Source organism: Pseudomonas zhanjiangensis (assembly GCF_041027545.1).
Classification (GTDB): Bacteria; Pseudomonadota; Gammaproteobacteria; order Pseudomonadales; family Pseudomonadaceae; genus Aquipseudomonas; species Aquipseudomonas zhanjiangensis.
On sequence record NZ_JBFTEG010000005.1, the window covers coordinates 111813 to 168969 of the forward strand.

Consider the following 57157-nt stretch of genomic DNA (forward strand, 5'->3'; position numbering starts at 1 on the left):
CTCCTGAAATGGTGAAGGTCGAATTACCGAATGACTCAGCTTACTTGCTTTAAGGCCTATGACATCCGCGGCCAACTCGGCGCAGAACTCAATGAAGACATCGCCTACCGCATCGGTCGCGCCTACGCGCAGTTCCTCGATGCCAGGAAGGTGGTGATCGGCGGCGACATGCGCCTGTCCAGCGAGCCGCTCAAGCAGGCCCTGGCCAATGGTCTGATGGACGCCGGCTGCGACGTTATCGATCTAGGCATGACCGGTACCGAAGAGGTCTACTTCGCTGCCTTTCACCTTGATGTCGACGGTGGCATCGAGGTCACCGCCAGCCACAACCCGATCGACTTCAACGGCATGAAGCTGGTACGCCGTGGCGCCCAGCCGATCAGTGGCGACACCGGCCTCAAGGACATCCAGGGCCTGGCCGAAGCCAACGACTTCCCAGCAGTCGCCCAACGCGGCCAGCTCACCCGCCAGAGCTGCCTCGACGCCTACATCGAGCACCTGCTCGGCTATCTCAATGCCGCCCAGCTCAAGCCGTTGAAGCTGGTGGTCAACGCCGGTAACGGCGCCGCTGGCCACGTCATCGACGCCCTGGAGCAACGCTTCCAGGCCATGGGTGCTCCGGTCGAACTCATCAAGGTGCATCACCAGCCGGACGGCAACTTCCCCAACGGCATTCCCAACCCGCTGCTGCCAGAGAACCGCGCCGCCACCGCCGATGCGGTCAAGGCGCATAACGCCGACATGGGCATCGCCTGGGACGGCGACTTCGACCGCTGCTTCCTGTTCGACGAAAACGGTCGCTTCATCGAGGGCTACTACATCGTCGGCCTGCTCGCCGAAGCCTTCCTCAACAAGGAGCCGGGCGCCAAGATCATCCACGACCCGCGCCTGACCTGGAACACCATCGACATCGTGGAGCGGGCAGGGGGCCAAGCCATCCAGAGCAAGACCGGCCACGCCTTCATCAAGGAGCGCATGCGCAAGGAAAACGCCATCTACGGCGGCGAAATGAGCGCCCACCACTACTTCCGCGACTTCGCCTACTGCGACAGCGGCATGATCCCTTGGCTGTTGGTGGCCGAGTTGATCAGCGTCCAGGGCAAATCGCTTGCGCAATTGCTCGACGAACGTATGGCCGCCTACCCCTGCAGCGGTGAGATCAACTACAAGGTCGAAGACGCCAAGGCGGTGATTCAGGCGGTGCTGGACCACTATGCCGAGCAGAGCCCGAAGCTGGATACTACCGATGGCATCAGCCTGGAGTTTGCGGACTGGCGGATGAGCCTGCGCTCGTCAAATACCGAGCCATTGTTACGTTTGAATATTGAGGCTAGGGCTAACCCTGCGTTGGTTGCCGAGCAGGTCAGTTCCGTTGAGCGCATCTTCCGCTTTTCCTGAAACCAAGTTGCTCTCGTTATTTTTGTGCCCTTAGCAGGCAACGTTGTGTCAAACAGACATAAAAAAGCACGCCCCTGAATTTAATCATGGCAGTTCAGCTTGCTCCCCCTACAGCTCTTTTCCTGATATTGCTCTGGAAGTTGCAAACCTATGTCAGGCTTCATTTCGAGCCATATCGCTTACTAAAACCCTGAAACTTTCCAGGTTTCAATCAAAGGTACTGTTGCATGTTCGATAACGCATCCATTCTCATCACTGGCGGCACCGGCTCTTTCGGTAATACCTTCGTGCCGATGATTCTGGCCAAATACAACCCCAGAAGAGTGATCATCTACTCCCGTGACGAGATGAAACAGTGGGACATGGCGAAGAAGTTCGAAGGTGACCCCCGCGTACGCTTCTTCATCGGTGACGTGCGTGACAAAGACCGCCTGTACCGTGCACTGGATGGCGTCGACTACGTCGTGCATGCCGCAGCTACCAAGATCGTCCCGACTGCCGAGTACAACCCGTTCGAGTGCGTCAAGACCAACATCAACGGCGCCATGAACCTGATCGATGCGTGTATCGACAAAGGCGTCAAGCGTGTGGTCGCGCTGTCCACCGACAAAGCTAGCAGCCCAATCAACCTGTATGGCGCGACCAAGCTGGCTTCCGACAAGCTGTTCGTATCTGGCAACTCTTATGCCGGTGGGCATGACACCCGCTTCGCTGTGGTGCGCTACGGCAATGTAATGGGCTCGCGTGGTTCGGTGATTCCGTTCTTCATGTCGATCAAGGACAAGGGCACTTTGCCGATCACCGACGAGCGCATGACTCGCTTCATGATTTCCCTCGAAGAGGGGGTCGAACTGGTCTGGCATGCCTTCGAAGACATGGAAGGCGGCGAGATCTACGTGAAGAAAATCCCGTCCATGAAGGTGACGGACTTGGCTCGTGTGGTCGCCCCCGAGGCCAAGCAGAAAATCATTGGCATTCGCCCCGGCGAGAAGCTGCACGAGCAAATGATCAGCGCTGAAGACTCGTATTACACCTACGACTATCCCGAGCACTACAAGATCCTGCCGGTCATCAACAACTGGTCGTCTTGCGAAAAGCGCATCAAGGACGGCAAGAAAGTTCCCGAAGGCTTCGTCTACTCCAGCGATAACAATACCGAGTGGATGAGCGACGAAGAACTGCAGGCCTGGATCGACAAGAATCGCGAAAAGATCGGGAGCATCTGAATCATGATCCCCTACGGTCGCCAGGAGATTACCCAAGCGGACATCGATGCCGTCGTCGGTGTACTGCAGTCAGACTTCCTGACTCAGGGCCCGATGGTCCCCCGTTTCGAGCGGGATGTGGCGAAACACGTCGGCGCCGAGCACGCGCTGGCGGTCAACAGCGCCACCTCGGCGCTGCATATAGCCTGTCTGGCATTAGGGCTTGGCCCCGGCGACCGCTTGTGGACCACCCCGATCACCTTCGTCGCTTCGGCCAACTGCGGCCTGTATTGCGGTGCTGAAGTCGATTTCGTGGATATCGACCCGCATACCTACAACCTCTGCCCCCAGGCGCTGGAGCGCAAGCTTGAGCAGGCCGAGCGCGAAGGGCGCTTGCCCAAGGTGGTGGTGCCGGTACACCTGTGTGGGCAGCCCTGCGATATGCAGGCCATCCGTGCATTGGCCCAGCGCTATGGCTTCAAGGTGATCGAGGATGCCTCCCATGCCATCGGCGGCAAGTATCAGGGCGAGTTCATCGGCAACTGCCGCTACAGCGATATCACCGTGTTCAGCTTCCATCCGGTGAAGATAATCACCACTGCCGAAGGCGGCATGGCATTGACCAACGAGGCCGAACTGGCCGACAAAATGGCCCTGCTGCGCAGCCACGGCATCACCCGCGATTCGGCGCTGATGACCCACGAGGCAGATGGCCCCTGGTACTACCAGCAGATCGATCTCGGCTTCAACTACCGCATGACCGAGTTGCAAGCGGCATTGGGCGTCAGCCAGATGGAGCGCTTGGACCAGTACGTCGCGCGTCGTCACCAGTTGGCCGAGCGCTACAACGATTTGCTGGCCGGGCTGCCCGTGACCACGCCTTGGCAGCATTCGGACAGTTACTCCGGGCTGCACCTGTATGTGATTCGTCTGCAGCTGGACAAGCTCCAGAAGAGTCATCGCCAAGTATTCGAATCCCTGCGCGAGCAAGGTATCGGGGTCAACCTGCACTACATTCCGGTGCATACCCAGCCGTACTACCAGCGCATGGGATTCAAACAAGGCGACTACCCACAGGCAGAAAGCTATTACAGTGAGGCGATCAGCCTGCCAATGTTCCAGACCATGAGCGAAGAGCAGCAGGACACCGTCATTGCCGCTCTGCGCAAGGCGGTCGATGCATGAGACTGGCGGTCATTCCCGCGCGTGGCGGCAGCAAGCGCATTCCGCGCAAGAACATCAAGTCGTTCTGCGGCAAACCGATGATTGCCTGGTCGATCGAAGCCGCTCAGCAGAGCGGCTGTTTCGATCAGATCATCGTCTCCACCGATGACGTCGAGATAACCGAAGTCGCGCGCCAGCACGGCGCAGCCGTGCCCTTTATGCGGCCCGCCGAGCTGTCGGACGATCACACGGGCACCATCCCGGTGATCCGTCATGCCGTCGAGTGGTTCAATGCCCAGGGGCGGGCGGTTGAACACGTCTGCTGCTTGTATGCCACCGCGCCCTTTGTCCGCGTCGAGGACATTCAGCGAGGATTGAAGATTCTCGATGAGACAGGCAGCGACTACGCCTTCTCGGTAACTAGCTATCCCTTCCCGATCCAGCGTGCCATCCGCATCACGGAGCAGGACAGGGTCGAAATGTTCAACCCCGAGCATTTCAATACCCGCTCGCAGGATCTCGAAGAGGCCTATCACGATGCGGGTCAGTTCTATTGGGGGCGAGCCAGCGCCTGGCTGCAAGGCAAAATGATCTTCAGCCCCGACTCGGCTCCTGTCCTCCTGCCACGTCATCGTGTGCAGGACATCGACACGCCCGAAGACTGGCTGAGGGCCGAGTGGATGTTCAAAGCCATGCAAGCCCAGAACGGCTGATATGAGTGCGATGAGAGTTGTATTTCGTGCCGATGCCTCTCTGCAGATCGGCAGCGGTCATGTCATGCGCTGCTTGACGCTGGCCGAGGCGCTGAGGGGGCGGGGGGCTGAATGCCATTTCATTTGCCGCGAGCATCCGGGCCACTTGTTGGAAGTGATTCGTCAACGTGGCTTCGCTGTGAGTGCATTACCCGCAGGTGTTTCTGGCTATCAACCAAGTGCCGAGCAAGGTGAACCGTTGCCTGCGCATTCGGCCTGGCTGGGATGCGACTGGCAGACGGATGCCCGGCAGACCTCCGAGGTTCTTTCCACCGTCCAGCCGGACTGGCTGGTGCTCGACCACTACGCGCTCGACCTCCGCTGGGAATCCGCCGTAAAGCCGCACTACCGGCATTTACTGGTGATCGACGATTTGGCCGACCGAGTACATGTCTGCGACCTCCTGCTGGACCAGAACCTCGGGCGCGAGGTGCACGATTACGCAGGTTTGGTGCCTGAGCATTGCAGCGTACTGGCCGGCCCCAAGTATGCGTTGCTGCGTCCGGAGTTCGCAGCGCTTCGTGAGTACAGCCTGCAGCGTCGCCAACAGCCCCAACTCAGGAACATCCTTATCACGATGGGCGGGGTGGACCAGCCCAACGCCACCGGTCAGGTTCTCGAAGCCCTGAAGAACTGCCCACTTCCTGATGACTGCCGCATCAGCGTGATCATGGGGCTACAGGCACCGTGGCTTAAGCAGGTCAAGGAGTTGGCTGTAACAATGCCTTGGCCCACCGAGGTGTTGGTCAATATCAACGATATGGCTCAGCGCATGGTTGACTGCGATCTGGCGATTGGCGCCGCGGGGAGTACTTCCTGGGAGCGGTGCTGTTTGGGAGTGCCAACTCTGATGGCGGTATTGGCAGACAATCAGGTGGAAATAGGCGAGGCTTTGAGTCGCCGTGGCGCCGCTGCATTGATAGGTAACCCGGTTGATAACGGCTTCAGGACGGAATGTATAGCACGACTTTCTGAGATCTTATTTGATGAAGATAAGCTAAAAGAACTGAGTCGCGCATCAGCTGCAGTAGCCGATGGTGCTGGAGGCAGGATAATAACTGAGTACATGTTTTGAAGATGAAAATGAACATTACTATTCTCTGTAGCTCGAAAACCCATCCGGTGAACGAAACGCTATGCCGGTGGGTGGAAAAAAATGACGGAACTCATGTTGTAAGGCTCGTGCGAAGTAAGAGTGAATTACACGGCGGAGATATACTTTTCCTGATCTCTTGTAGCGAGATAATCAGCGCGCAAGACCGAGAGAAATTCAAGAAAGTGCTGGTTATCCATGCCAGTGATCTTCCGAAAGGGCGTGGTTGGAGTCCGCATATATGGGAAGTAGTTAACGGCGCAAGTGAAATTGCCGTAAGTTTGTTGGAAGCGCAGGACAAAGTTGACAGTGGTGATGTTTGGAAGAAGCTCTGGATAGATATTCCAAGGCACGCGCTTTATAACGAGATCAATGATCTGCTATTCACGGCCGAATCCCAGTTGATGGACTTTGCCGTGGAGAATTTTTACACCATAACACCTCAGCCGCAGGACCCCGGCGCGGAACCAAGCTATCATCCGCGGCGGACGCCGGCTGACAGTGAGTTGGATCCGGAAAAATCCATTGCCAGTCAATTCGATTTGCTGCGCGTAAGTGACCCTGAGCGCTTTCCAGCTTTTTTCAAACTACACGGGCACACCTATAAGTTGGCCGTTGAGAAGGTAGACAATGAATAAATATATTTCGATTGCCGGTCGGAAGATCGGTGCAGATTTCTCTCCTTATATAATTGCCGAGATGTCTGCCAACCATAACGGCAGCATGGAAACCGCATTCAGGATTATCGAAGAAGCCAAGAAAGCCGGGGCGGATGCCCTCAAAATTCAAACCTATCGCCCCGACACCATCACACTAAAAAGTGATCTGCCGGATTTCCAAATCAAAGGTGGGCTCTGGGCAGGTAAAACACTCTATGAGCTTTACGAGTGGGCGCATACCCCTTGGGAGTGGCATGCTCCTTTGTTCGACTATGCGCGTCAGCTTGGTATCACAATCTTCAGTTCGCCGTTCGACAATACCGCTGTCGATCTGCTTGAAGACCTGAACGCTCCGGCATACAAAATCGCTTCCTTCGAGGCGGTCGACTTGCCCTTGATCAGATACGTGGCCAGCACCGGCAAACCCATGATCATCTCCACCGGCATGGCCGACGCCGAAGAGATCCAAGAAGCCATCGATGCCGCCCATGAGGGCGGTTGCAAAGAACTGGCAATTCTCCACTGCGTCAGCGGTTATCCAGCCCCAGCAGAAGACTACAACCTGCGCACCATTCCGGACATGTTGCAGCGCTACGGTCTGGTTACCGGGCTGTCCGACCATACCCTGGACAACACCACGGCCATCGCAAGCGTGGTACTGGGTGCCTCGATCATCGAGAAACACTTCACTCTGGATCGCAATGGGGGTGGCCCCGATGACAGTTTTTCGCTGGTGCCAGTGGAACTCGCGGCCTTATGCCAGGGCGCAAGCACTGCCCGGGCTGCACTAGGTCAAGTGGATTACGGGCGCAAGTCCAGTGAGCAGGGCAACGTGATGTTCCGTCGCTCCTTGTATTTTGTGCAGGATCTCAAGGCTGGCGAGCAGGTTACGGCAGATGCCGTGCGTAGCGTACGTCCTGGTTATGGCCTAGCTCCCAAACACCTGGAGAAGGTGTTGGATATGCGAGTTAAGCAAGATGTCCGCGCTGGATCGCCGGTTATGTGGGGGGTGATAGAATGACGGAGGTTCAAGTACCGGTTTCTAACGTTGTTACGTCGACAGGCGCAGGCCTGGGGCGCGTCAGTCGTCTACTTCGCAGTTTGACGGCACAGCCTGGTTATACATTGATGCGTGGAATGGCACGTTTTGCGTGGCTGCGTCAACTTGTGACTACAGCGCGGCGCAGCGTGCATGCGAGAAGTCGTGTGGTTTACAGGCGCCAATGCGAAGCTCGGATACAGGACACGTTATTCCCGAGACTCGATACAGCAAGGTTAGTCAAGGAGCTAAAAGAGTCCGGCCTTGCCTTCGGGTTGAAGCTACCTCCAGAAATTGTGGCCGCCATTAGTCAGTATGCAGAAAAAACTCCTTGTTACGCGGATCGTCAGGCATCGTGCGGCTTCACATTGGATCAGCGTTCTGAGGCCGAGCGCATTCTGGGCAAGCCGATACTGTTGGCCCAATATTTCAATACAATCGAAGCTTGCCCTGAAATCGCCAAGTTGGCGACTGATCCCGTATTGCAGACCATCGCCTGCGACTATCTTGGCTCAGTACCAACCTTTGTAGGGGCAAACTTGTGGTGGACATTTCCTGTCGATGCCCTCGCGTCGGATAGAGATCGGCATGCGCATCTGTTTCATCGTGATGTGGACGATTTCCGGTTCTTCAAGTTTTTCTTTTATTTGACTGATGTTGCCCTTGGTGATGGTGCTCACGTGTGTGTGAGTGGCTCTCATCAGAGACCGCCAAAATTAAGCTTTTCAGATCGTTGGAATATCAGACGTTACACTGATCAGGAAATTACAGGCCAATATCACGCGGTAGATATCCACGAAATCTGCGGAACGGCAGGTGAGGGTTTTGCGGAAAATACTCTGTGTATACATAAGGGTAGAACTCCGACCAAGGCCCCCAGACTCTTGCTGCAATTGCAATATGCCTTGTTCGACTATGGGGCTATGCATGACCGAAGAGAAGACTCGATCTTGCGAATGTTGTTGTGAGTAGAGTGGATAGCAATTCTTTGCTCTTCAGAGCGGCAGTTAAAATAGGGCATTGGCGGCAGCGGTTGTGGTATGTCCCTGTCTTGGCCTCGGCGATGGGGCTGATGATGTTGCGTCCGTTGCTGATGGCTCGTCTTCTCGATGTGCAGGGGTTTGCTCAATACAGCGCTGGCTTGCTTGTTTCCAGTTCGTTCTGCATGTTGGGTTGTCTGGGCTTACAAGCACTTCTGCAGCGCGAGATGCCAGTACAGCTAGTGCGGCGCCGAGAGCTGGCAGCAGCCATGCTATTGATGCAGTGCTTAATTGTGGCGTTGGTCTGCGCAAGCGTTGGTGTGCTGCTGTCAGCGTCGGGAGTACATTTTGCCGGTATGAGTCATGGCTTGCTCGCTTTGAGCGTCCTACATGGTTTGTCTCAGCAGGTGTTCTTGTTGGCTACGGTGGAAAGCCGCAGCCGTGGACAACCATTGCATTTTGCGAAGCAGAACTTTCAGCGTGCTGGGCTAGTGCTTTTAGCTGGGGTGGCGGCTGCGCGGTGGTTCGATGCTGCTGCGCCAGTCTTATTGGCGGAGACAGTGTTTTCCCTGTTGATATCCTGGCGAATCCTGTGGAATGCATGGCAAAGGTTGCGAATGGGGCTGCCGGCCCTTGTGCGACTGGCTGTTCGTAGGCTCGGGCGTCTTTCCTGGAGCAGCGCCCTGGCCTTGTTGGGGGTAATGGTCGTTGGTTTTTCCTTGATTAACATGGATCGTTGGATAGCGGCGAGCCTGCTTCCTGCCTCTGATTTTGCCCAGTATGCATTTGCCTGGATTCTGTTACTGATTGCTCAATCCACCCAATCCCTTATTAATGCGTCGGTATACCCGGCGTTGGCTCGAAGATTTGCCCGCGACGGTCAGGCTGCAAGTTTCCGTTTTGCTACCCAGATTGGCTCACTGCTATTACTGGGTGGTGCAGTGCTTGCGTGGCCTGCCTGGTGGCTCGCAAGGGCAGCCGTAGAGAGATGGTTTCCCGATTACCTTGTGGGAGCGGATTTACTTAAGATTTTCTTGCTAGTTGCTATTTTGCGTGTGGCTGATTTTTGGAGTAGCCATTTGATTATTATCGGACAAGAAAGGCGTTTGTTAATCATAAATTTGCTTGTTGCCGTCTTGGTAGGGGCTGTCTGGCTTGTTTTTGTTGAACCATGGACGCCAGGGTGGCTGAGCTTAAATAATTTGGCAGCGCTGGCAGTGAGCTTTGCCGCTGCAAATTACCTAGCTGTTTTTATCACGGCTTATAGCTCAGGAAGGTGAGTATTATGATTTCTGTTCGTCATTTGCGGAGCTTGTTCGTTTGGCGTTGGTGGGCGTGCTTGTGGCAGGCAAGAAAGGGCGTCCGTATACATCCTTCCGCTTTGTTGAGCGGGGGGGCGAAGCACTTTTTGCTTGGGCGTGGGACTAAAGTGGGCGCGCGCTGCCGACTGAACAGCAGCCGAGTTGGGCAGATTATAACAGGCGAGAGGGTGTGGTTATCCAACGACGTCGAAATAGAAACAGCAACGAAAGTCTATATTGGTGAAGGCACTAGCATTCAGCGTCGCTGCACCATTAATGGTGCAGTGCGTATTGGTGTGGGGTGTATTTTTGCACCCAATGTCTTTGTTTCGTCGGGTACTCATCCATTTCGAGAAGTACCTTGGCTACCCATTCGGGAGCAGGAAAAAAGAATAATTGCCGCTAATGGAAGTCTGGCGTCACTGGATCGTCCCGTCTGGATACAGGATGACTGTTGGTTGGGGATAAACGTGGTTGTTTGCCCTGGTGTGACCATCGGAAAAGGTAGTGTGGTAGGGGCTAATTCTGTAGTTGTGAGGGACGTTGCGCCGTACTCTGTTGTAGCAGGTGCGCCAGCGAAAGTAATTGGTCAACGGTTGGAGTGGTGTCCTAAGCAGTCAATAAGTGCTGACTGTGCGGAAGACGCTCCTTATGTTATTTCTGGCCTGTTACGCGCAGCTTGTGGTGATGTTCCTGCGGGAGTTAAGGTCACGAGTGAGGTGCCTTTTTGTGCGATATTGAATGTGGGGCTTGAAAGTTTTAAGGTTCGCTATCACTTGTATAGCACCGATGATGTTGAAGTAATGATATTTGGGGAGTTATACAGCGTTGGTGTTGGGTGTAGTGAGATTGAAGTTGCTGTTGAGCGCCTGAAGAAAGAAGGTGAAACGGTGTGTTGTGAACTCGCTGTGGTCTCGAAAAATATCATTGGGCGCTTGTTGGTTAGACGGATTGAGGCGCTCTTGTGACATGTTCTGTGTATAAGTTTTGTGGGTGTTGTTCAGTGTAATGGAGTTGCGCAGTGGTTAGGCACTTTATAATTACTTGGCTTGTCTATTGGGTGGCGATAGCTGTTCTGCCGGTTTCTTCGATTTATCCGGCGGTGGGGGAGGCTTTTCTTCTTCAACTTATGTTTGTGATTCTAGTGCTTGCAGGTTATGGCGTGATTAATGTCATTGCTAAAGCTCCTGCCCTTCCTCAGTGGGGAGGTCGGGAGGTCATGGATTCTAAAATTCTTATCTGTGTTGCTTTGGCTCTTTCTTTTGTAGGTACGGCTTTTCTCTTTTACGATAAGATTTATGTGCAAGGAATAGATTATTCGCGAGGAATCGCTTTTGCTAGGGAAGAGTGGCGAAGATTGGGCGAACATCGCGATGGTCAAATATCCTCTGCATTCAGTGTGTTGGGTTATTTGTTTTCTAGCGGATATTATGTTGCCGGGCTTTTAGTGGCGACTGTAAAGGGGGGGATGGGTCAGAGGTTTAGGTTGGGTGTGTTGGTGTGTGTGTTTGTTCTTTTGATGGCCAATTCATTAATATCTGGTGGGCGCTCAAATGTTCTGTTGTTGGCTGTTTTTTTTCTTGGTGCAGTGTCCTCGAGAGAGGGGTGGCGTTTCAGTTGTTTAGTTGGTAGTAAATTAGCGAGGGCCCTTTTGTTTTTTATGATGCTGTGGTCAGTATTTTATACGCTGTATGTTTTCTATCAAAGGGCGGAGGCGAGTAACTTGACGGCTATTGAGTATGTTTCTGGTTTTCTGCCTTTTTTGGGGTTGGAGATTGATCAGTGGTACGCGGGGGCTATGGGGGATAATTATTTATCTTCATTGTTGGCCATTGTGGTGTTGGCTGTAAGTTATGTTACGCATAGTTTTTCGACTACTGCGGCAATTATTGATGGCGTGCAAGAAGACAAGGTTATAGTCTTTCTGCATGCGATGAATATATTTTATAAGCTTGGTTTGGTTGCTCCTCCAGATAGTTCGTGGTTTCTTGCTGGGCGTTTCCCTTCTCTGCCTGGGGCCTTATGGTATCAGTATGGTGGTTTTTGCTTTCCGGTTTTATGTTTCTTTGTTGGTGTGGTTTGTGCTTTGGTAAGGCTTGTGTTTTTAAGGGCTCCAAGTAGTATCTTGGTGTTCTCACTGTATGTTTCCTCTTATGCTGTTCTTGTACTTTCTCCTGTACTCCTTGCCTTGGATTTTATGAGTTTCCCATTTGTGATCTTATCTTTTATTCAGATTGCAATGTTTGCCTGGTTTGTTGGTCTTTTACGGAGGGCTTTCGGAAGGCCTGCAAGGATACAGTTACATTAACTTTTGGTGTCTGGAATTTTCTATGAAAGTTGGTTTTGTAAATGTTTTTTCATTTAGGCCGCATGTCGAGCATCTCTATTATCTGTCGACTTTGCTAAAGCAAGTTGGTCATGGAGTGTTTTTTCTTACATGTGATGCCAGTGTCACCAACTGCTATGCGCGAGCAATTAAAGGGACAAGTAAATTAAAAGAATGCCCAAAGTGTATGCTGGGGGGGGTTCGGAGTTATCCAGTCGGACCTGTTACGTCATTTTCTGCAGCGGGCGAGAGTAGCGATCTGGATAGGGCTGTACTAGATCGTTTGGCGTTATCGAGTTCTTGCACGCTTAACCGGACTGAGTCCGAGAGCGAATGGAATGAACCTGAAGTCGTGGTGGTTAGAAAAAGTCTACACGATCCGATTGCGATAGCTTATCAAAGCGCCTTGCGCTGGATTGAAGACAATAAACTTGATGCTGTGGTTTGCTTCAATGGTCGTATGGACCTCACCCGCGCAGTGACCTATGCCTGCGAGCAGGCTGGTATTCCATTCGTAACCCATGAGCGCACTTGGTTTGGCGATGGTTTGCAATTGATTCCGAATGCCAATTGCTTGTCCCTTAAAGCCTTGAGTGAAATGGTTAAGGAGTTCGACGACAAGCCTTTGACCGCAGTCCAGGCCAAGCTGGCAGGCAAGTTGGCCGGGGAGCGCTTTTTGCAACGCAATTCACTTGAGTGGCGACTTTACAATCAGAATCCCGAGCCGGCACCTTGGCCCTTGGAAACTGCAGGGCCACGGGTTCTGGTATTGCCCAGCAGCAAGAATGAATTTGCCGGCCATGATGAGTGGAAAAGCGGTTGGGAAGACAATACGCAAGCACTGGACGACTTGTTCGAGGCTTTTTCCATTAGTCCGGAACAGGTCGTGGTACGCTGCCATCCGAACTGGGCTGAGAATATCGGCCAGGTCGTCGGCGATCGTTCATTAGCGCTGTATCGCAACTGGACGCAAAAACGCGGCATCTACTGTATTTCTAGCGAGCAGAAAGCGAGCACCTACGACTTGATCCAACAAGCTGACATTGTTGTCATGAATGGTGGCAGTTCGGCCGTGGAGGCGGGGGTTTGCGGTAAACAGGTTATTTGCATGGGGCCCTCTACCTATCAAAATGCTGGGTTCGTTCGCGTATTCCGTAATCGAGATGAGCTGAGTCGCCCGGATGCTTTAGTGCCACTCGATGCTGATGTGGTAATTCGTAAAACACTACGTTTCCTTTACCTGCGCTCTCATCGTTTTGCCCAGTACGTTGATTATGTTCGTGCAATTGAAACAACTCGCTACGCCTATTTCGAGGGAGCAGATCCCGAACGACTTATTTCAATGCTCAAAACAGGTTTAATGGCGGCGGATGATCCTTCTTATTCAGTCGATGGTTTAGAGGAGGATAAAATTGTTGAAGCGCTCAAGCGAAAGGAATGGGGGCGGCTAGCGGATTTTGAAGTGCCTCGTCCTATTTTAAAGCCGCTTAAGATAGGGCGGCGAGTAGGTCTTCGCTGGGTTGATGGAGTTAGGGCTAAGATGCCTAGGGGAGACAGAGGTTGAGCGAAATAAAACAAGGGCTGATTTCGATCGTTACTCCGTCCTATAACGCAGAAAAACTCATTAGACGCACTATTGAATCCGTCTTGGCACAGTCTTACCAAAACTGGGAGCTGATCGTTGTCGATGATTGCTCCAAAGATGGCACGCGTGAAGTCGTGAGAGGCTATGCCGAACAGGATGCGCGCATTCGGTTGCTGCCTTTGGAGAAAAACAACGGGGCACCTGCCGCGCCGCGTAATATCGGTATTAGGCAAGCCAAAGGTGAGTGGGTTGCACTGCTGGATGCCGATGATATCTGGCATCCGCGCAAGTTGGAACTGCAATTGAAGGCCATGCAGCAGGCTGGCGTCGACTTCAGCTGTACACAGATGCGTGACTTTACCGATGAAACGACATTGATTTTTTCCGAGCCAGGTGATGTCGATTGCGAACGTATCAGCTTCGCCAAGCAGCAACTGAAGGGCCGTATTCCTACTTCAAGTGTTATGGCGCGGAAAGCCGTTTTGCTGGAGTTTTCATTCAATGAGGATATTCGGTACAAGGCAGTCGAGGATTATCACTGCTGGTTGCGAATTCATCAGGCCTTGGGCGATAGCATAAAATTGGAGTACCCATTGCTTTGCTACAGAATAATCCAGGGGCAAATATCCGGTTCCAAAAAATATATGCTCGAGCGCATGTACATGGTCCACAAGGAGTACCCAGGGACATCGATTGCCCAGGCTGTGCTATTTACGCTGACCCATGCGTTGGGCGGTTTCTATTATCGTGTTTTGAAGAAGGGGCTTTGATGTGAAGCGAGTATTGGTCACGGGTGGGGCTGGTTTTCTGGGTTCGCACCTGTGCGAAAGGCTGTTGGATGCAGGGAGTGAAGTACTCTGTGTCGATAATTTCTATACCGGTGCGAAGCGTAATATTGCGCACTTATTTGCGAACCCTTATTTCGAGCTCATCCGGCATGATGTTACTTTTCCGCTGTATGTCGAAGTGGATGAAATTTATAATCTTGCCTGCCCCGCTTCTCCTGTTCATTATCAGTTCGACCCGGTGCAAACGCTAAAGACCAGCGTGCATGGGGCAATCAATATGCTTGGGCTGGCCAAACGGACTAAGGCTAAAATTTTTCAAGCGTCAACAAGTGAGGTTTATGGCGACCCTGAGGTGCATCCGCAACCCGAGAGTTACTGGGGTAAGGTCAATCCCATTGGCATTCGCTCTTGTTATGACGAAGGCAAGCGTTGCGCCGAAACCTTGTTCTTCGACTACCACCGCCAGCATGGGCTGCTGATCAAGGTCGCACGGATTTTCAATACATATGGGCCGCGGATGCACCCGAATGATGGCCGCGTGGTGAGTAATTTTATTGTTCAGGCGTTGAAGGGCGATGACATCACCATCTATGGCGAAGGTCAGCAAACGCGCAGCTTTTGTTATGTTGATGATTTAGTCGAAGGATTCATTCGTTTGATGGGAACGCCGGATGAGGTGACAGGTCCGATAAACTTGGGTAACCCAAATGAGTTCACGATTCGTCAGTTGGCTGAGCGTGTGTTGGAATTGACCGGCTCATCTTCGAAGTTGATTTTTAGACCGCTGCCTCAAGATGACCCGCGTCAGCGTCAGCCGGATATCAGCCAGGCACAAGCGCTGCTTGATTGGCAGCCCAGTGTGATGCTGGATCAGGGGCTTAAGAAAACCATTGGCTATTTCGATAAGTTACTTTCTGAAGAAATTGAGCAGAATAAGTAAGCGACTATGAAAATCACTGTATTTGGTAGTGGTTATGTGGGGTTGGTAACGGGCGCTTGCTTGGCCGACGTTGGTTACTCCGTTGTGTGCATCGATATTGATGAGAAGAAGATAGAAGGTTTAAAGAAGGGAATTATCCCTATCTATGAACCTGGGCTTGATGAATTGATTCTCAACAACGTCGAGGCCGGTCGTTTGAGTTTTTCAACCGATGCGGCTCAAGGAGTACGCCATGGCGATCTCCAGTTTATAGCCGTCGGCACACCGCCAGACGAAGATGGGAAGGCGGACCTTCAGTACGTTCTGGCTGTCGCCCGTACCATTGGTCAGTATATGGATGACTATAAAGTCATCATCGATAAATCGACAGTACCGGTAGGGACCGCTGACAAGGTTAGGGCTGTTGTGGGCGCCGAACTCAAAAGGCGGGATGTAAGTTTAGAGTTCGATGTTTGCTCAAATCCGGAGTTTCTCAAGGAAGGTGCTGCGATTGAGGACTTTACTAAAGGTGCTCGAATCGTGGTGGGTACTAATTCTGAAAAAGTTGCGGGGTTGATGCGGCAGTGCTATGCGCCATATAATCGAAATCATGACAAGCTGATGTTTATGGATGTCCGCTCTGCGGAATTGACCAAGTATGCCGCTAACGCAATGTTGGCCACCAAGATCAGTTTTATGAACGAGTTGGCCAACTTGGCCGAACGTTTGGATGCAGATATTGAGCATGTCCGTTTGGGTATCGGTTCTGATCCTCGGATTGGTTATCACTTTATTTACCCTGGGTGTGGTTACGGCGGTTCGTGTTTCCCTAAGGACGTGCAGGCATTAGCGCGTACCGCACAGGATGTTGGCTACGTGCCTGAGTTGCTACTTGCTGTTGAAGGCGTTAACCAGCGGCAGAAGCAGGTGTTGTATCGTAAATTGCTACAAGCCTTCGATGGTCAGTTGGCGGGCAAGAGCATTGCGCTTTGGGGGTTGGCGTTCAAACCGAATACCGATGATATGCGAGATGCTCCGAGCCGTGCACTTATAGAGGCCCTTTGGGCATCGGGGGCAAAGGTCAGAGCATACGACCCCGAGGCAATGCAAGAATGTAAGCGCATTTATGGTGTGCGATCGGACCTGCTGTTGTGTCATTCGCGTGAAGATGCAGTTGAGGGGGCTGATGCATTAGTGATTTGTACTGAATGGAAAAATTTCAGAACTATTGAGCCCGATTGGCTGAAGCAGGCGCTTAATTACCCCATTGTTGTTGATGGTCGTAACTTATTCGACCCAGTGACGATGTCAGGTTCCGGCATCCTTTACTATGCGATTGGGCGTGGTGCTACGGCAGCAGCTTGTTGAAAGGTATGATATGCGAAGGGTCTTAGTCACTGGGGCGAATGGTTTCATAGGCAAAGCGCTTTGCCAGACTTTAGCTATGGGCTGCTACGAGGTGAGCGGCCTTGTGCGTATAGCCAGAGAGCCAGTCCAAGGTGTTGAGTACTTAGAGGTAGACCTAGAAACTAGCGATGACTTGAGTGCGGCTTGTCAAGATTTTGATTGCATTGTGCATTTGGCAGGCCGTGCGCATGTGCTTAGCGAGCATGATGAGAATCCACTCGAGGCATTCCGGCGTGCGAACTGTGGAGCTACTTTACGTCTGGCTCAGCAGGCTGTGGAGTCAGGCGTGCGACGCTTTATTTTTATCAGTTCTATCGGTGTTAATGGTGCAGAGACATTCGCAAAACCATTTGATGAGTTTTCTAGGCCTAAGCCACATGCCGATTATGCGATATCAAAGCTTGAGGCAGAGGAGGGGCTGAAGAAGCTCTTAGCAGGTACGCAGACAGAGCTGGTGATCATCCGACCCCCGCTTGTCTACGGTATCGATGCCCCTGGTAATTTCGCCCGTCTGCTCAAGCTTGTGGCTACGGGGCTGCCTTTGCCCTTGGGTGGAAGTAGTAATCGGCGCAGTATCGTCTCGCTTGAGAATTTAGTTGGCTTCATATCCCTCTGTATTGAGCACCCGGCGGCGGCCGGGCAACTTTTCCTTGTCTCCGATGGTGGGGATATCTCTACTACGGAAATGGTGATGGCACTGGCGCGAGGGATGGGGAAAAAGCCACTGATGCTACCTGTGCCTGATGTTTTGCTAAAAATTGGCGCGAAGCTGCTTGGAAAAGAGTCGCTTTATACGCAGCTTTACCGTTCGTTGCAGGTGGACTCATCCAAAGCGCAGTGCCTGCTGGACTGGAAGCCGCAGGGGAATACATTTGAGGCTTTGGAGAAAATAGGTCGGCTTTGCGCGGATCAATGTTGACGCGGTCAAGGTATTGAGGTTGTACCGTTCGTTTCAGTGGGGTTTGTTTCCATAGTGGAGCTGCGAAACGTGTACTTTTCTGGCTGCTAGATACGTACATGCCAGTTCTGACCTAGCAACTCTAAATCCGAGCTTTTTTCTGGAACAGCAAGTTGATGACTATCTGGTGGTTATTGCCGGCCGTGGCTGGCGTGTCTCTTTTTATGACCGGCGCGTTGCGCCGTTATGCCCTGGCCCGCAGCCTGATGGACATCCCCAACGCGCGCAGTTCGCATTCTGTGCCGACGCCGCGGGGTGGCGGGGTGGCGATAGTGGTGAGTTTTCTGCTGGCCTTGCCGTTGATGGCCGGCATGAGCTTGATCGCTTGGCCGTTGGCCTGGGCGTTGCTGGGCGCCGGTGCCGGCATCGCCGTACTGGGCTTTCTCGATGATCACGGCCATATCGCCGCGCGCTGGCGTTTGCTTGGGCATTTTGCTGCGGCTATCTGGGCGCTGTTCTGGCTCGGTGGCTTGCCGCCTGTGGCTATGTTCGGCTTCACCTTCGATCTGGGCTGGTTCGGCCATGCGCTGGCGGCGGTCTATCTGGTGTGGCTGCTCAACCTCTACAACTTTATGGATGGCATCGACGGCATCGCCAGTGTCGAGGCCATTTGTGTGTGCCTGGGCGGTGCCTTGCTGTACATGCTGTTGGGCATCGCAGGGTCAGCGCCATTTGCGGCTTGGGTCATGCCGATGTTGCTGGCGGCTGCGGTGACGGGCTTTCTGTTCTGGAACTTCCCGCCGGCGCGGATCTTTATGGGGGACGCGGGCAGTGGCTTCCTGGGCATCACCTTGGGCGTGCTGTCGCTTCAGGCCGCCTGGGTGGCGCCGCAACTGCTGTGGGGCTGGTTGATTCTGCTCGGGGTGTTCATCGTCGATGCCACCTTTACCTTGCTGCGCCGCCTGTTGCGCGGCGACAAGGTGTATGAAGCGCACCGCAGCCACGCCTATCAGTATGCGTCGCGCCAAATCGGTCGGCATTTGCCGGTGACGCTTATCGTGGCGGGCATCAATCTTCTCTGGCTGTTACCCATCGCGCTTTGGGTGGGGCTTGGTGGGGTAGACGGTTTGCTGGGGCTGTTGGTCGCTTATGTGCCGTTGCTGGGGCTGGCGGTGAAATACCATGCCGGTGAGTTGGAGGTGCGGCCGTGAGTGAGCGCACGTTGCTTGTCATCGGGGCCGGGGGCCATGGTAAGGCAGTTGCAGAGGCGGCACTGCTCAGTGGTGAATGGCAGCGGATTGCCTTTGCCGATGACCGCTGGCCCGCATTGTGCGAAACCTTCGGCTGGCCGGTTGTGTCCGATGTGGCAGGGTTGGCAGCGCTGGAGATACAGGTCGCGGGTGCTATTGCTGCGGTTGGCAATAATGCCGTGCGCGAGCAGTGGGTCGAGGCCATTCGTGCCGCCGGGCTGCCCTTGATAACCGTGGTGCATCCCCGCGCCTGCGTGAGTGCTGCTGCAACCATTGGAGAAGGTAGCGCGATCATGGCGCTGGCGATGGTGGGTGTCGACGCGGCGATTGGCGAGGGCGCTATCGTCAATGCCAGCGCGACGGTCGATCACGATGTCAGCCTTGGCGATTTCGCCCACCTTGGAGTCGGCGTCCACCTGGCCGGCGGCGTGGTAGTCGGTGCTCGAGCCTGGTTGCAGGCAGGCTGTAGCGCGGGCTACCGGGTTGCGGTTGCAGATGGGGTGATATGTGCACCGGGGACGGTATTGGTCGTCGATTAGACCATGCCTGTTTGGCGGCTTGCGCTTCCGCCTCAGTCGCAGGGCAGGTTATACAGGTTGGATCGTCTGGACGTCAGCGCGCTGATTTTTGACGTTTTGTACGGAAGGCTTCCGCTTTAGCCGTAGATCACGTGTTTATCTGGCTGCCACAAGCTCCGCAATCCGGTCGGCTCTCCCGAGGCAGGGGGTATTCAGTAAATCTGCCGGAGACATTCTCGTGAGCGGCAGTGAGCCCCAGTTTTTTTGCTGGGCAATGTTACGGGTGGTAATTGGCTCGAAAGTAGCCTGAGAAATTTGAGGGATCGTTGTGTTAAGACTTGCCGAGAAAATGCGTAGTCGTCTGATCAAACTGCCCCGTCGGCATAAGCGGTTGATTCAGGTCGCGGTGGACGTGGGGTTGGTGTGGGCTGCGCTGTGGCTGGCCTTTGTCGTGCGTTTGGGCGACTCCAGAAGCATCGAGCCCTTTGCCGGTCATTTCTGGCTGTTCAGCGTGACGCCGCTGATAGCCGTACCTCTGTTCGTTCGCTTCGGCATGTACCGGGCGGTGATGCGCTATTTCGGTAACGATGCATTGCTCGCCATTGGCAAGGCGGTCACGTTGTCAGCCCTGTTTCTGGCGCTAGTGGTGTATTGGTATCAGGAGGCGCCCAAGCCTATTCCTCGCTCGATGGTGTTCAACTACTGGTGGCTGAGCCTGGTGATGATTGGCGGGCTACGCCTGTTCATGCGGCAATATTTCATGGGGGACTGGTACTCCTCGGATCAGCCTATGCGGTTCAAGGGGCGCGACGCTGGTTTGCCGAAGGTTGCGGTCTATGGCGCTGGCGCGGCCGGCAACCAGCTGGTTGCAGCTCTGCGACTGGGGCGGGCGATGCGCCCGGTGGCCTTCATCGACGATGACGCCAATATCGCCAATAGGGTGATCGCAGGCCTGCGTGTGTTCACCTCCAAGCACATCCAGCAGTTGATCGATGAGACCGGGGCAGAAGAGATTCTGCTGGCGATTCCCTCGGCCAGTCGTGGGCGCCGTCGCGAGATTTTGAGCCTGCTCGAGCAATATCCGCTGCATGTTCGTAGCGTTCCGGGCTTCATGGACCTGGCCAGCGGCCGGGTCAAGGTCGAGGATGTGCAGGAAGTGGACATTGCCGACTTGCTCGGGCGTGACCCGGTGCCGCCGCAGCAGGCTTTGTTCGAGCGTTGTATTCGCGGCCAAGTGGTGATGGTGACTGGTGCCGGTGGGTCCATCGGTTCGGAATTGTGCCGGCAGATCGTGGCGATCGGTCCAGCCACCTTGCTGTTGTTCGAACACAGCGAATTCAATCTGTACAGCATTCACAGCGAACTGGAGCAGCGCGTTCAGCGCGAGTCGCTGCCTGTGCGGCTGGTGCCTATCCTGGGATCTATTCGCAACGCCGGGCGATTGTTCGATGTGATGCGTACCTGGGCGGTGAATACCGTGTATCACGCGGCGGCGTACAAGCACGTGCCGATGGTCGAGCACAATATCGCCGAGGGCGTGCTGAACAATGTGCTGGGGTCCACCTTCACCGCTCAGGCGGCGATCAAGGCCGGTGTCGAGCACTTCGTGCTGATTTCCACAGACAAGGCCGTGCGCCCGACCAACGTGATGGGCAGTACCAAGCGTCTTGCGGAGATGGTGCTGCAGGCCTTGAGTGCAGAACCAGCGCCTGTGCTGTTCAGGAATGACGATGGAGTGCATCGCGTCAACAAGACTCGATTCACCATGGTGCGTTTCGGCAATGTGCTGGGCTCTTCCGGCTCGGTTATTCCCTTATTCCATGACCAGATTCGGCGTGGCGGGCCGGTGACGGTGACTCATCCGAATATCACCCGCTATTTCATGACGATTCCCGAGGCGGCGCAGCTGGTGATCCAGGCCGGTGCCATGGGCCAGGGTGGCGATGTATTCGTGCTGGACATGGGCCAGCCGGTGAAAATCGTCGAACTGGCGGAGAAGATGATCCACCTGAGCGGCCTCAGCGTGCGCTCGGAAACGAACCCGCACGGCGATATCGCGATTGAGTTCACTGGCTTGCGTCCAGGTGAAAAACTCTATGAGGAGTTGCTGATCGGCGACAACGTCAGCCCAACCGATCACCCGATGATCATGCGCGCAAACGAGGATTCCTTGCCTTGGGAAGCCTTCAAGAAGGTATTGGCCGATTTGCTCAATGCAGTCGAACGTGACGATTACGACCGCGTACGGCAGCTACTGCGAGCCACTGTCAGTGGCTACCAGCCGGAAGGCGCGATCGTCGATTGGATTCATCAGCAGCGGCGCATCGAGCCTTAGAAAGGAAGAGTAGTGTGACCTTTAGTCGAAGTTTGAAACGCTCAGACCTGGCATTGCCTAGTGCTTGGTTGTGTGTCTTGGTAGTTGGTCTTTTCGTGCAAATGTCAGGGCTGTTGTTCAATAGCGACGGTAGTCGTTATGCGACTCAAGCGTACTTGGTGTTGTTCGTGCCGGCCCTGATTCTTCTTGCTTGGCGGCGTTTGGATTTGCACATCTGGAGCCAGGCGCCCGGGTTGATTCTTGTGTGCTTGCTGGCCTGGGTAGTGTTGACGGGCGCGTTCAATACCGGCTCCACGCACGGGCTGGCTTATTGGCTCAAGATTGACGCGCTGATCCTGCTTTACGTCTTTACCGTGGCGAGTCTGACTCGGCACGAGCGAGCCTTTAATTTTCTACTGGTTGCCGTGGTGCTGGTGGCGGCGATCTTTGCCTGGTGGACGCTTGTCTACCAGTTTGGCGTACTGGATAAGCCTCTGAAGTACAGGGCCGTGCGACTGAGCGAGTTGGGGTGGGGCGGCCTGGCGGACCTGGATAATCCTATTGTCGCTGGCATGTACTATGGGGTTTTTGCCGTGCTTTTGACCTATCTCTTCGTGGGGCAAAAGTTACGCATCTGGCAGATGGGCGTGCTGGTCTTGGCGATGCTTGGTTTGCTCGCCTATGTGCTCTTTACGTTTTCGCGCGGCGCCTGGTTGTCTACGGCAGCAGGCGGCGTGCTTGTGCTCTTGTTGTTTCCGAACATCAAATCGCGAACATTGATAGGCATTGGTTGTTTGTTGGTTGTCGTCAGTGCGCCGCTGTTCTGGCCAGAATTTCAACATGAGCAACGCATTGGGGTGAATGGGCGTCACCCTATCTGGGCCAACTGGGCAGAGCAATTTGCCGGTTTCTGGTTGCTGGGGGCTGGAGCGGGGGCAGATCTTTTTTTCCAGTTGCCTAATTCCACGACCCGCTATTTGCACGCCCACAGCCTCTACCTGCAGCTCTGGTATGAGTACGGCATCGTCGGTATCGGCCTGTTCGTGTTGTTGTTGCTGAGTCTGCTGCATAAGGGCTGGGTGTGCCGGGCGCAGCCGCTGGCGCGGGTGGGGCTGGCCTTGTTGGTGTTTGCCATGGTGGCGATGGTTTCCGATGTGTATGCCATCTTCCATCGTCTCAGCCCCTATTGGGTGCTGGTCTGGTTCCCGGTCGGCATTCTGCTGGGGGTGAGGCCGCCGGCCACTGCGAAGGCCGCCGCTTCGCAGCAATAGGCCGTTGAAGAGGCGCCTGCCATGCCCTGGGCAGGCGCTTCTGCGAGAGAATGCGGCCTACCCGCTGCCGGGCTGCTGGGTGCGGTTTGCCTTGGTCATTCATCAGCCTGATTGTGCGTGGGGCGGGGTGTTTCCTTCGCTACACTCGCTCCATCTTTCATAGCACTACAAGGCGGCTTTCCTATGCAGAATCGCATGATGATTACCGGCGCAGGCTCGGGCTTGGGGCGTGAAATCGCCCTGCGCTGGGCGCGGGAGGGCTGGCGCCTGGCGCTGGCGGATGTCAATGAGGCGGGGCTGGCCGAGACCCTGCAGTTGGTGCGCGCCGCCGGTGGCGAGGGCTTTACCCAGCGCTGCGATGTGCGCGACTACAGCCAGCTGACTGCCTTGGCGCAGGCCTGTGAGGAAAAATTCGGCGGTATCGACGTGATCGTCAACAACGCCGGGGTGGCCTCCGGCGGCTTCTTCAGCGAGTTGTCGCTGGAGGATTGGGACTGGCAGATCGCGATCAACCTGATGGGGGTGGTCAAGGGCTGCAAGGCGTTCCTGCCGCTGCTCGAGCGCAGCAAGGGCAAGATCGTCAACATCGCCTCCATGGCGGCGCTGATGCAGGGGCCGGCGATGAGCAACTACAACGTGGCCAAGGCCGGTGTGGTGGCCTTGTCGGAAAGCCTGCTGGTCGACCTGCATGCCCAGGAAATCGGCGTGCACGTGGTCTGCCCCTCGTTCTTCCAGACCAACCTGCTCGATTCGTTCCGTGGCCCGACTCCGGCGATGAAGGCCCAGGTCGGCAAGCTGCTGGAAACTTCGCCGATCAGCGCCGCGGACATCGCCGACTATATCTACGACGAGATCGCCAAGGGCGAGTTCATGATTCTGCCCCATGAGCAGGGGCGCATGGCCTGGGCGCTGAAGCAGAAGAATCCGCAGTTGCTCTATGACGAGATGATCGGCATGGCCGAGCGGATGCGCGCCAAGGCCAAGCAGGGCTGAACCCGGGCCCGTCTGGCGCGCCCAGCACCTGTCCAGCCGGGCTGACCAATTGGTCAGTTTGCTGGGCGCCGGGCTTGCTCCAGGCCGGCCTCGGCGTTAGGGTGGCTGGCCCGGCCGCCTCGCCGTCATCATGTTGAACCACGCGTGAAACCTATCGTCCTGCTGCTGGCCCTGGTGCTGGCGGCGATCAACCTGCGCCCCGGAATCACCTCGCTGGCGCCCTTGATCGAGCGCATCGCCGACGAGTTGGCGTTGAGCCGCAGCCTGATCAGTCTGACCACCGCCTTGCCGGTGCTGTGCATGGGCCTGCTGGCGCCTGTCGCGCCGCGCCTGGCCCTGCGCCTGGGGCTGGAGCGCACCATCGCCCTGTGCATGGGCGTGATTACCCTGGCCCTGTTGCTGCGTCTGGCCGGTCAACTCAGCGTCATCCTGATCGGCAGCGCCGTGCTGCTGGGCGCGGCCATCGCCATCGCCGGGCCCCTGCTTTCGGGCTTCATCAAGCGCCATTTCGTCGAGCAGATGGGGCGGGTGGTCGGTTGGTATTCCCTGGGCATGGCCATCGGCGGTGCCGGCGGCGCGGTACTGACGGCGCCGGCCACTCGCCTGCTCGGCGATAGCTGGACCCAGGGTTTGGCGCTGTGGGCGCTGCCGGCCCTGCTGGGCCTGCTGCTATGGTGGCGCCTGCCCAATCGGGCCGAGACCGCCGATGGCGCCGAGGCCAGGGGCGGCCTGCCGTGGCGACAGCTGCGGGCCTGGATGATCAGTTGCTTCTTCGCGATCCAGGCCGGGCTGTTCTACGCCTTGGCGACCTGGGTGGTGGCGCGTTATCACGAGGCCGGCCTGACCCTGCTGCGCAGCAACAGCCTGTTCAGCCTCTCGATGCTGATGGGCTTGCCCAGTTCTTTCCTGCTGCCTTGGCTGGCGCAGCGGTTCAACCGCTACCGGTTGCTGATGGGCTGTGGCCTGGTGTCGGCGCTGAGCCTGGCGATGATCACCTGGCGACCGACCCTGCTGCCGGAACTCTGGGCGCTGAGCATCGGTTGCGGCCTGGGCGGCTCTTTTGCCTTGGCGCTGGTATTGCCCTTGTACGAGGCCGGCTCGCCGCTGGCGGTCAGCCGCTGGACGGCGATGATGCTGTGCATGGGCTACGGCATGGCCTGCGTGACGCCTATCCTCACGGGGCTGGCGCGCGATCTGTCCGGCGACTACCGGCTGCCCTTTATCGTGCTCACCGCCCTGGCGCTGCTGATGACCCTGCTGGCGGGGCTGCTGAGCAGGCCGCCGCGCCGCGCAGGGGCGCTGATCGGCGCAGCGCAACCCTAGCCGTCCAGCCGGAGCAATGGGCTCACTGAGGCGGCCCAGCCCCGACGCTTTCGCGCCATTTTGGCCGCCAGTCGACAAAGATTATCCGCAGTTCCTTTCTTGCCTGGCAGGGCTGTGATAGAAGGCAGCCTTGATTTTCTGGAGTGCCGGTGTGGAGTCTGAATCCATCGTCTACGGCTGCATCCGCGACTGGCCGTCCGCCGGCCCCGAGGAAAGCCGCCTGCGTCGCGAGATCAATCGTCAGGTGCTGAGCGAGTTGCCGGCCGGCGATGCCTGGCCGTTCCTCGGGCGCGAGATGTTTGCCTTCTGCCGGCAACCGGGCGACGGCCTGTACCAGACCCAGGTGATCCATTTCGGCGCCAGCTACCGGGCGGTGGAGTACGAATGGAGCCTGTGGGTCGAACAGTTCGAGGCGCTGCTCAAGCGCCTGTACTGGGCCAGCGCCGTGGTGCACCTGGAGACCGAGCTGAACGGCACCCACACCTTCCGCTGGGAGTCCGACGCTGGCCTGCACAGCCCCCAGGAAGGCGAGCTGCGCGTGCGCTGCGCCTGGGAGCGCGAGGGCGGAGTGCGCGGCTAGCGTCAGCCTGATTGACCGAGGCGGGTGGCGGCTCTTTGCGGAGAGCTCCTGGCCATAGGGATGGAGTAGGGTGGATGACGTCGCTTTCATCCACCATCGTCGCGGGTGGCTGGATGAAGCCTCGGCTACGCACCCCGATCTCCCCTACAGAGTTGCAGTCGTAGCCTGGATTGGCGTCAGCGCAATCCGGGGGAGCGCTTCTGCGCAGCGCTTAGTCGCCATCTGCCAGCAGCCACTCCCTGGGCACATCACGTTTCAACGCCAGCTGGCATTGCTGGCTCTCCGGGTCGAAGACGATCACCGCCTCGCCCTTGTCCAGGGCGCGACGCACACGCTGCACCCGGGTTTCCAGTGGGGTTTCATCGCCATTGTCGGTGCCGTCGCGGGTGACGAAGTCTTCGATCAGGCGGGTCAGGGTGTCGGCTTCAAGCAGGTGCGGGGGAATCAACACGGCGGGGTCTCCAAAACGCAGCCGCGATGCTAGCGCGTCGGGGCGCGCCTGGCCATGGTTGCGGCGGCCGGCTAGTTCAGCCATCGCCCATCGCCAGGCATCAGCTGGGCGCATCCGCGGCCTTGCCGACCAGGAAGCGCTCCAGGGTGCTGTACAGCTGGGTGCTGTCCAGCGGCTTGCCGAGAAAGTCATTCATGCCCGCCCGGCTGCCGTATTCGCGGTGTTCGGCCAGGGTGTGGGCGGTCAGCGCGATGATGGGCACGGCGGCGAGGCGGTTGTGCGCCTCCAGCCGACGGATCTGCCGGGTGGCTTCGAAACCGTCCATCTCCGGCATCTCGCAATCCATCAGGATCAACTGGATAGCCGCCGGGTTGCGTTGATATTCCTTCAGCGCGGCCTGGCCGTTGCCCACCACGCGCACGCTGTAGCCGCGCTTCTTGAGGAAGCCCTGGACCACCAGCTGATTCACCGGGTTGTCTTCGGCGACCAGGATGCAGGGCGCATTCGGGCTGTCGACGGGCGCCGGCTGGGGTAGGTTGTAGACCTCGGCGCTGCGCTCCGAGTAGAGCGCCAGCAGGGCCTCGCGCAGGGCCGTGATCACCAGGGGCAGGGCCAGGCTGCGCAGCCTCAGCCCGTTGCTGGTGGGCAGATCGTGGCACTGGGCGGGCGGGCACAGCAGCAGCACCCGCTGCTCGGGGTGCAGGTGCGGGCGCAGCGAGTCCAGCCAGTGCTGGGCGCTACCCGGCCAGGGCGACATCAGCACCAGCAGCGGCGGCGTGCTGTATTCGGTCAGGTGGCCGAGCAGGCTTTCCGGGGTCTGGCAGCACTCGGTGCGCATGCCCCAGCGCCCGAGCAGGCGACTCAGGGCATCCAGTCCCAGGCCGTCGAGGGAGGTGAGCAGTGCCGGACGGCCGCGCAGCAGGTCGTTCAACGGCTCGTCTTCGTTGGCCGCCCTGGCCAGGGGAATGTCGAAGGCGAAGCGGGTGCCGTGGCCCGGCGTGCTCTGCACCTCGATGCGCCCGCCCATCAGTTCCACCAGCTCCTTGCTGATCGCTAGGCCCAGACCGCTGCCGCCATAGCGGCGGGTGGTGCTGGAGTCGCCCTGGGAAAACGACTCGAACAGCTGGGCCAGCGCCTGCTCGTCGATGCCGATGCCGCTGTCGCTGACCGCGAAGATCAGGTGCGGCGCGCCATGCGAGTCGCTGCGCCGGCAGACGTTGACGGCGACGTGACCCTCGGCGGTGAATTTCAGGGCGTTGCTGATCAGGTTCATCAGCACCTGCTTGAGCCGCGTGGGGTCGCCCTGGATGCGCCGCGGCACGCCGCCTTCGAGGCTGACATAGAGGCGCAGGCGCTTGTCCAGCGCCTGCCCGGTGAAGAGACTGAGGGTGTCGGAGATCAGTTGCTCCAGGTCGAACTCAATGTGCTCCAGGCTGAGTTTGCCCGACTCGATGCGCGCGTAGTCGAGGATGTCGTTGATCACCGCCATCAACAGGCTGCCCGAGCTGGAGATGTTGTCGACGTAGAGCCGCTGGCTGCGGTCCAGCGGGGTTTCCCGGAGCAGCTGCAGCATGCCCAGCACGCCATTGAGCGGGGTACGGATTTCATGGCTCATCACCGCCAGGAAGCGGCTCTTGGCCTGGTTCTCGGCCTCTGCCCGCTCGGCGGCGCGGCGCGACTGGAAACCTTCCTCCTTGAGCATGTTGATGCGATCGGCCAGGCCGAAGGACAGCGTCAGCAACTCGATGGTCACGCCAATCTTCACCAGCGCCGCGCCATACAGGCCGAGCAGCTCGATCCCCAGCGAGCCGCTGGTCGCGATGATGAAGGAGGCGAGCAGGATGCCCCAGGCGAGAATGTAGTAGGAGCCGTAGCGCAGGCCCTTGCGCCAGACATAGACGCCGCTGAGCAGGAGCATCGAGGACACCGCCAGCACGGTCAGGCTGGCGAGGATGTTCCAGGCCTGCAGGTCGATCAGGGGCAAGGACACCAGGCAGCCGACCGAGGCCAGCATGAACAGGCGCAGGCCCAGGTCCAGGCGCGGGAAGTACTGGCGGGTGTGCAGGAAGTGACGGCTGAACTGGGTCGCGCTGAAGCAGTGCAGGTACATCAGGATATAGATGCTCAGCGACTGCAGGCCGATGTTGTCGGGCAACAGCTTGAACAGCATGCCGTCGAAGCTGGCGGCGAACAGGCCGATATTCAGGTTGTAGACCAGGTACCAGAAATAGGCCGACTCGCGCAGCGAGAGGAACAGGAACAGGTTGTAGCAGAACATCGCGAACAGCACGCCATAGAAGGCGCCGTTGATGCCCATCAGGTTTTCCTGGGCGACCGCGCTGGCGCCATAGGAGCTGAAGTACACCGGCATGAACACCGTGCTGGTGGTGTCCACGCGGATCAGCAGGGTGTTGTCGCCGGGCGTCAGTTCGAGCGGGAACCAGAAGTTGCGCACCTGCACCGGCCGCTGGGAGAAGGCGTAGCGGTCGCCGCTTTCCTGCATCCGCCAGCTACCGTCTGGCGCTGCCTGGTAAAGCTGCAGGTGATCGAGCAGCGGGTAGTTGATCTCAAGGTAGCCACCCAGGTCATGGGCCAGGCGATTGCTCAGGCGGATCTTGAACCACCACACCGACTTGTTCTTGCCGAGGTTGGCGTGGTCGCCGCGCACGGGCACGAAGCGCTGGTCGGGGATGCTGCTGACCTGACTGAGCGTCATCTCTCCGGCGGGGTCCTCCAGGTAGCCCATGAAGGGGCCTAAGGACAGGCGCAGGTCATCGTCGTCCAGGGTGGCGGGCTGCAACGCCCAGGCCGAATTGCACAGCCAGACCATCAGCACCGCCAGGCAAATACGCGGCATCCGCGAACCTCTTGTTATTGTTGTCGCGAGTACTCTGTCGCTGCGGCCCTGATCGCTTGGTGCGCCCAGGTCGCCGTATCGCCTGGCGTGGCCTGCAGCTTGGGGGGCGCGAATCGCCCGCAACCGCACCCTGCTGCCTGCCAGGCGCGCGGCCATGGCCGCACCGACTTCCCTGTCGGCTCACTTTGCCCGGATGTTCCGGGTCCTTCAAGTGTCCTGATCGCGATGGCCGAGCAGGCTGTCGACGGCGGGGACGCGGGTATCACTTTCCATCTGTGCGGAATGTTCGATCTGGTGGCTGAAGCGCTCCAGCGAGCCCTCCCCCGGCTGCGCATCGCTGGCGAACACCGGCGGGCTGAGCAAGTAGGCGCTGATCAGGCGGGTCAGGGCGGCCAGGCTGTCGATGTGGGTACGCTCGTAGCCATGGGTGGCATCGCAGCCGAAGGCCAGCAGCGCGGTGCGCACGTCGTGGCCGGCGCTGACCGCCGACTGGGCGTCACTGTGGTAGTAGCGGAACAGGTCGCGGCGCACCGGAATCTCGTGTTCCTGGGCCAGGCGCAATAGCTGCCGCGACAGGTGGTAGTCGTGGGGGCCGCCGGAATCCTGCATGGCCACGCTGACGGTGTGTTCGGTAGAGCTCTGCCCGGGCGCCACCGGGGCGATGTCCACGCCGACGAACTCGCTGACGTCCCAGTGCAGGGCGGCGGCCGCGCCCGAGCCGACTTCTTCGGTAATGGTGAACAGCGGGTGGCAGTCGATCTGCGCTTCGATGCCGCTGTCGACGACGGCCTTGAGCGCGGTGAGCAGGGCGGCCACGCCGGCCTTGTCGTCGAGGTGGCGGGCACTGATATGGCCGCTCTCGGTGAACTCCGGCAACGGGTCGAAGGCGACGAAATCGCCGATCGACACGCCGAGGGCGTCGCAGTCGGCGCGGGTGGCGCAGTAGGCGTCCAGGCGCAGTTCGACATGATCCCAGCTGATCGGTAGTTGATCGATGCCGGTGTTGAAGGTATGCCCCGAGGCCATCAGCGGCAGCACGCTGCCGCGGATCACCCCGGTCTCGGTGAACACGCTGACCCGACTGCCTTCGGCGAAGCGGCTGGACCAGGTGCCGACCGGGGCCAGGCCCAGGCGACCGTTGTCCTGCACGGTGCGGACGATGGCACCGATGGTATCGAGGTGGGTCGACACCGCACGGTCCGGGCTGCTCTGCCTGCCCTTCAGGGTGGCGCGGATGGTACCGCGGCGGGTCAGCTCGAAGGGGATGCCGATCTCCTCCAGGCGTTCGGCGACGTAGCGCACGATGGTGTCGGTGAAACCGGTGGGGCTGGGGATGGCGAGCATCTCCAGCAGGACCTTCTTCAGGTAGTCGAGGTCGGGCTCGGGCAATCTGTGCATGGCAGGCTCCTTGCGATGGCAGTGGAGGAGGCGCGGCGGCAAGCCGCGCCCGATGCCGGCAACCGGACGTTGTCCGGTCGCCGGGCCACTGTCAGCTGATCATCTGGCTCAGCGGAAACAGCAGGTCGATAAAACGCTCGGCGGTGGGCTGCGGCTCGTGGTTGGCCAGGCCGGCACGCTCGTTGGCCTCGATGAACACGTACTCCGCACGCTCCGCCGCCGGCACCAGCAGGTCGAGGCCGACCACCGGAATGTCCAGGGCCCGCGCGGCCTTGACCGCCGCCTCGGCGAGAGTCGGGTGGAGGACGTCGGTGACGTCTTCCAGGCAGCCGCCGGTGTGCAGGTTGGCGGTCTTGCGCACCGCCAGGCGCTGGCCTTGGGGCAGCACGCTGGCGTAGTCGACGCCGGCGGCATGCAGGGTGCGCAGGGTTTCCGCGTCTTTGGGGATGCGGCTCTCGCCGCCGGTGGCCGCCTGGCGCCGACGGCTTTGCGCATCGATCAGGTCGCCGATGCTGTGGCGGCCATCGCCGATCACCTCCGCCGGGCGGCGGATGGCGGCGGCGACCACCTCGAAGCCGATCACCAGGATGCGCAGGTCGAAGCCGGCGTGGAAGCTTTCCAGCAGCACGCGGCTGTCGAACACCTGGGCCCGCTCGATGGCATCCTGCACCTCGGCCGGGGTGCGCAGGTCGACCGCCACGCCCTGGCCCTGCTCGCCGTCCACCGGCTTGACCACCAGGCTGCCATGCTCGGCGAGGAAGGCGGCGTTCTCCTCGGCGTTGCCGGCCAGGCGCTGTGCCGGCAGGCTTAGGCCGGCGCGGCTGAGGGCGCGGTGGGTCAGGCGTTTGTCCTGGCACAGGGTCATGCTCACCGCGCTGGTCAGGTCGCTCAGCGATTCGCGGCAGCGGATGCGCCGGCCGCCGTGGCTGAGGGTGAACAGGCCGGCCTCGGCGTCGTCGACCTGGACTTCGATGCCACGACGCAGGGCCTCATCGACGATGATCCGGGCGTAGGGATTGAGTTCGGCCTCCGGCCCGGGGCCGAGGAACAGCGGCTGGTTGATGCTGTTCTTGCGCTTGATGCTGAAGGTCTGCAGCTCGCGAAAGCCGAGCTTGGCATAGAGCGCCTTGGCCTGGCGGTTGTCGTGCAGTACCGACAGGTCGAGGTAACTGAGCCCGCGGCTCATAAAGTGCTCGATCAGGTGGCGGACCAGCACCTCGCCGACCCCGGGCCGGCTGCAGCGCGGATCGACCGCCAGGCACCAGAGGCTGCTGCCATTTTCCGGGTCGCGGAAGGCTTTCTGGTGATTCAGGCCCATGACCGAGCCGATCACCGCGCCGCTGTCTTCGTCCTCGGCCAGCCAGTAGGTCGGGCCGCCCTGGTGGCGCGGGGTAAGCTTGGCCGGGTCGATCGGCAGCATGCCGCGCATCTGGTACAGGCAGTTGATCGCCTGCCAGTCCTCGGCATTCTGTGCCCGGCGGATGCGGTAGCCGCGAAAGCCTCGGTGGGCCGGGCGATAGTCGCTGAACCACAGGCGCAGGGTGTCCGAGGGGTCGAGGAACAGCTGCTGCGGGGCGTGGGCCAGCACCTGATGGGGCGCGGCGACATAGAGGGCGATGTCGCGTTCGCCGGCACGTTCGGCCAGCAGTTCGTGGGCCAGTTGGTCGGCGTCCGGGTAGGTATGGCCGATCAGCAGGCGACCCCAGCCACAGTGCACGGCACGGGGTTGGCAGAGTTGGTTGTCGCGGTCTTCGGCGAAGCGCGCCTGCAGGCGCTCGTAGGAGGGTGTCTGCCCGCGCAGAAGACGTTGATTGAAGGCAGTGGCGCGCATTGGAGTCTTTCCTTTGCTGTCTGCAATGCCCGGATGGGCTCCGGGTCGTGTAGGGGGTCGTGACTGCCCGGATTTCTTCCGGCTACGGCAGTTCAATGCAGGGGGCGGGCTAAGCCCGCCCCCCTGCTTCGTTATAGACCGTGCTCGCTCAGCCACAGGTTGAGCGCCGCCATCTGCCACAGCTTGGAGCCGCGCAGTGGCGTCAGCTGGCCATGTGGATCGGTGAGCAGGCGATCGAGCATGGCCGGGTTGAACAGGCCGCGATCCTGGCTGGGGTCGACCAGCAGGTCGCGCACCCAACCCAGGGTGGCGCCTTCCAGGTGCTTGAGCCCGGGCACCGGGAAGTAGCCCTTGGGCCGGTCGATCACCTCGTTGGGGATGACCTGGCGCGCCGCTTCCTTGAGCACGTGCTTGCCGCCGTCGGGCAGCTTGAAGCGGCCCGGAATCCGCGCCGAGAGTTCGGCCAGGCGGTAGTCGAGGAACGGCGTGCGCGCCTCCAGGCCCCAAGCCATGGTCATGTTGTCGACCCGCTTGACCGGGTCGTCGACCAGCATCACCGTGCTGTCCAGGCGCAGGGCCTTGTCCACCGCGGCAATGGCGCCGGGCTTGGCGAAGTGCTGGCGGACGAAGTCGCCGGCATGGTCGTCGGTCAGCCATTCGGGCTGCACGCATTCGGCGTATTCGTCGTGGTCGCGGTCGAAGAAGGCCTGGCGATAGGCGCCGAAGGCATCCTCGGCGCCATCGACCAGCGGATACCAGTGGTAGCCGGCGAACAGTTCGTCGGCGCCCTGGCCGCTCTGCACCACCTTGCAATGCTTGGCCACTTCCCGCGAGAGCAGGTAGAAGGCGATGCAGTCGTGGCTGACCATCGGCTCGCTCATGGCGCGGAAGGCGGCCGGCAACTGGTCGAGGATCTCGTTCTCGCCGATGCGCAACTGATGGTGCTGGGTGGCGAAGCGTTCGGCGATCAGGTCCGAGTACTGGAACTCGTCGCCGCGCTCGCCGCCGGCATCCTGGAAGCCGATGGAGAAGGTCGACAGGTTGTCCACCCCGGCCTCGCGCAGCAGGCCGACCAGCATGCTCGAATCGACCCCGCCGGAGAGCAGCACGCCGACATCCACCGCCGCGCGCTGGCGGATCGACACCGCCTCGCGCATGCCGTCGAGCACCTTGTCGCGCCATTCTTCCAGGCCATAGGCGACTTCGTCGCGCTTGGGCCCATAGTCCAGTTGCCACCAGCTCTGCTGCTCGACATTGCCCTGGGCGTCGACGCGCATCCAGCTGGCCGGCGGCAATTTTTCCACCCCGGCGAGGATGGTGCGCGGGGCCGGCACCACGGCATGGAAGTTCAGGTAGTGGTTCAGCGCGATCGGGTCCAGCGTCTTGCCGATGTCGCCGCCGGCCAGCAGGGCCGGCAGGCTCGAGGCGAAGCGCAGGCGCTGGCCGGTGCGCGACAGGTACAGTGGCTTGACCCCGAGACGGTCGCGGGCGATGAACAGCTGCTGGCTGTCGCGCTCCCACACGGCGAAGGCGAACATGCCGTTGAGCTTGGGCAGCAGGTCGGTGCCCCAGGCGTGATAGCCCTTGAGCAGTACCTCGGTGTCGCCGCCGGAGAAGAAGCGGTAGCCGAGGCCTTCCAGTTCGTCACGCAGTTCCGGGTAGTTGTAGATGGCGCCGTTGAACACCATGGACAGGCCAAGATCGCTGTCGATCATCGGTTGGCCGGAGGCCTCGGCCAGGTCCATGATTTTCAGGCGTCGATGGCCCAGGGCGATGGGGCCCTGGCTGTGAAAGCCGTGGGCATCGGGGCCGCGAGGGGCCAGGTGGTGGGTGATTCGCTCGACCGCAGCCAGGTCGGCCGGTCGTTGATCAAAACGTAATTCTCCAGCTATTCCGCACATATTCTTCCTTACCGGTATTGCCGTTGGGGAGTCGTCCGGGCTCGCCGAACCTTTTACATGGGAACAAAATAATGCTTTCATGTCAAAGCGTAATGGTTATGGAAAGCGGGTTTATGGCTGAAAAAATAGTTTCGACTGAAATAGATTTGTCATCTGTCATGGCCTTCGAACTGCCCTTGTTCCAGTCCCTGCGGCGCCTGCAGCAGGCCGGCGAGGTGCATGCCAAGCGCCTGACCCGGTTCGGCGGGTTGACGCCCATGCAGCTGATGATCCTGCAGGTGCTGGCCGGTGAGGCGCGATTGACGGCGAGTGACCTCAGTGGCCGGGTCAGCCTGACCGCCGCGACCCTGTCGGGCATGCTCGATCGCCTCGAGGAGCGCGGGCTGCTGCACCGCCAGCGTGACGATCAGGATCGCCGGCGCCAGTGGCTGCTGCTCAGCGATGCCGGCCGTGAGCTGGTGCAGCAGGCGCCGAGCCTGCTGCCGCCGGAGTTTCGTCAGCGTTTCGCCGCCCTGACCGACTGGGAGCGGCACAGCATGGCCGCCGCCTTGTTGCGCGCGGCGCAGCTGTGCGGCGAGATGGAGTGAGGGCCGGTACCAGCTTGTGCGACGCGGGCCGCTCCCGCGCCGCTAATCCATCCTGCGAAGCTGCGGGCGGGGGATGGAGTTAGGTCCTAACGCGTAGGGTGCGCCGCGCGCATCCAGATCCCGCGCTAATTCCGGCGTTCCGGCGAACCAGCGATCCTATGGTGCGCGTGGCGCACCCTACCTCTTGGCTACCCCTTGGGTGAGCCGCTGTTGCGGATCAGCTGGCGCAGGGCGAAGCGGTTGGGGTGGCAGGCCTCGGCGACGTCGCGCGGCAGCGGCAGCGGCTCCTGGTTCAGCCAGGCGGCGATCAGCTCGCCGGACAGCGGCGCGGTGATCAACCCGCGTGAGCCGTGCCCGCTGTTGATGTACAGGCCGTCGAGCCAGGGGCAGGGGCTGTCCGGCACCTGGCGGGCATCCTTGCCCAATACCGCGTAGGCGGCCATGAAGGCCTCGCGCTCGGCCAGCGGACCGACGATGGGCAGGTAGTCCGGGCTGGTGCAGCGGAAGGCCGCGCGGCCCTGGAGTCGTTCCGGCTGCAGCTGCCCGACCTGCAGGCGCTCGGCCAGGTCGCTGGAAATATCCCTGAGCAATTCCAGGTTGCCGGCGTGATCGGCGCTGTTCACCGTCAAGTCATCGCTGTTGAAGTCGAAGCTCGCCCCCAGGCAGTGCTCGCCCTGGCGCGCCGGCGCAATATAGCCCTCGGCGCAGACCACGGTGGTCAGGGCTGCGCTCCGCGCCGTGGCCGGCAGGCGGCTGACCTGTCCGCGAATGCGCTTGAGTGGCAGCTCGGCACTCTGGCGGAAACGCTTGATCTCGGCCGCGGTGGCCAGCACCACCACCGGGGCGCTGGCCAGCAGCTGCTGGCCGTTCCAGGCCTGCCAGAGGCCTAGGTGGCGGCGCAGCTGCAGGGCCTCGCTGTGCAGCTGCAGGTCGATGCCGGCCTGGCCGGCCAGCCACTGGCACAGCGCCGGCGGGTGCACCCAGCCGGCCTGGGGGTAGAACAGGCCGCCGGCGGGCAGGCCGACACCGGCCTTGTTTTCGGCGTCGCTGCGCTCGAGCGCTAGCAGCAGGTCGCTGGGAAAGGCCGCGGCCAGTTGCGCCTGGCGCTGCCTCTCCTTGGCGTCGAAGGCCAGTTGCAGCACGCCGCAATCGTCCCAGTCGCGGCCGCGCTGCAGGCGTTCGAGCAGCCGCCGGGTATGGCCGAAGCCGCTGACGACCAGCCGCGACAGCGCCGTGCCGTGAGCGGAGAGCTTGAGATAGAGCACGCCCTGGGGATTGCCCGAGGCTTCCTCGGCGATAGCGGCGTGGCGCTCCAGCAGGGTCACGCGCCAGCCGCGGGCGGCCAGGCTGGCGGCCGTGGCGCAACCGGCCAGGCCGGCGCCGATCACCAGGGCCTGGCGCTCGCCTGGTGGCGTCGGCGGGCGAGCGAACCAGGGTTTGCCGCCGGGCGCCACCCCGCCGGGCGCGGCCGCGCCGACAAAGCGTCCCTTGAGCACTTCCCACTTCTTGCCCAGCCCGGGCACCCGTTGCATCTGGAAACCGGCCTGGTTGAGGCCGCGGCGTACGTGGCCGGTGCTGGTGAAGGTGCCGAGGGTGGCCGTGGGGGCGCTCAGCCTGGCCAGTTCGGCGAACAGCTCGGCGGTCCACATCTGCGGGTTCTTGGCCGGGGCGAAGCCATCGAGGAACCAGGCGTCGACGCGGGCATCGAGCTGGCCGAACATCTCCAGGGCGTCGCCGATCAGCAGCGTCAGCATGACCCGGCCGCCGGCCAGCAACAGGCGCTGGAAGCCGGGGTGGATGGCCTGGTACTGCACCAGCAGTTCGTCTGCCAGCGGCGCCAGTTCCGGCCACAAGGCTAGCGCCTGGCGCAGGTCGGCATGGCTCAGCGGGTATTTCTCGACGCTGACGAAATGCAGGCGCGCGCTGGCCGGGGCCTGTTGTTCGAACAATTGCCAGGCGCAGAGGAAGTTCAGCCCGGTACCGAAGCCGGTTTCACCGATCACCAGTTGCGCGTCTTCGTCGAGGGCGGCGAAGCGCGCCGGCAGTTCGTTGTTGGCGAGAAATACGTAGCGGGTTTCTGCCAGGCCGTTGTCCTGGGAGAAGTACACATCGCCGAACAGCCGCGACTGCGGCTGGCCGCGTTCGTCCCAGTCGAGCTGGGCGTGCTGCGTGGCGGGGGCTGGGCTGGGGGTATCGGGCATGGTGGCGACTGGCTTGGACAGACGCGCATTCTAGCCGATCGACCGGTGCGCATTGCACTCCAGGCGCGGACAAATGGCGGGTCTGTCCGCTAGTCTGGTGGGATTCAGGTCAGGGAGCCGCCCATGTTCGAATCCGCCGAGATTGGTCACATCATCGACAAAGCCACCTTCGACGCCGAGGAGCCGGCCCTGCGCGAGGCCCTGCTGGAGGCGCAGTACGAGCTGAAGGCCCAGGGGCGCTTTGCCGTGCTGATTCTGCTTTGCGGCATCGAGGGCGCGGGCAAGGGCGAGACGGTCAAGCTGCTCAATGAATGGATGGATCCACGGCTGATCCAGGTCAGCACCTTCGACCAGCAGACCGACGAGGAACTGGCCCGCCCGCCGGCCTGGCGCTATTGGCGGCAGTTGCCGCCCAAGGGGCGGATCGGCGTGTTCTTCGGCAACTGGTACAGCCAGATCCTTCAGGGGCGGGTGCACAAGCACTTCAAGAACGCGGTGCTCGACCAGGGCGTCGCCAGTGCCGAGCGCCTGGAGCGGATGCTCTGCGATGAGGGCGCGCTGATCTTCAAGTTCTGGTTCCACCTGTCCAAGCAGCAGATGAAGGCGCGCCTGAAGTCCTTGCAGGACGACCCGCTGCACAGCTGGCGGATCAGTCCGCTGGACTGGCAGCAATCGAAGACCTACGACAAGTTCGTGCGCTATGGCGAGCGCGTGCTGCGCCGCAGCAGTCGCGACTATGCGCCCTGGTACGTGATCGAGGGCGTGGACGAGTACTACCGCAGCCTGACGGTCGGGCGCATCCTCCTGGAAGGCTTGCAGGCCGCGCTGGCCAACGGCTCACAGGCGCCGTCGCAGCCTCATGCGGCGCCGCTGAGCCTGAGCCTGGACAAGTGCGGGCTGCTCGACAGCCTGGACATGGAACAGCATCTGGACAAGGAGGACTACCAGGCGCAGTTGATCGCCGAGCAGGCGCGCCTGTCGGGGCTGATGCGCGACAAGCGCATGCGCAGGCACGCCCTGGTCACGGTGTTCGAGGGCAATGACGCCGCCGGCAAGGGCAGCGCCATCCGCCGGGTGGCGGCGGCGCTGGATCCGCGCCAGTACCGCATCGTGCCGGTGGGCGCGCCGACCGACGAGGAGCAGGCCCAGCCCTATCTCTGGCGCTTCTGGCGGCACATCCCGTCGCGCGGCAAGTTCACCCTGTTCGATCGCTCCTGGTATGGGCGGGTGCTGGTCGAGCGCGTCGAGGGCTTCTGCGGCCCCGACGACTGGCTGCGCGCCTACGGCGAGATCAACGATTTCGAGGAGCAGCTGGTCGATGCCGGCGTGGTGGTGGTCAAGTTCTGGCTGGCCATCGACCAGGACACTCAGCTGCAGCGCTTCAAGGCGCGCGAACAGGTTCCCTTCAAGCGTTTCAAGATCACCGAGGACGACTGGCGCAACCGGGAAAAGTGGCCGCAGTACCGCGAGGCGGTGGAGGACATGGTCGACCGCACCAGCACCGAGATCGCGCCCTGGACCCTGGTCGAGGCCAACGACAAGCGCTTCGCCCGGGTCAAGGTGCTGCGCACCATCAACGAGGCGCTGGAGGCGGCCTTCGCCAAGGATTGACCCGGCCGACGATGGTCGCGCATACGGATGATGAATGATCGTCGCGAGGCGAGATTGCCCAGGCTTATGCTTCGTCCCTCTTGAATATCTACGACAACGAGGTGCGTCATGCGTGAAGTGGTGATCGTCGACAGCGTGCGGACTGGCCTGGCCAAATCCTTCCGCGGCAAGTTCAACCAGACCCGCCCGGATGACATGGCGGCCCATTGCGTCAACGCGCTGCTGGCGCGCAACGGCCTGGACCCGGCGCTGGTGGATGACTGCGTGGTCGGCGCCGGCTCCAACGAAGGCGCCCAGGGCATGAACATCGGCCGCAACGTGGCGGTGCTCTCCGGCCTGGGCACCCAGGTGGCGGGCATGACCCTCAACCGCTTCTGCTCCTCGGGCCTGCAGGCCATTGCCATCGCCGCCAACCAGATCGCCTCGGGTTGCAGCGAGGTGATCGTCGCCGGCGGCGTTGAGTCGATCACCATGACCCTCAAGAGCATGAACACCGACAACCTGTTCAACCCGGTCCTGCAGAAGGACCTGCCGGGCATCTACTACCCGATGGGCCAGACCGCCGAGATCGTCGCCCGGCGCTACGCCGTCAGCCGCGAAGCCCAGGACGCCTATGCCCTGCAAAGCCAGCAGCGTACCGCGCGGGCCCAGGCCGAAGGCCTGTTCGACGACGAAATCGTGCCGATGCAGGTCAAGTACCTGGTCGAAGACAAGGCCACAGGCGAGAAGAAACTGGTCGAGGCCGTGGTCGATCGCGACGACTGCAACCGCCCCGACACCACCCTGGACAGCCTGGCCGCGCTCAAGCCGGCCTTCGCCGAGGACGGTTCGGTGACCGCCGGCAACGCCTCGCAGCTGTCCGACGGCGCCTCCATGACTCTGGTGATGAGCCTGGACAAGGCGCTGCAGCTGGGGCTCAAGCCCAAGGCCTACTTCCGCGGCTTCACCGTGGCCGGCTGCGAGCCGGACGAGATGGGCATCGGCCCGGTGTTCTCGGTACCCAAGCTGCTCAAGGCCAAGGGCCTGAACATCGACGACATCGACCTGTGGGAGCTCAACGAAGCCTTCGCCTCGCAGTGCCTGTATGCCCGCGACCGGCTGGAAATCGACAACGAGAAATACAACGTCAACGGCGGTTCGATCTCCATCGGTCACCCGTTCGGCATGACCGGTTCACGCCAGGTCGGCCACCTGGTGCGCGAGCTGCAGCGGCGCAACCTGCGCTACGGCATCGTCACCATGTGCGTGGGCGGCGGCATGGGTGCCACCGGCTTGTTCGAGGCCTATCGCTAACGGTCGGCTGGCCGCAACGAACAAGACCCGCGTTCCAGGCAGTCTGGGGCGCGGGTCTTGGCCTATCTGGAACTCGAGTCAGCGGCTGGGCCGTTGGTAGGGCGAGCTGCCCACTCGCATGCGATGGATGTAGGAGTCGATCTCCCGCTCGGCATCGACGCGCGTGAAGAAGGGGCCTTCGAGGGTGCCTTCGCGGGTGGCGAAGAAATACTGGCCATTGACGGCGCTAACCCTGTCGCTGCGGTAGTGCGTGCCGGGGCTGGGATCGACGCTGCGCTGACCGAACATGGCTATACCTCATACGCTAAGCCGAATGACTTTAGTCTAGCGCCGGGGCGTCGGGGCGTGAGCCTTGGCGACAGATGGTTGTTGCGCGCGTGCTTGTCCCGGCACCTGGCGCCGATCCGGCGGACTGCCTGTAGCGTGGCGCCTGACGGCGGCGTGCCATCGGTACAGTTGCCCTGCATAAGGCCATTGAACTGTGACTGTGTTGCACGCTCGCACGCCTCTAGAATGCGCGTTTTCGGTGCGTGCGCAGCCCATGTCGGGCCGTTGCCGGTGCCGCGCATTCGAGGCCGTCATGCATATTTCTTCCGGTCGCTGGCTTTTCGGCTTGCTGCTCGCGCTGGTCACCGCGGTGCTCTGGGGAGTGCTGCCGATCAAGCTCAAGCAGGTGCTGCAGGTCATGGATCCGGTGACCGTGACCTGGTATCGCCTGCTGGTGGCCGGTTCGATCCTGTTCGTCTATCTGGCGGCCAGCCGGCGTCTGCCGCGGGTGCGGCCGCTGGGGCGCAAGGGTGGCTGGCTGCTTATCCTGGCGATTGCCGGGCTGAGCGCCAACTATGTGCTCTACCTGATCGGCCTGAAGCTGCTCAGCCCGGGCACCACGCAGCTGGTGATCCAGGTCGCGCCCATCCTGTTGCTGGTCGGCAGCCTGTTCGTCTTCCGCGAGCGATTCAGTCTGGGCCAGGGCTTGGGCCTGATGGTGCTGCTGCTGGGGTTCACGCTGTTCTTCAATCAGCGCCTCGATGAACTGCTCTCGTCGCTCAGCGATTACACCGCCGGTGTGCTGATCGTGCTGCTGGCGGCCTTCGTCTGGGCCTTTTACGGGTTGGCGCAGAAGCAGCTGCTGACGGTGTGGAACTCGTTGCAGGTGATGATGGTGATCTACCTGGCCTGCGCCCTGTTGCTGACGCCCTGGGCGCAGCCGCTGCAGGTGCTGCAGCTGAGTCCGCTGCAGGGCTGGTTGCTGCTGGCCTGCTGTTTGAACACCCTGGTGGCCTATGGCGCCTTCGCCGAAGCGCTGGCGCACTGGGAGGCCTCGCGGGTCAGTGCGACCCTGGCGATCACACCGCTGGTGACCTTCGGCTCGGTGGCGCTGGCGGCGACCTGGTGGCCGCAGCATGTGCTGCCCGAACAGATCAACTGGATCGCCTATGTCGGTGCGGCGCTGGTGGTGCTGGGCTCGGCCCTGACGGCGCTCGGGCCCTCGCTGATGGCCGGGCTGCGCGCCCGTCGCGTGCGCCTGGCGGCGCAGCTGTAGGGCGGCTCGCGCCGGCGCCGCCGGGTTGCCCTGCGCGAGCCGGTTGCGGCGGTGCAGTCGCCGGACTCAGGCGCGCGTGCCGAGCGTCGCCGCCCGGCGCAGCCAGCGTTGTCGCTGCGCCTCGTTGGAGGGGCGCACCGGGGCGAATTCGGCCAGGCGTCGGGTCCTGATGCCGCTGAAGCCGAGGATGGTGCGGGTCATCTGGCGATGTGCCGGCGCGCCATAGATCCAGCGGAAGTACCAGGGCGGCGTGTCCAGGGTCACCAGCAGGTCGGCGGTTCGCCCGCTCAGCAGCTTGTCCCACAGCGCCGAGTTGCCGCGGTACTTGAAGGCAAAGCCGGGCAGGAAGACTCGGTCGAAGAAGCCCTTGAGCAGCGCGGGCAGGCCACCCCACCAGACCGGGTAGACCAACACCAGGTGCTCGGCCCAGTGGATATGCCGCTGCGCCTCGAGCAGGTCGGGCTCCAGGCTCTGGCCCTGATCGTAGCCATCGTGCAGGACCGGATCGAACCTCAGTTCGCCCAGGCGCAACTGGCGCACCACATGCCCCTGGGTGCGCGCGCCCTGCAGATAGGCGTCGGCCAGGGCATGGCAGAAGCTGTTGCTCTTGGGCGTGCCGAGGATCATCAGGATGCGCTTGCCGTCACCTTCCAGCGGCGTGGCGCCGCTCTTCGCCTCACTCATCCTCATCGCCCCCGAGCATGTCTTGCGGGCGTACCCAGGCATCGAACTCGGCATCGCTCAGGTAGCCCAGCTGCAGGGCGGCCTCGCGCAGACTGCTGCCTTCGGCGTAGGCCTTCTTGGCGATTTCCGCAGCCTTGTCGTAGCCGATATGCGGGTTGAGCGCGGTGACCAGCATCAGGCCGCGCTCCAGGTGGGCGGCCATCTGCCGGGCGTCCGGTTGCAGACCAGCGATGCAATGCAGCTGGAAGTTGCGGCAGCCATCGGCAAGCAGGCTGATCGACTGCAGCAGGTTGTGGATGATCACCGGCTTGAACACGTTCAGCTGCAGGTGACCCTGGCTCGCGGCGAAACCGATGGTCACGTCGTTGCCGAGCACCTGGCAGGCGAGCATCGACAGCGCTTCGCACTGGGTCGGGTTGACCTTGCCCGGCATGATCGAGCTGCCGGGCTCATTGGCCGGCAACTTGACCTCGGCAAAGCCGGCGCGCGGCCCGGAGCCGAGCAGGCGCAGGTCGTTGGCGATCTTCATCAGGGCCACGGCCAGGGTCTTGAGTGCGCCGGACAGCTGCGCCAGGGCTTCATGCCCGGCCAGCGCGGCGAACTTGTTGGGCGCGCTGACCAGGGGCAGGCCGCTCAGGGCGGCCAGTTCCGCGGCGATGGCGATGGCAAATCCCGGTGGGGAATTGAGCCCGGTACCGACCGCGGTACCGCCCTGGGCCAAGTCGCATACCGCCGGCAGGGCGGCGCGGATGGCCCGTTCGGCGTAGCCGAGCTGGGCGACGAAGGCCGACAGTTCCTGGCCGAAGGTGATCGGCGTGGCGTCCATCAGGTGGGTGCGTCCGGTCTTGACCAGGTGCTCGTGGCGCACCGCCTGTTCGGCCAGGCCGTCGGTCAGCTCGGTGATGGCCGGCAGCAGTTGCTCCTGCACCGCGCGCGCGGCGGCGATGTGCATGGCGGTGGGAAAACAGTCGTTGGAGCTCTGGGCGCGGTTGACGTGGTCGTTGGGGTGTACCGGGCTCTTGCCGCCGCGCGAGCCACCGGCCAGCTCGTTGGCGCGGCCGGCGAGCACCTCGTTGACGTTCATGTTGCTTTGCGTGCCGCTGCCGGTCTGCCAGACCACCAGGGGAAACTGTTCATCGTGCCGGCCGGCCAGCACCTCGTCGGCGGCCTGTTCGATCAGCTGGGCGATGTCGGGCGGCAGCTCGCCGATGCGTCCGTTGACCCGGGCGGCGGCTTTCTTGATCAGGGCCAGGGCGTGCACCACGGCCAGTGGCATGCGCTCGCTGCCGATGGCGAAATTGATCAGCGAACGCTGGGTCTGGGCGCCCCAATAGGCGTCCTCAGGGACGTCGATGGGGCCTAGGCTGTCGGTTTCGGTACGGTTCATGGGAGCTCTCCGGTTCGCTTCAGCAAGTTTAGGCCGCCGAATCCACTCGCAGGTTCCTTTGTGACCAATGCCGCCTGCCCGGCGCCCTGTCGACTACCAGCGTGCCCGGGTCGCGCCCAGCCAGCCGAGGGCCGAATCGACCGGTACTCGCTCGCCGGACGGTCCGCGCAGGACCCCGTTGAAATGGCCGAACCACTGTTGCGTGTCGGCATAGAAGGGCCCCAGGCGCGGACAGGCGTGGTGCAGGTGGCGCGCGCTGAAGCTCAGCTCGACCTGGCCGTCACCTGTGCTCAGGTGCCACTGGGCCGAGGCGTTGCCCGGCGGCTGCTGCTCGATGCTCACTGCGCGGTCCAGGTGCAGCAGCTCGCCGCCGAACCACAGGGCGTTCTCCGACAGGCCGCTGTAGTCGGTCCAGCCGGAACCGAAGTTGCCGGCAATGCCGCCGGGCGCGGCGAAGGCGGCCCGGGTCCAGTGGCTGCGCAGCGGCCAGACGCCGCGGCCGAAGTCCATGGCGGCGAAACTCTGTCCGGGCGGGCAATGATAGCGGCGCTTGCCGAGTTGCACGCTGCCGTTGATGGGCAGGCCGAGCTGGCGGCAGGTGGCGTGGAAGCCGCGTGGCCCGAGTGGTGCCACCAGGTTGACCGAGTCGAGGTGGGCGGGGCGCTGCACGTCCAGGGTGACCTGCAGCGGCTGCCCGCCGATATTGGGCACGTCCAGGGTCAGACGCGCGCGTCCTGGGTGTTCGGCGCAGCGCAACTGCAGGCGCGGGTGATTGAACTGGTGGCTGTGCAGCGGCTGATCTGGCAGCAGGCATCCGCGGCCCAGCAGGCTCAGCTGGCGGTGAGCCACCGCCTGGCCGGTCTCCAGGTCGAGAAAATAGGCGGCCCCGTAGCGAATGTAATCGAGGTCGGCCTGGGTCAGGGAAAGCATCCAGCCCGGCGTGGTGATGCACCAGTGATTCCAGCGCTTGCGTCGGCCGAGATGGCCGTTGATGGTGCAGTCCAGGTGCGGCTGCGGCGACCAGCCGACGGCCTGGGGGTTGAGTCGGCCGCGGGAACCGCACAGGCGGGTCGGCGACTCGGTGAGAGGGTAGGCGAAACTGTTCATTTGACACGTCCGTGTGTGCGCGGCTTGGCGCTGCCGCAGGAGGAAGGCGCAAGCCAGAGTTGCGAACAATCGAGGATGCCCGGGCGTCCAGGCGTCGGCAAGTGCTGGCATTTTGACTCTTATTCAATGGGTGCGCCAGTGGACAACGGTTTTGTGACGCCGGCCACGCCCCCCGGTGCTTGAGTGACGACTGGCCATGGGTCCAGAATAGCGCCCCCGGGCAGGCGCGACGCCTCGCCCTCGCGATGGAGCTTCCCATGCAGCGTCTTTCCGCCCTCTGTGGCGCCATCCTGCTGGCCTGCTGCAGTGCCCAGGTACTGGCCGATGCCGCCAGCCATTCGGCCGACGCGGAGCGCTTCCTGCGCCTGGCGCGTGCGGACAAACTGCTGGTGCCGGTGTACGCCCAGGTGCAGCAGATGTTCGCCCAGCGCTTCGCCGAGAGCGGTGCCCCGGACAGTCAGCGTGCGCTGTTGGAGCGTTATCAGGCCAAAGCCAACGCGGCGCTGGATCGAGCGGTCGGCTGGGAACAGATCAAGCCGGCGATGATCGAGCTGTACACCGACCGCTTCGACGAGCAGGAAATGCGCGAGTTGCTGGCCTTCTATCAGTCTGCCCTGGGGCGTAAGGTGCTGGAGCAAATGCCGCTGCTGACCGCGCAGTCGTCGCAGATGGCCCAGGACAAACTTCAGGCGGCGGTGCCGCAGGTGAACAAGCTGCTGGCGCAGATGAGCGCCGAACTGGGCTCGAACAAGCCGTAACCGGAGTCTTTACCGATGTCGAAACTTGCCAATCTCCAAGCCGCCATGGCGGCGCTTGAGCCGGTGCACCTGGAAGTGCTGGATGAGAGTCACATGCACAGTCGTGGGCTGGAGACCCACTACAAGGCGGTCATCGTCAGCCCGCAGTTCGCCGGGCTCAATGCCGTCAAGCGGCATCAGAAGGTCTATGCGAGCCTGGGCGAACTGATGAGCCAGGTGCATGCGCTGGCGCTGCACACCTATACCCCCGAGGAGTGGGCAGGGCAGGGCGCCGCGCCGGACTCGCCGACCTGCCGGGGCGGCAGCAAGCACGACCATTGAGCCGGCGCCGTCGCGCGCGGGCGTCCGGCGACCGCTGAGTCGATCCGCCTCTACACGCCAGGCGCCAAGAAACGTAAACTGCAGCACGCGCCGGCCCATCGCCGGCGCTGGTGTTTATAGGCCCAGTCCGCCCATTGCGTGGGCGACTACTGAAGGAAAAACCTCCATGACCGACACGATCGTCGTGGCGGCGCTGTACAAATTCGTCTCCCTGCCGGATTACCAAGCGCTGCGCCAACCACTGCTCGACACCCTGCTGACCCATGGCATCAAGGGCACCTTGCTGCTCGCCGAGGAAGGCATCAACGGTACCGTTTCCGGTAGCCGCCAAGGCATCGACGGCCTGCTGGCCTGGTTCGGGCTCGATCCGCGCCTGGCCGATATCGACCACAAGGAATCCTACTGCGACGAGCAGCCGTTCTACCGCACCAAGGTCAAGCTGAAGAAGGAGATCGTCACCCTCGGCGTGCCCGGCGTGGATCCCAATCAGCGGGTCGGCACCTACGTCGAGCCCAAGGACTGGAACGATCTGATCAGCGACCCCGAGGTGTTGCTGATCGACACCCGCAACGACTACGAGGTCGCCATCGGCAGCTTCGAGGGCGCGGTCGATCCGAAGACCAAATCCTTCCGCGAGTTTCCCGAGTACATCAAGGCGCATTTCGATCCGGCCAAGCACAAGAAGGTGGCGATGTTCTGCACCGGTGGCATTCGCTGCGAGAAGGCCTCCAGCTATATGCTCGGCGCCGGTTTCGAGGAAGTCTTCCACCTCAAGGGCGGCATCCTCAAGTACCTGGAAGAAGTGCCTCAGGAACAGACCAGGTGGCGCGGCGACTGCTTCGTCTTCGACAACCGGGTGACGGTGCGTCACGACCTGAGCGAAGGCGATTACGATCAGTGCCACGCCTGCCGCACTCCGGTTTCGGTGGCGGATCGCCAGTCCGAGTTCTACACCCCGGGGGTGAGTTGCCCGCATTGCTGGGATTCGCTGCCGGAGAAGACCCGCGCCGGTGCGCGCGAGCGGCAGAAACAGATCGAACTGGCCAGGGCGCGCAACCTGCCCCATCCGCTGGGCTACAACCCCCGTCAACCCTCCGAGGCCTAAGCATGCACGCGCGCCTGCTCTACGTGATGGACCCGATGTGCTCCTGGTGCTGGGGCTTCGCTCCGGTGATCGAGGCCCTCGCCGAGCAGGCGTCTGCTGCGGGTGTGCCCCTGCAGCTGGTGGTCGGCGGCCTGCGCCGCGATCGCATCGCCATCGATGCGGCGGCGCGGGTGCGCTACCTGGGCTACTGGCAGGCGGTCAATGCCAGCACCGGCCAGCTGTTCAACTTCGAGCAGGGCTTGCCCGAAGGCCTGGTCTACGACACCGAGCCGGCCTGCCGGGCTGTGGTCACCGCCCGCCACCTCGATCCGGACAGTGCCTGGCCACTGGCCAAGCTGATCCAGCAGGCGTTCTACACCGAGGCGGCCGATGTCACCCAGGCCGGCGTGCTGGTGCGGCTCGCCGAGCAGGCCGGGATACCGCGCATCGAGTTCGCCGAGGCCTTCGACAGTCCGGCCATGCAGGCCGCTACCGCTGCCGACTTCACCTGGGTGCAGGATCTGGGCATCGCCGGCTTCCCGACCCTGCTGGCCGAGCGCGATGGGCAACTGGCACTGCTGACCAACGGTTACCAACCGCTGGAGGCGCTGGCGCCCTTGCTGGCACGCTGGCTGGAGCGCGGTGCCCATGCCTGATCGGTTGAGCTGGGCAGAAATCCGTCGCCTGGCCCTGCACCACAGAAAAGCCCTGGTCCTGGCCAACCTGGTCGCGTTGTTCGCCACCCTGTGCAGCGTGCCGATCCCCTTGCTGTTGCCGCTGCTGGTCGACGAGGTGCTGCTGCACGATGGCGACGCGGCGCTGCGGGTGATGGATCATTTCCTTCCCGCCGCCTGGCAAACGGCGGCCGGCTATATCGGCCTGATGCTGGTGCTGACCCTGCTGCTGCGCGGCTCGGCGCTGATCTTCAACGTGCTGCAGGCGCGGCTGTTCGCGCGGCTGTCGAAGGACATCGTCTACCGCATCCGTATCCGCCTGATCGAGCGGCTCAAGCGCATCTCCCTGGGCGAGTACGAGAGCCTCGGCGGCGGCACCGTGAGCACGCACCTGGTCACCGACCTGGACACCCTGGACAAATTCGTCGGCGAGACCCTCAGCCGCTTCCTGGTCGCGGTGCTGACCCTGACCGGCACCTCGGCGATCCTGCTGTGGATGCACTGGCAGCTGGCCCTGCTGATCCTACTGTTCAACCCGTTGGTGATCTACGCCACGGTGCAGTTGGGCAAGCGGGTCAAGCACCTGAAGAAGCTCGAGAACGACAGTACCGGGCGCTTCACCCAGGCGCTCACCGAGACCCTCGAGGCCATCCAGGAGATTCGTGCCAGCAACCGCCAGGGCTACTTCCTCGGCCGCCTCGGTGGGCGGGCGCGAGAAGTGCGCGACCATGCGGTGGCCTCGCAGTGGAAGAGCGATGCGTCGAACCGTGCCAGTGGCCTGTTGTTCCAGTTCGGCATCGACGTGTTCCGCGCCGCGGCCATGCTCACCGTACTGTTTTCCGACCTGTCGATCGGGCAGATGCTCGCGGTGTTCAGCTACCTGTGGTTCATGATCGGCCCGGTCGAGCAGCTGCTCAATCTGCAGTACGCCTTCTATGCCGCCGGCGGTGCGCTGGCACGCATCAACGAGTTGCTGGCGCGCCAGGACGAGCCCCAGCATGCCGGTGGCGCCGACCCCTTCGCCGGGCGTGACACGGTCGGCCTGGAGGTGCGCGGGCTGACCTTTTCCTACAACGACGAGCCGGTGCTGGAGGACCTCGACCTGAGCATCGCCGCCGGCGAGAAGGTGGCCATCGTCGGCGCCAGCGGCGGCGGCAAGAGCACCCTGGTGCAGCTGCTGCTCGGTCTCTACACGCCGCAGGCCGGGACCATCTGGTTCGGCGGGCGCAGCCAGCAGGAGATCGGCCTGGCGACGGTGCGGGAAAACGTCGCCGTGGTATTGCAGCACCCGGCATTGTTCAACGATACGGTGCGCGCCAACCTGTGCATGGGACGGGCGCGCAGCGACGAGGACTGCTGGCGCGCGCTGGAGATTGCCCAGTTGGCCACGACCATACGCATGCTGCCCATGGGCCTGGACAGCATCGTCGGTCGCTCCGGCGTGCGCCTGTCCGGCGGCCAGCGCCAGCGCCTGGCGATTGCCCGCATGGTGCTGGCCGAGCCCAAGGTGGTGATCCTCGACGAGGCCACCTCGGCCCTGGACGCCGCCACCGAGTACGCCCTGCATCAGGCCCTGGGGCAGTTCCTCAACGGTCGCACCACCCTGATCATCGCCCATCGCCTGAGTGCGGTGAAGCAGGCGGACCGGGTGCTGGTGTTCGACGGCGGGCGCATCGCCGAGGACGGCGATCACCAGCGCCTGATCGCCGACGGTGGGCTCTACGCCAAACTCTACGGCCACCTGCAGCACTGAGCCAGGAGGCTCACAGCGGCGCAGCGGACAGTTCGCCTTCGCTCCACCCCTGCAGCTGGCTCAGGCGCGCCTGGCTGGCCGCCAGCTCCTTGTCCAGCGCCTCGTTGTAGTCGCTCAGCCAGCTGCGCGAGCCGGCGATCATGCCGGCCAGGTCGCGCATGCCGTTCTTCAGGGCCAGCAAGCTGTGCTGGTAGCCCTGTTCCTGGGTCAGCAGCATGCTCGCCAGCTGCTGCAGCGCCTGGCCATCGTCGTGGCTCGGGACGGGTGGCGCTGGCAGGCTGGCGGGGCGCGCCTCGAGACGCGCCTGCGCCTGCTGGAGTTCGGCTAGCTGCGCGAGCAGTGACTGCTGGCGTTGCTCCAGGGCATCGAACCGGCTGCTGTCGAATATCTCGGGCTCGGGCCGCATCAGGCTCCAGGTCGACCAGCTGGCGAGGATGACCACCAGCAGCAGCGCCAGCACCCCCAGCGCGATGCGATCGAGGCGGCGATCCTTCTCCAGGTCGTCCAGGCGCTGTTGATCGTTGCTGGTCTGTTGGATGTCGCTGCTCATGGTTCACTCCGGCCGTTCGAGTCGATAGTTTGACGTCAAATGATTGTGGCAGTGTGCCACTGTTTTTCCCGCCCGGGAAAGGCGAGCAGGGCAATCGGGCGGGCGAGGGCGGACCATTCGCGCCTGGACGATGCCTGCGGCAGCTTGACTGGCAGCTTGGCGGTCCGCTTTGGCAAGAAAACGTTACGCCAGGGCGGCCGCCGGGGGTGGGATTTCTACTACTGTTAAGGGTGTAAGCAAAATTTGCCGGCAGGAGCCGGCCGGGGGCTTGGGAGGGCTCTGCAGCGCGCTTGCCCAGCTACTGCGCAGAGGTTGTGATGGGGGCAGTCCACGCCGCTCGAACGCCGGGTCGAGCGGATGTCCACAACAACAACGAGGAGGCGCAATGAACGCCGTGAACAAGATCGAGCAACACAATCCCATCGGCACCGACGGCTTCGAGTTCGTCGAATACACCGCGCCGACGCCCGAGGGCATCGCGCAGCTGCGCGAGCTGTTCACCGCCATGGGCTTCACCGAGACCGCCAAGCACCGCTCCAAGGAAGTCTGGCTGTTCCAGCAGAACGACATCAACTTCGTGCTCAATGGCAGCCCTACCGGCCACGTCCGCGAGTTCGGCCTCAAGCATGGCCCGAGTGCCTGCGCCATGGCGTTCCGGGTCAAGAACGCCGCCCAGGCCGCCGCCTACGTCGAGGCCCAGGGTGCCAAGCTGGTGGGCAGTCATGCCAATTTCGGCGAGCTGAACATCCCCTGTGTCGAGGGTATCGGTGGCTCCCTGCTGTACCTGGTGGACCGCTACGGCGACAAGAGCATCTATGATGTCGACTTCGAGTACATCGAGGGCCGCTCGCCGAACGACAACGCTGTCGGCCTCAAGGAAATCGACCACCTGACCCATAACGTCAAGCGCGGGCAGATGGATGTCTGGTCGAGCTTCTACGAGCGCATCGCCAACTTCCGCGAGATCCGCTATTTCGACATCGAAGGCAAGCTCACCGGCCTGCTCTCGAGGGCGATGACGGCGCCCTGCGGCAAGATCCGCATCCCGATCAACGAGTCGGCGGACGAGAAGTCGCAGATCGAGGAGTTCATCCGTGAGTACCACGGCGAAGGCATCCAGCACATCGCCCTGTCCACCGATGACATCTACGCCACCGTGCGCCAGCTGCGCGCCAACGGCGTGGACTTCATGCACACCCCGGACACCTATTACGAGAAGGTCGACACCCGCGTCGCCGGTCACGGCGAGCCGCTCGATCAGCTGCGCGAGCTGAACATCCTGATCGACGGAGCGCCGGGCGTCGGTACGTCGGGCGACGACGGCATCCTGCTGCAGATCTTCACCAACACGGTGATCGGTCCGATCTTCTTCGAGATCATCCAGCGCAAGGGCAATCAGGGCTTCGGCGAGGGCAACTTCAAGGCGCTGTTCGAGTCGATCGAGGAAGACCAGATCAAGCGCGGTGTGCTCAAGGACGAATGAGCCGAAACCCTCGGGCGGGTCGTGCGCCAGGCCGTACTGGCCGCGGCCGACCCACCCGAGCCAACCGATGTTGAGTCGAGGAGACACCGGCCATGAGCCGTAAATGGATCAGCTTTCCCCTGCGCGAGGGCGAGTGCTCACGCCAGGCGCATTGTGATTTTCCCGAAGGCACCTACGAGCGCGAGATGGGCCGCGAAGGCTTCTTCGGTCCCACCGCGCACCTGCACCACAAGCACCCGCCGACCGGCTGGATCGACTGGCAGGGGCCACTGCGGCCGCATGCCTTCGACTTCAACGATATCGCCAGCGAGCGCGACTGCCCGCTGGAGGCGCCGCTGTGCCTGCACAACAGCGACCTGCGGCTGCGGGTATGGAAGACCCAGGGGGCGATGCGTCACCTGGTGCGCAACGCCGACGGCGACGATCTGCTGTTCATCCACGAGGGCGCGGGGCATTTCTACTGCGACTTCGGCTACCTGGAATACCGCGAAGGCGACTACCTGCTGATTCCGCGGGGCACCGCCTGGCGCATCGAGACTACCGCGCCGACCTTCATGCTGTTGATCGAGAGCAGCGACGGCGCCTACCAGCTGCCGGACAAGGGCCTGCTCGGCCCCCAGGCGATCTTCGATCCGGCGGTACTCGAGCATCCCAAGTTGAATGCCGCCTTCAAGGCCCAGCAGGACGAGAATACCTGGCAGATCCGGATCAAGCGGCGCAACCAGCTGAGCACCGTTACCTACCCGTACAACCCGCTGGATGTGGTCGGCTGGCACGGCGACAACACGGTGGTACGCCTCAACTGGCGCGACATCCGCCCGCTGATGAGCCATCGCTACCACCTGCCGCCCTCGGCGCACACCACCTTCGTGGCCAATGGTTTCGTGATCTGTACCTTCACCCCACGGCCGGTGGAAACCGACCCGGGGGCCCTGAAGGTGCCGTTCTATCACAACAACGACGACTACGACGAAGTGCTGTTCTACCACCGTGGCAACTTCTTCAGTCGCGACAACATCGAGGCGGGGATGGTCACCCTGCACCCCTGCGGCTTCCCCCACGGCCCGCATCCCAAGGCGCTGAAGAAGAGCCTGGAGGCGCCGGCCAGCTTCGTCGACGAGGTGGCTGTGATGATCGACACTCGCCGCGCCCTGGAAGTGGGCGAGGCGGCGGCGGCGGTGGATGTACCCGAGTACGTGAACTCCTGGCGCGCGCCGGGAAAAGCCTGATCAGCGCAACTTACGGAAATTCTCTATGAAACTCGCTTCTTTGAATCAAGGCCGTGACGGCGTGCTGGTCGTGGTCTCCCGCGACCTGTCCCGCGCGGTGACGGTGCCGACGATTGCCGCCACCCTGCAGGCGGCGCTGGACGACTGGGCGATCAAGCGCCCTCAGCTGGAGGCGGTCTACCAGCGCCTCAACGAGGGGACGCAGGAGGGCGCCTTCGCCTTCGACCAGGGCGCCTGCCACAGTCCGTTGCCGCGCGCCTACCACTGGGCCGACGGCAGCGCCTACGTCAACCATGTTGAGCTGGTGCGCAAGGCCCGTGGCGCCGAGATGCCGGAAAGCTTCTGGCACGATCCGCTGATGTACCAGGGCGGCGCCGACAGCTTCATCGCCCCGCAGGCGCCAATTCGCCTCGCTGACGAGGCCTGGGGCATCGACCTGGAAGCCGAGCTGGCGGTGATCAGCGACGATGTGCCCATGGGCGTCAGCGCCGCCGAGGCGGCCGAGCACATCCAGTTGCTGATGCTGGTCAACGACGTGTCGCTGCGCAACCTGATCCCCGGCGAGCTGGCCAAGGGCTTCGGTTTCTACCAGAGCAAGCCGTCCTCGAGCTTCTCGCCGGTGGCGATCACCCCGGACGAGCTGGGCGATTGCTGGAAGGAGGGCAAGGTGCACCGGCCGCTGGTGTCGCGGATCAATGGCGAGCTGTTCGGCCAGCCCGATGCCGGCACCGACATGACCTTCAACTTCCCGACCCTGCTGGCCCATGCCGCCAAGACCCGGCCGCTCGGCGCCGGCACCATCATCGGCTCCGGCACCGTGTCCAACTACGACCGCAGTGCCGGCTCTTCCTGCCTGGCGGAGAAGCGCATGCTCGAGATCATCGAGCAGGGCGAGGCCCAGACCCCCTTCCTCAGGTTCGGCGACCGGGTGCGCATCGAGATGTTCGATGCCCAGGGCCAGAGCCTGTTCGGCGCCATCGACCAGGTGGTGGAGCGCTATGAGCGCTGACTTGCAGCTATACGGCTACTGGCGCTCCAGTGCCGCCTACCGGGTGCGCATCGCCCTCAACCTCAAGGGCCTGGCCTACAGCCAGGTGCCGGTGCACCTGGTCAAGGACGGCGGCCAGCAGCATTCGGCCGAGTACCAGGCGCTAAACCCGCAACAACTGGTGCCGTTGATGGTGGACCAGGGCAATGGCGGGGTGCGCATTGCCCAGTCCATCGCCATTCTCGAATACCTCGAGGAGGTCTTCCCGGTGCCGGCCATCTTGCCGGCCGACCCGGTGCAGCGCGCCCAGGTGCGGGCCCTGGCGCTGCATATCGCCTGCGACTTGCACCCGCTGAACAACCTGCGGGTGTTGCAGTACCTGAGCGGCGAGCTGGGCGCGAGCGATGCGGCCAAGGACGCCTGGTACCGGCATTGGCTGCACAGCGGCCTGGCAGCGGTGGAGCAAGGCCTGGCGGTGTTCGAGGGGCGCCTGTCGCTGGGTGGGCGCCCGGGCTACCTGGAAGCCTGCCTGATCCCGCAGCTGTACAACGCCCGGCGCTTCAACTGCGATCTCGCCGCCTACCCGCGTATTCTGGCCATGGAGGCCGCGAGCCAGGGCTTCGACGCCTTCGCATTGGCGGCGCCGGAGGCGCAGGCGGACGCCGTTTAAGCGCCATGGCACAAGGTTGACGCTGTATAGAGGGCGCCCGGCCGCAAACCGTGCGCCTTTTTTCTACGTGCCAGGCGCTGGTGGATGTCCGCCACGGGGTGGCGACATTCCGCCGTTGGCTGGTGCTTGAAGAACACCCGCCGCCTTGCCCCAGTCCGTCAGCGAGGACGCCGATCGCCGTTATCCGGCCACACTTAGCCCCGACAACTGCGGCGTCCGAGCGCGCTTGAGTCGTCGCCGTGTTGAGCGCCGGCCTCAGGTATCGGCCAGCGCCGCCGATGCTAGTGGAACAGACTCGATAGATTGGTACAGGTATTGCCTCGAACGGCTAGCTGCAATCGAGCCCTGCATTGCTGCCCTTGCGCCGGCTGGCGTGCCGAATAACAAGAGTGGAGTCGTATCCCATGTCACTATCTGCCGCCCACCTGTTCACCGACCTGGCCGTTGGCAAGAAACTGCTGTGTGGCTTCGGCCTGGTTCTGCTGTTGACCGTCGCCGTGGCTAGCGGCGGCTTTCTGGCCGTGCAGACGGTATCGCAGGGGCATGACCAGGTTGGCCGCTTGTCGGCGATCGGTGCGCAGATTCTCCAGGCCAGCCGCTTCGAGCGCGATTTTGCCCTGAGTCGCACGCCGGAGAGCGCCGAGCGCATGCGCACCCAGCTCGGCAGCGCCCGGGAACTGCTGAGCGAGCAGGTTCGACAGGCTGGTGCAGCGAACAAGGCGCACCTGCAGCTCATGGAGCAGGCGATGCTGGACTATCAGAAGCAGTTCGACGATTTCGTTCGGCTGCAGGCCAGGGCCCTCGAGGCCCGCGAGCAGATGAGCGCGGCGGCGGCGGAGGCGCGTAACCAGTTCGAAGGCGTCGAACTGGATATGTATGACGCGGTGCGCGAACTGCGCCTGCAAGGCGACAAGCTGCGCGGCAGTGATCCGCTGACCCTGGCGGAAACGGCGTCCGGCTTGATCAAGCGGATGCTCGATCTGCGCGGTTACGAAAGCCTCTACATCATCGATGGCTCGAGCGAGGCATTGGAGGAGTGGGGCTCCGTCAGCAGCGACCTGCAAAACACTGCCACCAGCCTGAAAATCTGGCTCAACGAGGATCAGCAAAGCGCCGTCGATGTCGCCTTGCAGGCATTGACGGCCTATCAGCAGGCCTTTGCCGGTTACCAGCAGCTGCGTGGACAGAGCCAGGCCAGCGAGGCGCAGATGCTCGCGCAGGCCCAGCAGGTGTTGGATCTGGCCGAGCAGGCTCAGGTCGGTAAAGAACAGCAGATGGCAGATGAAAGCCAGCGCGAGCTGATCTTCCTCGGCGTCATGGGGATCAGTGCCCTGGTGCTCGGGCTCTGCGCCGCACTGCTGATCTCTCGTTCGATCGTCGCTCCCCTGCGCCAGAGCGTGACCTTTGCCCAGCGCATCGCCGCAGGCGACCTGAGCCAGGATCTGCCACTGCAACGCAAGGACGAACTGGGGCAGTTGATGGCGGCCCTGCAGGGCATGACCGGCAGCCTGCGCGATCTGGTAGGGCGCATTGGTGGCGGTGTCGGCCAGATCGCCACGGCGGCCGAGCAGCTGTCGGCGATCACCGCGCAGACCAGTGCCGGGGTGCAGAGCCAGAAGATGGAAACCGAGCAGACCGCCACCGCCATGCACCAGATGGCCGCCACCGTGCAGGAGGTCGCGCAGAATGCCGAGCAGGCCTCGGTTGCCGCGCGCGAGGCCGATCGTGAGGCGCAGCAGGGCAACCAGGTGGTGCAGCAGGCGGTTGAGCAGATCGACCGTCTGGCGATCGGAGTGGACCAGTCGGCCGAGGCGATCCAGGCATTGAATCAGGAGAGCGAGCGTATCGGCGGTGTGCTCGAGGTGATCCGTAGCGTCGCCGAGCAGACCAATTTGCTGGCCTTGAACGCGGCCATCGAGGCGGCGCGGGCTGGCGATCAGGGCCGCGGATTCGCCGTGGTCGCCGACGAGGTGCGCGCCCTGGCGCGGCGCACCCACGACTCGACCGAGGAAATCGAAGGGCTGATCGCCAGCCTGCAGCGCATGGCCAGGGGCGCGGTGGAGCAGATGGACAGCAGCCGCAGCCTGACTCAGCGTACCGTCGACCTGGCGGGCCAGGCCGGCGATGCTTTGCGGCGCATCACCCAGGCGGTGAGCACCATCGAGCAGATGAATCAGCAGATCGCCGCCGCCGCCGAAGAGCAGAGCGCGGTGGCGGAAACCATCAGCGAGAGCGTGACCCGGGTGCGCGATATCGGCGAGCAGAGCGCCGCCTCCAGTCAGCAGACCGCGACCTCCAGCGCCGAGCTGGCGCGCCTGGGTAGCGAGCTGCAGGGCCTGGTGGCGCAGTTTCGCACCTAGGCGGTCGAGTAGCGTTGCCGGCGCTGCCTAGCACTGCTCGCGCTCGTTGCCGCAGGCGGGCTGCGTGGCGCCGAGCATAGGCGGCCCCAGCTGGCTGGCCCAGGCCAGCAGGGGCACTTCGACCTGGGGATGCCAGATGCGCTGCCAGAGCAGCTGCAGGCGTTGCAGCTCGACCCGCTCCAGCGGCCAGCGATCGACCTGCTGATTGAGCTGCCAGGCGCCGTCGCGGCGCACCGCGAAATCGAAGCGGAACGGGTGGGTGCCGGTCATGCCCAGGCGCAGGTCGGTCACCACCAGGTGCTCGTCGATCAGGTCGTAGCGCAGCACGCCATTGGTGAACCAGGCCAGGCGTTGATGCGCCGGCGAACCGGCCAGCACCTGTGCCAGCGCCGTGCCACGCGGCAGGCGGCTGAGTTTGGGCGGCTGGGTGTCGAACCAGCCGGCCAGCGCCTCGTGGTAGTAGTCGCCGTCGAGCACTATCACTCGCCAGAGCAGGCTGTTGAACGGCGTCGGCGTGCTGAACAGGGCCTGGGCCTGAATGCCTTGCTCGGCCAGCTGTGCCTCCACGCGTCGCTCGGCCATGGCTTTACCGGCCAGGGTCGAGGCCAGGTAGAGGGTCGACAGGGCCAGGGCCAGGTGCGGCAGCCTGGCGGTTCTGTCGTGCAGGCCAAAG

At 61.8% G+C, this 57157-nt stretch carries 49 protein-coding genes and 1 pseudogene (1 of these 50 running past the window's edge); 38 read left to right on the plus strand and 12 right to left on the minus strand.

The window, feature by feature from the left end; translation table 11 throughout:
- The first annotated feature begins 30 nt into the window (after positions 1-30).
- The 23 genes from AB5S05_RS08785 to AB5S05_RS08895 all read left to right on the plus strand — a co-directional run bounded on the left by AB5S05_RS08785 (position 31) and on the right by AB5S05_RS08895 (position 25763).
- Positions 31-1398 (plus strand): phosphohexomutase domain-containing protein, encoded by a 1368-nt coding sequence (locus AB5S05_RS08785; protein ID WP_369287120.1) that lies wholly within the window; start codon positions 31-33, stop codon positions 1396-1398.
- A 227-nt stretch (positions 1399-1625) separates the two neighbouring features.
- The gene (gene pseB, locus AB5S05_RS08790; RefSeq protein ID WP_369287121.1) at positions 1626-2624 is read left to right on the plus strand and encodes a UDP-N-acetylglucosamine 4,6-dehydratase (inverting); all 999 of its coding nucleotides are present in this window, start codon (positions 1626-1628) and stop codon (positions 2622-2624) included.
- Positions 2625-2627: 3 nt separating this feature from the next.
- Positions 2628-3788, plus strand: coding sequence for a UDP-4-amino-4,6-dideoxy-N-acetyl-beta-L-altrosamine transaminase (pseC, locus tag AB5S05_RS08795; protein WP_369287122.1), 1161 nt, complete (start codon positions 2628-2630; stop codon positions 3786-3788).
- Complete coding sequence (gene pseF, locus AB5S05_RS08800; RefSeq protein WP_369287123.1) at positions 3785-4480, plus strand: pseudaminic acid cytidylyltransferase; 696 nt, start codon at positions 3785-3787, stop codon at positions 4478-4480. The genes pseC and pseF overlap by 4 nt, the downstream gene beginning before the upstream one ends.
- Before the next feature lies 1 nt (position 4481).
- On the plus strand, positions 4482-5594 hold the full coding sequence (gene pseG / locus AB5S05_RS08805) for a UDP-2,4-diacetamido-2,4,6-trideoxy-beta-L-altropyranose hydrolase (protein WP_369287124.1): 1113 nt from the start codon (positions 4482-4484) through the stop codon (positions 5592-5594).
- 2 nt (positions 5595-5596) lie between these two features.
- Positions 5597-6250 (plus strand): formyltransferase family protein, encoded by a 654-nt coding sequence (locus AB5S05_RS08810; RefSeq protein ID WP_369287125.1) that lies wholly within the window; start codon positions 5597-5599, stop codon positions 6248-6250.
- A complete protein-coding gene (gene pseI, locus AB5S05_RS08815) occupies positions 6243-7292 on the plus strand; it encodes a pseudaminic acid synthase (RefSeq protein WP_369287126.1) in 1050 nt (349 codons plus the stop codon). The genes AB5S05_RS08810 and pseI overlap by 8 nt, the downstream gene beginning before the upstream one ends.
- A 116-nt stretch (positions 7293-7408) precedes the next feature.
- A complete protein-coding gene (locus tag AB5S05_RS08820; RefSeq protein WP_369287127.1) occupies positions 7409-8278 on the plus strand; it encodes a hypothetical protein in 870 nt (289 codons plus the stop codon).
- Between the two features lie 5 nt (positions 8279-8283).
- Positions 8284-9570, plus strand: coding sequence for a lipopolysaccharide biosynthesis protein (locus AB5S05_RS08825; RefSeq protein WP_369287128.1), 1287 nt, complete (start codon positions 8284-8286; stop codon positions 9568-9570).
- 209 nt (positions 9571-9779) lie between these two features.
- Positions 9780-10559 carry an acyltransferase gene (locus AB5S05_RS08830; protein ID WP_369287129.1) on the plus strand — a complete coding sequence of 260 codons (780 nt, stop codon included), beginning with the start codon at positions 9780-9782 and terminating at the stop codon, positions 10557-10559.
- Positions 10560-10612: 53 nt separating this feature from the next.
- A complete protein-coding gene (locus tag AB5S05_RS08835) occupies positions 10613-11899 on the plus strand; it encodes a hypothetical protein (RefSeq protein ID WP_369287130.1) in 1287 nt (428 codons plus the stop codon).
- Positions 11900-11921: 22 nt separating this feature from the next.
- Positions 11922-13481, plus strand: a complete 1560-nt coding sequence (locus tag AB5S05_RS08840) for a capsule biosynthesis protein (RefSeq protein WP_369287131.1) — start codon at positions 11922-11924, stop codon at positions 13479-13481.
- Entirely contained in the window at positions 13478-14272 is a 795-nt protein-coding gene (locus AB5S05_RS08845; protein WP_369287132.1) for a glycosyltransferase family 2 protein, read from the plus strand. The genes AB5S05_RS08840 and AB5S05_RS08845 overlap by 4 nt, the downstream gene beginning before the upstream one ends.
- A 1-nt stretch (position 14273) precedes the next feature.
- Positions 14274-15230, plus strand: a complete 957-nt coding sequence (locus AB5S05_RS08850; RefSeq protein ID WP_369287133.1) for a UDP-glucuronic acid decarboxylase family protein — start codon at positions 14274-14276, stop codon at positions 15228-15230.
- A gap of 6 nt (positions 15231-15236) precedes the next feature.
- A complete protein-coding gene (locus AB5S05_RS08855) occupies positions 15237-16577 on the plus strand; it encodes a UDP-glucose dehydrogenase family protein (RefSeq protein WP_369287134.1) in 1341 nt (446 codons plus the stop codon).
- Positions 16578-16587: 10 nt separating this feature from the next.
- Entirely contained in the window at positions 16588-17535 is a 948-nt protein-coding gene (locus tag AB5S05_RS08860; RefSeq protein WP_369287135.1) for an NAD-dependent epimerase/dehydratase family protein, read from the plus strand.
- Between the two features lie 155 nt (positions 17536-17690).
- Positions 17691-18725 carry an MraY family glycosyltransferase gene (locus tag AB5S05_RS08865; RefSeq protein ID WP_369287136.1) on the plus strand — a complete coding sequence of 345 codons (1035 nt, stop codon included), beginning with the start codon at positions 17691-17693 and terminating at the stop codon, positions 18723-18725.
- Positions 18722-19303: an acetyltransferase gene (locus tag AB5S05_RS08870; protein WP_369287137.1), complete on the plus strand. Its 582-nt coding sequence runs from the start codon at positions 18722-18724 to the stop codon at positions 19301-19303. Before AB5S05_RS08865 ends, AB5S05_RS08870 begins: the two co-directional genes overlap by 4 nt.
- 328 nt (positions 19304-19631) lie before the next feature.
- On the plus strand, positions 19632-21617 hold the full coding sequence (locus AB5S05_RS08875) for a polysaccharide biosynthesis protein (protein WP_369287138.1): 1986 nt from the start codon (positions 19632-19634) through the stop codon (positions 21615-21617).
- Between the two features lie 14 nt (positions 21618-21631).
- Positions 21632-22867 (plus strand): O-antigen ligase family protein, encoded by a 1236-nt coding sequence (locus AB5S05_RS08880; RefSeq protein WP_369287139.1) that lies wholly within the window; start codon positions 21632-21634, stop codon positions 22865-22867.
- A gap of 183 nt (positions 22868-23050) precedes the next feature.
- Positions 23051-23860, plus strand: coding sequence for an SDR family oxidoreductase (locus tag AB5S05_RS08885; protein WP_369287140.1), 810 nt, complete (start codon positions 23051-23053; stop codon positions 23858-23860).
- Between the two features lie 144 nt (positions 23861-24004).
- The gene (locus AB5S05_RS08890; protein WP_369287141.1) at positions 24005-25183 is read left to right on the plus strand and encodes an MFS transporter; all 1179 of its coding nucleotides are present in this window, start codon (positions 24005-24007) and stop codon (positions 25181-25183) included.
- A 151-nt stretch (positions 25184-25334) separates the two neighbouring features.
- On the plus strand, positions 25335-25763 hold the full coding sequence (locus AB5S05_RS08895) for a hypothetical protein (RefSeq protein ID WP_369287142.1): 429 nt from the start codon (positions 25335-25337) through the stop codon (positions 25761-25763).
- Positions 25764-25974: 211 nt separating this feature from the next.
- On the opposite strand, the gene AB5S05_RS08900 is transcribed toward AB5S05_RS08895, so the two are convergent.
- The 5 genes from AB5S05_RS08900 to AB5S05_RS08920 form a co-directional block, all read right to left on the minus strand.
- Complete coding sequence (locus AB5S05_RS08900; RefSeq protein WP_369287143.1) at positions 25975-26214, minus strand: YheU family protein; 240 nt, start codon at positions 26212-26214, stop codon at positions 25975-25977.
- Positions 26215-26314: 100 nt separating this feature from the next.
- Positions 26315-29071 (minus strand): hybrid sensor histidine kinase/response regulator, encoded by a 2757-nt coding sequence (locus tag AB5S05_RS08905; protein ID WP_369287144.1) that lies wholly within the window; start codon positions 29069-29071, stop codon positions 26315-26317.
- Positions 29072-29278: 207 nt separating this feature from the next.
- Positions 29279-30469 carry an osmoprotectant NAGGN system M42 family peptidase gene (locus tag AB5S05_RS08910; RefSeq protein WP_369287145.1) on the minus strand — a complete coding sequence of 397 codons (1191 nt, stop codon included), beginning with the start codon at positions 30467-30469 and terminating at the stop codon, positions 29279-29281.
- Positions 30470-30560: 91 nt separating this feature from the next.
- Positions 30561-32300 (minus strand): N-acetylglutaminylglutamine synthetase, encoded by a 1740-nt coding sequence (gene ngg / locus AB5S05_RS08915; RefSeq protein WP_369287146.1) that lies wholly within the window; start codon positions 32298-32300, stop codon positions 30561-30563.
- Between the two features lie 131 nt (positions 32301-32431).
- Positions 32432-34201: an N-acetylglutaminylglutamine amidotransferase gene (locus tag AB5S05_RS08920; RefSeq protein ID WP_369287147.1), complete on the minus strand. Its 1770-nt coding sequence runs from the start codon at positions 34199-34201 to the stop codon at positions 32432-32434.
- Between the two features lie 113 nt (positions 34202-34314).
- On the opposite strand from AB5S05_RS08920, the gene AB5S05_RS08925 reads away from it, so the two are divergent.
- Entirely contained in the window at positions 34315-34788 is a 474-nt protein-coding gene (locus AB5S05_RS08925; RefSeq protein ID WP_369287148.1) for a MarR family winged helix-turn-helix transcriptional regulator, read from the plus strand.
- A gap of 188 nt (positions 34789-34976) precedes the next feature.
- On the opposite strand, the gene mnmC is transcribed toward AB5S05_RS08925, so the two are convergent.
- Positions 34977-36989 (minus strand): bifunctional tRNA (5-methylaminomethyl-2-thiouridine)(34)-methyltransferase MnmC2/FAD-dependent 5-carboxymethylaminomethyl-2-thiouridine(34) oxidoreductase MnmC1, encoded by a 2013-nt coding sequence (mnmC, locus tag AB5S05_RS08930; RefSeq protein ID WP_369287149.1) that lies wholly within the window; start codon positions 36987-36989, stop codon positions 34977-34979.
- 123 nt (positions 36990-37112) lie between these two features.
- Here mnmC and pap point away from each other — a divergent pair, with 123 nt between their 5' ends.
- Positions 37113-38600, plus strand: coding sequence for a polyphosphate:AMP phosphotransferase (gene pap, locus AB5S05_RS08935; protein WP_369287150.1), 1488 nt, complete (start codon positions 37113-37115; stop codon positions 38598-38600).
- Between the two features lie 108 nt (positions 38601-38708).
- Positions 38709-39893, plus strand: a complete 1185-nt coding sequence (locus AB5S05_RS08940; RefSeq protein ID WP_369287151.1) for a thiolase family protein — start codon at positions 38709-38711, stop codon at positions 39891-39893.
- 78 nt (positions 39894-39971) lie between these two features.
- Here the strand turns inward: AB5S05_RS08940 and AB5S05_RS08945 are convergent, their stop codons facing one another.
- Entirely contained in the window at positions 39972-40181 is a 210-nt protein-coding gene (locus AB5S05_RS08945; RefSeq protein WP_369287152.1) for a DUF6316 family protein, read from the minus strand.
- Between the two features lie 292 nt (positions 40182-40473).
- Here AB5S05_RS08945 and AB5S05_RS08950 point away from each other — a divergent pair, with 292 nt between their 5' ends.
- Positions 40474-41436 carry a DMT family transporter gene (locus tag AB5S05_RS08950; RefSeq protein WP_369287153.1) on the plus strand — a complete coding sequence of 321 codons (963 nt, stop codon included), beginning with the start codon at positions 40474-40476 and terminating at the stop codon, positions 41434-41436.
- 66 nt (positions 41437-41502) lie between these two features.
- Here the strand turns inward: AB5S05_RS08950 and AB5S05_RS08955 are convergent, their stop codons facing one another.
- The 3 genes from AB5S05_RS08955 to AB5S05_RS08965 all read right to left on the minus strand — a co-directional run bounded on the left by AB5S05_RS08955 (position 41503) and on the right by AB5S05_RS08965 (position 44614).
- On the minus strand, positions 41503-42120 hold the full coding sequence (locus tag AB5S05_RS08955) for an NAD(P)H-dependent oxidoreductase (protein ID WP_369287154.1): 618 nt from the start codon (positions 42118-42120) through the stop codon (positions 41503-41505).
- Complete coding sequence (locus AB5S05_RS08960; RefSeq protein WP_369287155.1) at positions 42113-43507, minus strand: class II fumarate hydratase; 1395 nt, start codon at positions 43505-43507, stop codon at positions 42113-42115. The genes AB5S05_RS08955 and AB5S05_RS08960 overlap by 8 nt, the downstream gene beginning before the upstream one ends.
- Before the next feature lie 93 nt (positions 43508-43600).
- Positions 43601-44614 carry a DUF2804 domain-containing protein gene (locus AB5S05_RS08965; RefSeq protein WP_369287156.1) on the minus strand — a complete coding sequence of 338 codons (1014 nt, stop codon included), beginning with the start codon at positions 44612-44614 and terminating at the stop codon, positions 43601-43603.
- Positions 44615-44871: 257 nt separating this feature from the next.
- On the opposite strand from AB5S05_RS08965, the gene AB5S05_RS08970 reads away from it, so the two are divergent.
- The 5 genes from AB5S05_RS08970 (at position 44872) to AB5S05_RS08990 (ending at position 49204) form a co-directional block, all read left to right on the plus strand.
- The gene (locus tag AB5S05_RS08970) at positions 44872-45372 is read left to right on the plus strand and encodes a DUF2059 domain-containing protein (protein WP_369287157.1); all 501 of its coding nucleotides are present in this window, start codon (positions 44872-44874) and stop codon (positions 45370-45372) included.
- Positions 45373-45387: 15 nt separating this feature from the next.
- Positions 45388-45693 (plus strand): BolA family protein, encoded by a 306-nt coding sequence (locus AB5S05_RS08975; protein ID WP_369287158.1) that lies wholly within the window; start codon positions 45388-45390, stop codon positions 45691-45693.
- Between the two features lie 166 nt (positions 45694-45859).
- Positions 45860-46798 (plus strand): oxygen-dependent tRNA uridine(34) hydroxylase TrhO, encoded by a 939-nt coding sequence (gene trhO / locus AB5S05_RS08980; RefSeq protein WP_369287159.1) that lies wholly within the window; start codon positions 45860-45862, stop codon positions 46796-46798.
- 2 nt (positions 46799-46800) lie between these two features.
- On the plus strand, positions 46801-47433 hold the full coding sequence (locus tag AB5S05_RS08985; protein ID WP_369287160.1) for a DsbA family protein: 633 nt from the start codon (positions 46801-46803) through the stop codon (positions 47431-47433).
- The gene (locus AB5S05_RS08990; RefSeq protein ID WP_369287161.1) at positions 47426-49204 is read left to right on the plus strand and encodes an ABC transporter ATP-binding protein; all 1779 of its coding nucleotides are present in this window, start codon (positions 47426-47428) and stop codon (positions 49202-49204) included. The genes AB5S05_RS08985 and AB5S05_RS08990 overlap by 8 nt, the downstream gene beginning before the upstream one ends.
- 10 nt (positions 49205-49214) lie before the next feature.
- Here AB5S05_RS08990 and AB5S05_RS08995 read toward each other — a convergent pair whose 3' ends face one another.
- A complete protein-coding gene (locus AB5S05_RS08995) occupies positions 49215-49754 on the minus strand; it encodes a hypothetical protein (protein WP_369287162.1) in 540 nt (179 codons plus the stop codon).
- 385 nt (positions 49755-50139) lie between these two features.
- Between AB5S05_RS08995 and hppD the strand changes: the two genes are divergently transcribed.
- From hppD to AB5S05_RS22135, 6 genes and pseudogenes are all read left to right on the plus strand, one after another.
- A complete protein-coding gene (gene hppD, locus AB5S05_RS09000; protein WP_369287163.1) occupies positions 50140-51237 on the plus strand; it encodes a 4-hydroxyphenylpyruvate dioxygenase in 1098 nt (365 codons plus the stop codon).
- Between the two features lie 92 nt (positions 51238-51329).
- Complete coding sequence (locus tag AB5S05_RS09005) at positions 51330-52466, plus strand: homogentisate 1,2-dioxygenase (RefSeq protein WP_369287164.1); 1137 nt, start codon at positions 51330-51332, stop codon at positions 52464-52466.
- Positions 52467-52491: 25 nt separating this feature from the next.
- Positions 52492-53475 (plus strand): fumarylacetoacetate hydrolase family protein, encoded by a 984-nt coding sequence (locus AB5S05_RS09010; protein ID WP_369287165.1) that lies wholly within the window; start codon positions 52492-52494, stop codon positions 53473-53475.
- On the plus strand, positions 53465-54124 hold the full coding sequence (gene maiA, locus AB5S05_RS09015) for a maleylacetoacetate isomerase (RefSeq protein WP_369287166.1): 660 nt from the start codon (positions 53465-53467) through the stop codon (positions 54122-54124). Before AB5S05_RS09010 ends, maiA begins: the two co-directional genes overlap by 11 nt.
- A gap of 1316 nt (positions 54125-55440) precedes the next feature.
- A pseudogene (locus AB5S05_RS22130) lies at positions 55441-55629 on the plus strand (HAMP domain-containing protein); the annotation flags it as partial.
- Between the two features lie 114 nt (positions 55630-55743).
- Positions 55744-56484 carry a methyl-accepting chemotaxis protein gene (locus AB5S05_RS22135; protein WP_438943560.1) on the plus strand — a complete coding sequence of 247 codons (741 nt, stop codon included), beginning with the start codon at positions 55744-55746 and terminating at the stop codon, positions 56482-56484.
- Between the two features lie 27 nt (positions 56485-56511).
- On the opposite strand, the gene AB5S05_RS09025 is transcribed toward AB5S05_RS22135, so the two are convergent.
- On the minus strand, positions 56512-57157 hold the 3' portion of the coding sequence (locus AB5S05_RS09025) for a metal-dependent hydrolase (RefSeq protein ID WP_369287168.1). The gene runs 443 nt beyond the window's last position; 646 of the gene's 1089 nt are visible here — the last part of the coding sequence; the start codon falls outside the window, past its right edge; it ends in the stop codon at positions 56512-56514.

Bases quoted from the DNA above. Each gene is read 5' to 3' on its own strand.
- AB5S05_RS08785 (WP_369287120.1), top strand. From the start codon at position 31: ATGACTCAGCTTACTTGCTTTAAGGCCTATGACATCCGCGGCCAACTC.
- pseB (WP_369287121.1), top strand. From the start codon at position 1,626: ATGTTCGATAACGCATCCATTCTCATCACTGGCGGCACCGGCTCTTTC.
- pseC (WP_369287122.1), top strand. From the start codon at position 2,628: ATGATCCCCTACGGTCGCCAGGAGATTACCCAAGCGGACATCGATGCC.
- pseF (WP_369287123.1), top strand. From the start codon at position 3,785: ATGAGACTGGCGGTCATTCCCGCGCGTGGCGGCAGCAAGCGCATTCCG.
- pseG (WP_369287124.1), top strand. From the start codon at position 4,482: ATGAGTGCGATGAGAGTTGTATTTCGTGCCGATGCCTCTCTGCAGATC.
- AB5S05_RS08810 (WP_369287125.1), top strand. From the start codon at position 5,597: ATGAAAATGAACATTACTATTCTCTGTAGCTCGAAAACCCATCCGGTG.
- pseI (WP_369287126.1), top strand. From the start codon at position 6,243: ATGAATAAATATATTTCGATTGCCGGTCGGAAGATCGGTGCAGATTTC.
- AB5S05_RS08820 (WP_369287127.1), top strand. From the start codon at position 7,409: ATGGCACGTTTTGCGTGGCTGCGTCAACTTGTGACTACAGCGCGGCGC.
- AB5S05_RS08840 (WP_369287131.1), top strand. From the start codon at position 11,922: ATGAAAGTTGGTTTTGTAAATGTTTTTTCATTTAGGCCGCATGTCGAG.
- AB5S05_RS08855 (WP_369287134.1), top strand. From the start codon at position 15,237: ATGAAAATCACTGTATTTGGTAGTGGTTATGTGGGGTTGGTAACGGGC.
- AB5S05_RS08860 (WP_369287135.1), top strand. From the start codon at position 16,588: ATGCGAAGGGTCTTAGTCACTGGGGCGAATGGTTTCATAGGCAAAGCG.
- AB5S05_RS08865 (WP_369287136.1), top strand. From the start codon at position 17,691: ATGACTATCTGGTGGTTATTGCCGGCCGTGGCTGGCGTGTCTCTTTTT.
- AB5S05_RS08875 (WP_369287138.1), top strand. From the start codon at position 19,632: ATGCGTAGTCGTCTGATCAAACTGCCCCGTCGGCATAAGCGGTTGATT.
- AB5S05_RS08885 (WP_369287140.1), top strand. From the start codon at position 23,051: ATGCAGAATCGCATGATGATTACCGGCGCAGGCTCGGGCTTGGGGCGT.
- AB5S05_RS08905 (WP_369287144.1), bottom strand. From the start codon at position 29,071: ATGCCGCGTATTTGCCTGGCGGTGCTGATGGTCTGGCTGTGCAATTCG.
- AB5S05_RS08910 (WP_369287145.1), bottom strand. From the start codon at position 30,469: ATGCACAGATTGCCCGAGCCCGACCTCGACTACCTGAAGAAGGTCCTG.
- ngg (WP_369287146.1), bottom strand. From the start codon at position 32,300: ATGCGCGCCACTGCCTTCAATCAACGTCTTCTGCGCGGGCAGACACCC.
- AB5S05_RS08920 (WP_369287147.1), bottom strand. From the start codon at position 34,201: ATGTGCGGAATAGCTGGAGAATTACGTTTTGATCAACGACCGGCCGAC.
- AB5S05_RS08925 (WP_369287148.1), top strand. From the start codon at position 34,315: ATGGCTGAAAAAATAGTTTCGACTGAAATAGATTTGTCATCTGTCATG.
- mnmC (WP_369287149.1), bottom strand. From the start codon at position 36,989: ATGCCCGATACCCCCAGCCCAGCCCCCGCCACGCAGCACGCCCAGCTC.
- pap (WP_369287150.1), top strand. From the start codon at position 37,113: ATGTTCGAATCCGCCGAGATTGGTCACATCATCGACAAAGCCACCTTC.
- AB5S05_RS08940 (WP_369287151.1), top strand. From the start codon at position 38,709: ATGCGTGAAGTGGTGATCGTCGACAGCGTGCGGACTGGCCTGGCCAAA.
- AB5S05_RS08945 (WP_369287152.1), bottom strand. From the start codon at position 40,181: ATGTTCGGTCAGCGCAGCGTCGATCCCAGCCCCGGCACGCACTACCGC.
- AB5S05_RS08950 (WP_369287153.1), top strand. From the start codon at position 40,474: ATGCATATTTCTTCCGGTCGCTGGCTTTTCGGCTTGCTGCTCGCGCTG.
- AB5S05_RS08955 (WP_369287154.1), bottom strand. From the start codon at position 42,120: ATGAGTGAGGCGAAGAGCGGCGCCACGCCGCTGGAAGGTGACGGCAAG.
- AB5S05_RS08960 (WP_369287155.1), bottom strand. From the start codon at position 43,507: ATGAACCGTACCGAAACCGACAGCCTAGGCCCCATCGACGTCCCTGAG.
- AB5S05_RS08965 (WP_369287156.1), bottom strand. From the start codon at position 44,614: ATGAACAGTTTCGCCTACCCTCTCACCGAGTCGCCGACCCGCCTGTGC.
- AB5S05_RS08970 (WP_369287157.1), top strand. From the start codon at position 44,872: ATGCAGCGTCTTTCCGCCCTCTGTGGCGCCATCCTGCTGGCCTGCTGC.
- AB5S05_RS08975 (WP_369287158.1), top strand. From the start codon at position 45,388: ATGTCGAAACTTGCCAATCTCCAAGCCGCCATGGCGGCGCTTGAGCCG.
- trhO (WP_369287159.1), top strand. From the start codon at position 45,860: ATGACCGACACGATCGTCGTGGCGGCGCTGTACAAATTCGTCTCCCTG.
- AB5S05_RS08985 (WP_369287160.1), top strand. From the start codon at position 46,801: ATGCACGCGCGCCTGCTCTACGTGATGGACCCGATGTGCTCCTGGTGC.
- AB5S05_RS08990 (WP_369287161.1), top strand. From the start codon at position 47,426: ATGCCTGATCGGTTGAGCTGGGCAGAAATCCGTCGCCTGGCCCTGCAC.
- AB5S05_RS08995 (WP_369287162.1), bottom strand. From the start codon at position 49,754: ATGAGCAGCGACATCCAACAGACCAGCAACGATCAACAGCGCCTGGAC.
- hppD (WP_369287163.1), top strand. From the start codon at position 50,140: ATGAACGCCGTGAACAAGATCGAGCAACACAATCCCATCGGCACCGAC.
- AB5S05_RS09005 (WP_369287164.1), top strand. From the start codon at position 51,330: ATGAGCCGTAAATGGATCAGCTTTCCCCTGCGCGAGGGCGAGTGCTCA.
- AB5S05_RS09010 (WP_369287165.1), top strand. From the start codon at position 52,492: ATGAAACTCGCTTCTTTGAATCAAGGCCGTGACGGCGTGCTGGTCGTG.
- maiA (WP_369287166.1), top strand. From the start codon at position 53,465: ATGAGCGCTGACTTGCAGCTATACGGCTACTGGCGCTCCAGTGCCGCC.
- AB5S05_RS22135 (WP_438943560.1), top strand. From the start codon at position 55,744: ATGGAAACCGAGCAGACCGCCACCGCCATGCACCAGATGGCCGCCACC.